This window comes from Phenylobacterium sp., from assembly GCF_030693625.1.
Taxonomy (GTDB): domain Bacteria; phylum Pseudomonadota; class Alphaproteobacteria; order Caulobacterales; family Caulobacteraceae; genus Phenylobacterium; species Phenylobacterium ferrooxidans.
In genome coordinates this window covers 1-54,281 of record NZ_JAUYAF010000019.1, presented here as the reverse complement: position 1 = coordinate 54,281, position 54,281 = coordinate 1, and the positions used below count along the sequence as shown (strand labels likewise).

The 54,281-nt window shown below is 65.6% G+C and carries 60 protein-coding genes and 2 tRNA genes (1 of these 62 running past the window's edge); 45 read left to right on the top strand and 17 right to left on the bottom strand.

The window, feature by feature from the left end:
* The 4 genes from Q8N10_RS03395 to Q8N10_RS03380 all read left to right on the top strand — a co-directional run.
* A protein-coding gene (locus tag Q8N10_RS03395; protein ID WP_304778007.1) for a thermonuclease family protein crosses the window boundary here: on the top strand, window positions 1-186 show its 3' portion. Its footprint begins 168 nt before the window's first position; 186 of the gene's 354 nt are visible here — the last part of the coding sequence; its start codon lies off the left edge, out of view; the stop codon is at window positions 184-186.
* A complete protein-coding gene (locus Q8N10_RS03390; protein ID WP_304778005.1) occupies window positions 183-743 on the top strand; it encodes a transcription termination/antitermination protein NusG in 561 nt (186 codons plus the stop codon). The genes Q8N10_RS03395 and Q8N10_RS03390 overlap by 4 nt, the downstream gene beginning before the upstream one ends.
* 611 nt (window positions 744-1,354) lie before the next feature.
* Window positions 1,355-1,780 (top strand): hypothetical protein, encoded by a 426-nt coding sequence (locus Q8N10_RS03385; RefSeq protein WP_304778003.1) that lies wholly within the window; start codon window positions 1,355-1,357, stop codon window positions 1,778-1,780.
* Between the two features lie 43 nt (window positions 1,781-1,823).
* Window positions 1,824-2,420, top strand: a complete 597-nt coding sequence (locus tag Q8N10_RS03380; RefSeq protein WP_304778001.1) for a putative metallopeptidase — start codon at window positions 1,824-1,826, stop codon at window positions 2,418-2,420.
* Here the strand turns inward: Q8N10_RS03380 and Q8N10_RS03375 are convergent.
* A complete protein-coding gene (locus tag Q8N10_RS03375) occupies window positions 2,407-2,964 on the bottom strand; it encodes a hypothetical protein (RefSeq protein ID WP_304777999.1) in 558 nt (185 codons plus the stop codon). The genes Q8N10_RS03380 and Q8N10_RS03375 overlap by 14 nt on opposite strands.
* Window positions 2,965-3,038: 74 nt before the next feature.
* Between Q8N10_RS03375 and Q8N10_RS03370 the strand changes: the two genes are divergently transcribed.
* The 14 genes from Q8N10_RS03370 to Q8N10_RS03305 all read left to right on the top strand — a co-directional run bounded on the left by Q8N10_RS03370 (window position 3,039) and on the right by Q8N10_RS03305 (window position 12,968).
* The gene (locus Q8N10_RS03370) at window positions 3,039-3,497 is read left to right on the top strand and encodes a DUF2280 domain-containing protein (protein WP_304777997.1); all 459 of its coding nucleotides are present in this window, start codon (window positions 3,039-3,041) and stop codon (window positions 3,495-3,497) included.
* Window positions 3,478-4,950: a PBSX family phage terminase large subunit gene (locus Q8N10_RS03365; protein WP_304777995.1), complete on the top strand. Its 1,473-nt coding sequence runs from the start codon at window positions 3,478-3,480 to the stop codon at window positions 4,948-4,950. The genes Q8N10_RS03370 and Q8N10_RS03365 overlap by 20 nt, the downstream gene beginning before the upstream one ends.
* Complete coding sequence (locus tag Q8N10_RS03360; protein ID WP_304777993.1) at window positions 4,947-6,323, top strand: anti-CBASS protein Acb1 family protein; 1,377 nt, start codon at window positions 4,947-4,949, stop codon at window positions 6,321-6,323. The genes Q8N10_RS03365 and Q8N10_RS03360 overlap by 4 nt, the downstream gene beginning before the upstream one ends.
* Entirely contained in the window at window positions 6,208-7,530 is a 1,323-nt protein-coding gene (locus Q8N10_RS03355) for a hypothetical protein (protein WP_304778204.1), read from the top strand. Before Q8N10_RS03360 ends, Q8N10_RS03355 begins: the two co-directional genes overlap by 116 nt.
* A gap of 3 nt (window positions 7,531-7,533) precedes the next feature.
* A complete protein-coding gene (locus Q8N10_RS03350) occupies window positions 7,534-7,992 on the top strand; it encodes a hypothetical protein (RefSeq protein WP_304777991.1) in 459 nt (152 codons plus the stop codon).
* Window positions 7,993-8,003: 11 nt separating this feature from the next.
* Window positions 8,004-9,050, top strand: coding sequence for a major capsid protein (locus tag Q8N10_RS03345; RefSeq protein WP_304777989.1), 1,047 nt, complete (start codon window positions 8,004-8,006; stop codon window positions 9,048-9,050).
* A gap of 48 nt (window positions 9,051-9,098) precedes the next feature.
* Window positions 9,099-9,404, top strand: coding sequence for a Rho termination factor N-terminal domain-containing protein (locus Q8N10_RS03340; RefSeq protein ID WP_304777987.1), 306 nt, complete (start codon window positions 9,099-9,101; stop codon window positions 9,402-9,404).
* A 100-nt stretch (window positions 9,405-9,504) separates the two neighbouring features.
* On the top strand, window positions 9,505-9,825 hold the full coding sequence (locus Q8N10_RS03335) for a hypothetical protein (RefSeq protein ID WP_305663864.1): 321 nt from the start codon (window positions 9,505-9,507) through the stop codon (window positions 9,823-9,825).
* Window positions 9,818-10,207 carry a hypothetical protein gene (locus Q8N10_RS03330; protein WP_304777983.1) on the top strand — a complete coding sequence of 130 codons (390 nt, stop codon included), beginning with the start codon at window positions 9,818-9,820 and terminating at the stop codon, window positions 10,205-10,207. The genes Q8N10_RS03335 and Q8N10_RS03330 overlap by 8 nt, the downstream gene beginning before the upstream one ends.
* The gene (locus tag Q8N10_RS03325; RefSeq protein WP_304777981.1) at window positions 10,207-10,635 is read left to right on the top strand and encodes a hypothetical protein; all 429 of its coding nucleotides are present in this window, start codon (window positions 10,207-10,209) and stop codon (window positions 10,633-10,635) included. The genes Q8N10_RS03330 and Q8N10_RS03325 overlap by 1 nt, the downstream gene beginning before the upstream one ends.
* Window positions 10,632-11,054: a phage tail terminator-like protein gene (locus Q8N10_RS03320; RefSeq protein ID WP_304777978.1), complete on the top strand. Its 423-nt coding sequence runs from the start codon at window positions 10,632-10,634 to the stop codon at window positions 11,052-11,054. The genes Q8N10_RS03325 and Q8N10_RS03320 overlap by 4 nt, the downstream gene beginning before the upstream one ends.
* Window positions 11,051-11,905 (top strand): hypothetical protein, encoded by an 855-nt coding sequence (locus Q8N10_RS03315; protein ID WP_304777976.1) that lies wholly within the window; start codon window positions 11,051-11,053, stop codon window positions 11,903-11,905. The genes Q8N10_RS03320 and Q8N10_RS03315 overlap by 4 nt, the downstream gene beginning before the upstream one ends.
* Window positions 11,906-12,039: 134 nt before the next feature.
* Window positions 12,040-12,456, top strand: a complete 417-nt coding sequence (locus tag Q8N10_RS03310; RefSeq protein WP_304777974.1) for a hypothetical protein — start codon at window positions 12,040-12,042, stop codon at window positions 12,454-12,456.
* Window positions 12,457-12,536: 80 nt separating this feature from the next.
* Window positions 12,537-12,968 carry a hypothetical protein gene (locus Q8N10_RS03305; RefSeq protein WP_304777972.1) on the top strand — a complete coding sequence of 144 codons (432 nt, stop codon included), beginning with the start codon at window positions 12,537-12,539 and terminating at the stop codon, window positions 12,966-12,968.
* 444 nt (window positions 12,969-13,412) lie between these two features.
* Here Q8N10_RS03305 and Q8N10_RS03300 read toward each other — a convergent pair whose 3' ends face one another.
* Complete coding sequence (locus Q8N10_RS03300) at window positions 13,413-13,658, bottom strand: hypothetical protein (protein WP_304777970.1); 246 nt, start codon at window positions 13,656-13,658, stop codon at window positions 13,413-13,415.
* A 43-nt stretch (window positions 13,659-13,701) separates the two neighbouring features.
* Between Q8N10_RS03300 and Q8N10_RS03295 the strand changes: the two genes are divergently transcribed.
* Genes Q8N10_RS03295 through Q8N10_RS03275 form a run of 5 tightly spaced genes read left to right on the top strand, consistent with a single transcriptional unit; the run spans window position 13,702 to window position 22,247 of the window.
* The gene (locus tag Q8N10_RS03295; protein ID WP_304777968.1) at window positions 13,702-18,345 is read left to right on the top strand and encodes a hypothetical protein; all 4,644 of its coding nucleotides are present in this window, start codon (window positions 13,702-13,704) and stop codon (window positions 18,343-18,345) included.
* Window positions 18,345-19,286, top strand: coding sequence for a hypothetical protein (locus tag Q8N10_RS03290; protein WP_304777966.1), 942 nt, complete (start codon window positions 18,345-18,347; stop codon window positions 19,284-19,286). The genes Q8N10_RS03295 and Q8N10_RS03290 overlap by 1 nt, the downstream gene beginning before the upstream one ends.
* A 2-nt stretch (window positions 19,287-19,288) precedes the next feature.
* The gene (locus Q8N10_RS03285) at window positions 19,289-21,379 is read left to right on the top strand and encodes a hypothetical protein (RefSeq protein WP_304777963.1); all 2,091 of its coding nucleotides are present in this window, start codon (window positions 19,289-19,291) and stop codon (window positions 21,377-21,379) included.
* Between the two features lie 14 nt (window positions 21,380-21,393).
* Window positions 21,394-21,861: a hypothetical protein gene (locus tag Q8N10_RS03280; protein WP_304777961.1), complete on the top strand. Its 468-nt coding sequence runs from the start codon at window positions 21,394-21,396 to the stop codon at window positions 21,859-21,861.
* Window positions 21,861-22,247, top strand: coding sequence for a DUF1353 domain-containing protein (locus Q8N10_RS03275; RefSeq protein ID WP_304777959.1), 387 nt, complete (start codon window positions 21,861-21,863; stop codon window positions 22,245-22,247). Before Q8N10_RS03280 ends, Q8N10_RS03275 begins: the two co-directional genes overlap by 1 nt.
* 16 nt (window positions 22,248-22,263) lie before the next feature.
* On the opposite strand, the gene Q8N10_RS03270 is transcribed toward Q8N10_RS03275, so the two are convergent.
* Window positions 22,264-22,779, bottom strand: a complete 516-nt coding sequence (locus Q8N10_RS03270) for a hypothetical protein (protein WP_304777957.1) — start codon at window positions 22,777-22,779, stop codon at window positions 22,264-22,266.
* Window positions 22,780-22,982: 203 nt separating this feature from the next.
* Window positions 22,983-23,192, bottom strand: a complete 210-nt coding sequence (locus Q8N10_RS03265; RefSeq protein WP_304777955.1) for a hypothetical protein — start codon at window positions 23,190-23,192, stop codon at window positions 22,983-22,985.
* A gap of 327 nt (window positions 23,193-23,519) precedes the next feature.
* Between Q8N10_RS03265 and Q8N10_RS03260 the strand changes: the two genes are divergently transcribed.
* The 9 genes from Q8N10_RS03260 (at window position 23,520) to Q8N10_RS03220 (ending at window position 27,546) form a co-directional block, all read left to right on the top strand.
* Entirely contained in the window at window positions 23,520-23,801 is a 282-nt protein-coding gene (locus Q8N10_RS03260; RefSeq protein ID WP_304777953.1) for a hypothetical protein, read from the top strand.
* Window positions 23,798-24,175 carry a hypothetical protein gene (locus tag Q8N10_RS03255; protein ID WP_304777952.1) on the top strand — a complete coding sequence of 126 codons (378 nt, stop codon included), beginning with the start codon at window positions 23,798-23,800 and terminating at the stop codon, window positions 24,173-24,175. The genes Q8N10_RS03260 and Q8N10_RS03255 overlap by 4 nt, the downstream gene beginning before the upstream one ends.
* Window positions 24,176-24,211: 36 nt before the next feature.
* A complete protein-coding gene (locus tag Q8N10_RS03250; protein WP_304777950.1) occupies window positions 24,212-24,619 on the top strand; it encodes a M15 family metallopeptidase in 408 nt (135 codons plus the stop codon).
* An 88-nt stretch (window positions 24,620-24,707) separates the two neighbouring features.
* Complete coding sequence (locus tag Q8N10_RS03245) at window positions 24,708-25,115, top strand: hypothetical protein (RefSeq protein ID WP_304777948.1); 408 nt, start codon at window positions 24,708-24,710, stop codon at window positions 25,113-25,115.
* A complete protein-coding gene (locus tag Q8N10_RS03240; RefSeq protein ID WP_304777947.1) occupies window positions 25,112-25,396 on the top strand; it encodes a hypothetical protein in 285 nt (94 codons plus the stop codon). The genes Q8N10_RS03245 and Q8N10_RS03240 overlap by 4 nt, the downstream gene beginning before the upstream one ends.
* A 92-nt stretch (window positions 25,397-25,488) precedes the next feature.
* Window positions 25,489-26,244, top strand: coding sequence for a hypothetical protein (locus Q8N10_RS03235; protein WP_304777945.1), 756 nt, complete (start codon window positions 25,489-25,491; stop codon window positions 26,242-26,244).
* Window positions 26,241-26,747 (top strand): hypothetical protein, encoded by a 507-nt coding sequence (locus Q8N10_RS03230; RefSeq protein WP_304777944.1) that lies wholly within the window; start codon window positions 26,241-26,243, stop codon window positions 26,745-26,747. The genes Q8N10_RS03235 and Q8N10_RS03230 overlap by 4 nt, the downstream gene beginning before the upstream one ends.
* Window positions 26,744-27,145: a hypothetical protein gene (locus tag Q8N10_RS03225; RefSeq protein ID WP_304777942.1), complete on the top strand. Its 402-nt coding sequence runs from the start codon at window positions 26,744-26,746 to the stop codon at window positions 27,143-27,145. Before Q8N10_RS03230 ends, Q8N10_RS03225 begins: the two co-directional genes overlap by 4 nt.
* A 173-nt stretch (window positions 27,146-27,318) precedes the next feature.
* Window positions 27,319-27,546, top strand: coding sequence for a hypothetical protein (locus tag Q8N10_RS03220; protein ID WP_304777940.1), 228 nt, complete (start codon window positions 27,319-27,321; stop codon window positions 27,544-27,546).
* Here Q8N10_RS03220 and Q8N10_RS03215 read toward each other — a convergent pair.
* Both Q8N10_RS03215 and Q8N10_RS03210 read right to left on the bottom strand, forming a co-directional pair.
* The gene (locus Q8N10_RS03215) at window positions 27,518-28,318 is read right to left on the bottom strand and encodes an SOS response-associated peptidase family protein (protein WP_304777938.1); all 801 of its coding nucleotides are present in this window, start codon (window positions 28,316-28,318) and stop codon (window positions 27,518-27,520) included. The genes Q8N10_RS03220 and Q8N10_RS03215 overlap by 29 nt on opposite strands.
* A gap of 270 nt (window positions 28,319-28,588) precedes the next feature.
* On the bottom strand, window positions 28,589-30,409 hold the full coding sequence (locus tag Q8N10_RS03210) for a tetratricopeptide repeat protein (RefSeq protein WP_304777936.1): 1,821 nt from the start codon (window positions 30,407-30,409) through the stop codon (window positions 28,589-28,591).
* A gap of 502 nt (window positions 30,410-30,911) precedes the next feature.
* On the opposite strand from Q8N10_RS03210, the gene Q8N10_RS03205 reads away from it, so the two are divergent.
* From Q8N10_RS03205 to Q8N10_RS03195, 3 genes are all read left to right on the top strand, one after another.
* A tRNA-Val gene (locus tag Q8N10_RS03205) sits at window positions 30,912-30,986 on the top strand.
* Between the two features lie 299 nt (window positions 30,987-31,285).
* Window positions 31,286-31,531 carry a hypothetical protein gene (locus Q8N10_RS03200; RefSeq protein WP_304777934.1) on the top strand — a complete coding sequence of 82 codons (246 nt, stop codon included), beginning with the start codon at window positions 31,286-31,288 and terminating at the stop codon, window positions 31,529-31,531.
* A gap of 283 nt (window positions 31,532-31,814) precedes the next feature.
* The gene (locus Q8N10_RS03195; protein ID WP_304777932.1) at window positions 31,815-32,291 is read left to right on the top strand and encodes a LuxR C-terminal-related transcriptional regulator; all 477 of its coding nucleotides are present in this window, start codon (window positions 31,815-31,817) and stop codon (window positions 32,289-32,291) included.
* 440 nt (window positions 32,292-32,731) lie between these two features.
* Here the strand turns inward: Q8N10_RS03195 and Q8N10_RS03190 are convergent, their stop codons facing one another.
* The 4 genes from Q8N10_RS03190 to Q8N10_RS03175 all read right to left on the bottom strand — a co-directional run bounded on the left by Q8N10_RS03190 (window position 32,732) and on the right by Q8N10_RS03175 (window position 34,120).
* The gene (locus Q8N10_RS03190; RefSeq protein WP_304777930.1) at window positions 32,732-33,082 is read right to left on the bottom strand and encodes a hypothetical protein; all 351 of its coding nucleotides are present in this window, start codon (window positions 33,080-33,082) and stop codon (window positions 32,732-32,734) included.
* Between the two features lie 3 nt (window positions 33,083-33,085).
* Window positions 33,086-33,307: a hypothetical protein gene (locus Q8N10_RS03185; RefSeq protein WP_304777928.1), complete on the bottom strand. Its 222-nt coding sequence runs from the start codon at window positions 33,305-33,307 to the stop codon at window positions 33,086-33,088.
* A gap of 4 nt (window positions 33,308-33,311) precedes the next feature.
* The gene (locus Q8N10_RS03180; protein ID WP_304777926.1) at window positions 33,312-33,491 is read right to left on the bottom strand and encodes a hypothetical protein; all 180 of its coding nucleotides are present in this window, start codon (window positions 33,489-33,491) and stop codon (window positions 33,312-33,314) included.
* Window positions 33,492-33,874: 383 nt separating this feature from the next.
* Entirely contained in the window at window positions 33,875-34,120 is a 246-nt protein-coding gene (locus Q8N10_RS03175) for a hypothetical protein (protein ID WP_304777924.1), read from the bottom strand.
* 136 nt (window positions 34,121-34,256) lie between these two features.
* On the opposite strand from Q8N10_RS03175, the gene Q8N10_RS03170 reads away from it, so the two are divergent.
* Window positions 34,257-34,333, top strand: a tRNA-Arg gene (locus Q8N10_RS03170).
* Window positions 34,334-34,336: 3 nt separating this feature from the next.
* Here Q8N10_RS03170 and metC read toward each other — a convergent pair.
* Window positions 34,337-35,500, bottom strand: coding sequence for a cystathionine beta-lyase (gene metC, locus Q8N10_RS03165; protein ID WP_304777922.1), 1,164 nt, complete (start codon window positions 35,498-35,500; stop codon window positions 34,337-34,339).
* Between the two features lie 160 nt (window positions 35,501-35,660).
* On the opposite strand from metC, the gene Q8N10_RS03160 reads away from it, so the two are divergent.
* Both Q8N10_RS03160 and Q8N10_RS03155 read left to right on the top strand, forming a co-directional pair.
* Complete coding sequence (locus Q8N10_RS03160; RefSeq protein WP_304777920.1) at window positions 35,661-36,668, top strand: amino acid ABC transporter substrate-binding protein; 1,008 nt, start codon at window positions 35,661-35,663, stop codon at window positions 36,666-36,668.
* Window positions 36,669-36,771: 103 nt separating this feature from the next.
* The gene (locus Q8N10_RS03155) at window positions 36,772-38,046 is read left to right on the top strand and encodes a cytochrome P450 (protein ID WP_304777918.1); all 1,275 of its coding nucleotides are present in this window, start codon (window positions 36,772-36,774) and stop codon (window positions 38,044-38,046) included.
* On the opposite strand, the gene Q8N10_RS03150 is transcribed toward Q8N10_RS03155, so the two are convergent.
* The 4 genes from Q8N10_RS03150 to Q8N10_RS03135 are packed head-to-tail and all read right to left on the bottom strand — an operon-like array spanning window position 38,043 to window position 41,659.
* Entirely contained in the window at window positions 38,043-38,534 is a 492-nt protein-coding gene (locus tag Q8N10_RS03150; protein WP_304777916.1) for a GNAT family N-acetyltransferase, read from the bottom strand. The two genes, Q8N10_RS03155 and Q8N10_RS03150, sit on opposite strands and share 4 nt — an antisense overlap.
* A complete protein-coding gene (gene sseA / locus Q8N10_RS03145) occupies window positions 38,531-39,367 on the bottom strand; it encodes a 3-mercaptopyruvate sulfurtransferase (protein ID WP_304777914.1) in 837 nt (278 codons plus the stop codon). The genes Q8N10_RS03150 and sseA overlap by 4 nt, the downstream gene beginning before the upstream one ends.
* A complete protein-coding gene (locus Q8N10_RS03140; RefSeq protein ID WP_304777912.1) occupies window positions 39,364-40,362 on the bottom strand; it encodes a cysteine synthase A in 999 nt (332 codons plus the stop codon). The genes sseA and Q8N10_RS03140 overlap by 4 nt, the downstream gene beginning before the upstream one ends.
* A 43-nt stretch (window positions 40,363-40,405) precedes the next feature.
* Complete coding sequence (locus Q8N10_RS03135; RefSeq protein ID WP_304777910.1) at window positions 40,406-41,659, bottom strand: cyclopropane-fatty-acyl-phospholipid synthase family protein; 1,254 nt, start codon at window positions 41,657-41,659, stop codon at window positions 40,406-40,408.
* A 181-nt stretch (window positions 41,660-41,840) separates the two neighbouring features.
* On the opposite strand from Q8N10_RS03135, the gene kdsA reads away from it, so the two are divergent.
* The 4 genes from kdsA to Q8N10_RS03115 are packed head-to-tail and all read left to right on the top strand — an operon-like array spanning window position 41,841 to window position 46,352.
* Window positions 41,841-42,692 carry a 3-deoxy-8-phosphooctulonate synthase gene (gene kdsA, locus Q8N10_RS03130; protein WP_304777908.1) on the top strand — a complete coding sequence of 284 codons (852 nt, stop codon included), beginning with the start codon at window positions 41,841-41,843 and terminating at the stop codon, window positions 42,690-42,692.
* Window positions 42,693-42,708: 16 nt separating this feature from the next.
* Window positions 42,709-44,169 (top strand): D-glycero-beta-D-manno-heptose 1-phosphate adenylyltransferase, encoded by a 1,461-nt coding sequence (rfaE2, locus tag Q8N10_RS03125; protein WP_304777906.1) that lies wholly within the window; start codon window positions 42,709-42,711, stop codon window positions 44,167-44,169.
* Complete coding sequence (gene rfaD / locus Q8N10_RS03120) at window positions 44,166-45,164, top strand: ADP-glyceromanno-heptose 6-epimerase (protein WP_304777904.1); 999 nt, start codon at window positions 44,166-44,168, stop codon at window positions 45,162-45,164. Before rfaE2 ends, rfaD begins: the two co-directional genes overlap by 4 nt.
* 3 nt (window positions 45,165-45,167) lie before the next feature.
* Window positions 45,168-46,352, top strand: a complete 1,185-nt coding sequence (locus Q8N10_RS03115) for a DUF3089 domain-containing protein (RefSeq protein WP_304777902.1) — start codon at window positions 45,168-45,170, stop codon at window positions 46,350-46,352.
* Here the strand turns inward: Q8N10_RS03115 and recG are convergent, their stop codons facing one another.
* Window positions 46,353-48,428 (bottom strand): ATP-dependent DNA helicase RecG, encoded by a 2,076-nt coding sequence (recG, locus tag Q8N10_RS03110; protein WP_304777900.1) that lies wholly within the window; start codon window positions 48,426-48,428, stop codon window positions 46,353-46,355. It abuts the gene before it with no gap.
* 77 nt (window positions 48,429-48,505) lie between these two features.
* Here recG and Q8N10_RS03105 point away from each other — a divergent pair, with 77 nt between their 5' ends.
* The 3 genes from Q8N10_RS03105 (at window position 48,506) to mfd (ending at window position 53,011) form a co-directional block, all read left to right on the top strand.
* Window positions 48,506-49,117 (top strand): hypothetical protein, encoded by a 612-nt coding sequence (locus Q8N10_RS03105; RefSeq protein ID WP_304777898.1) that lies wholly within the window; start codon window positions 48,506-48,508, stop codon window positions 49,115-49,117.
* Between the two features lie 107 nt (window positions 49,118-49,224).
* Window positions 49,225-49,515: a succinate dehydrogenase assembly factor 2 gene (locus tag Q8N10_RS03100; protein ID WP_304777895.1), complete on the top strand. Its 291-nt coding sequence runs from the start codon at window positions 49,225-49,227 to the stop codon at window positions 49,513-49,515.
* Window positions 49,505-53,011 (top strand): transcription-repair coupling factor, encoded by a 3,507-nt coding sequence (gene mfd, locus Q8N10_RS03095; RefSeq protein WP_304777893.1) that lies wholly within the window; start codon window positions 49,505-49,507, stop codon window positions 53,009-53,011. Before Q8N10_RS03100 ends, mfd begins: the two co-directional genes overlap by 11 nt.
* Window positions 53,012-53,257: 246 nt before the next feature.
* Here mfd and Q8N10_RS03090 read toward each other — a convergent pair whose 3' ends face one another.
* A complete protein-coding gene (locus tag Q8N10_RS03090; RefSeq protein ID WP_304777891.1) occupies window positions 53,258-54,196 on the bottom strand; it encodes an IS481 family transposase in 939 nt (312 codons plus the stop codon).
* Between the last annotated feature and the right edge of the window lie 85 nt (window positions 54,197-54,281).

The window sequence follows — 54,281 nt, the reverse complement described above, 5'->3', positions numbered from 1 at the left end:
GACCTCACCGCCGGTCAGACCCTCGTCTGCACCCGGAAGAGCAAGAGCTACGACCGCATCGTGGCCCAGTGCTTGATCGGCAACACCGACGTGGCCGAGCGAATGGTTCGCCAGGGCCAAGCCGTCGACTGGCCGAAGTTCAGCCGCGGCTACTACTCCAAGTTCAGCAAAGGATCTCGCCGATGAGCACCTGGTTCGTCTGCCGCGTCGTCAGCCGCCAGGAGAAGCGCGTCCTGGCCGCCTTCGAGGAGAAGGGGATCACCGCCTACTGCCCGATGGAGCGAAAGTGGTCTCTGCATGCTCGACCCAAGGTCGCGATCAGCCGCGCCCTTTTCCCTGGCTACGTCTTCGCCGTCATGCCCAATGATCACGCGCTCGACGCGGCCCGTTCGGATCGCCGGGTGCGGGACATCATGTGCGACAAGTTCGGGACGCCCATCATCGCAAGTACCCGCTCCCTCCGCGGCATCTTCATCGCCGACATGTTCCACGAGTTCGACCACACCTACGTCGCGCCGAAGGTGAAGGGGAAGAAATACTCCCACAAGTGGGCGGCTGGACAGCAAGTGAAGGTCATCCGCGGCCCGCTGGAAGGCTTTATCGGTCGAGTCATCAGGGCCAAGGGAAAGGCTCGGTTCGAGCTTCTCCTCAACGTCTTCGGCCGCGAGCAGGAGGTCAACGTGTCACACAGCGAGCTGGAGACTTACCAAGCACAAAATATTGCGCCCTCACTCGCCGCGTGACATACATGCGGTGGTGCTTCGCTTCGCGAGGCGCGCGGGATGACCTACGAGGCTGACGCTTTCGCAGCGCGCCGTAGGCCCCAGGAGTTCGGGCACTGGCGCGAGACGCCAAGCCGAGATCGCCAAGTCGAAGTCGTGCCCTCATTGAAATATATATTGTGGTCTTGATGTCCCTTGCCGAAATGAAGCGGGGCAGTAAGCTCGCATCGGAGATGTGATCGATTGGCCGACCTCAAAGCTTATATTGGACTTGGTCGAGAGGTCGTTGCTCACGGCGAGCTGGTGCTTGCAGGCGGAGACACCGTAGCGACACTTGGTATCGACGACTTGATCTTCCATTTTGTTATGGAGCATTCGGCAGCCTTTCCGACCGCTTCACGTGAAGTCACGGGCCCCGTTACCAATTTCTTTCGCTTCATGGGCGACCCCCAACCTGGCGGCTCAGTCTGGTATTGGGACGACGTAGCGACAATCAATTCACGCAAGGTGTCCGTTGCGGTTTGCGTACACGCATACGTTGGGAATCCATCCTCCCCACCAGCCTTCCGCGTCTCCTACACGTTCACATGTTCTGATCGACCCTTCGCTGGTCTTCTCGAGCCGGCGACCCAATGACGCTGCCGGTCCAAAACTCAATCACTCCGGTCTCTGGTGACGGGCTGCCCGCATTCCAGTTCCTAGAAACGAGACCTGATGCCATCACTTGGCATATGATTTTCGACCACGAACTCGAAGCGATGACCAACATTGCGAGGCCAATCGTCCTGGGGCTTTCAACCACGTTCCTCGGCACGGCGTTAGGACTGATCCCGACCATTACGCTGATAGGAAAGCTGGTACAGGCAGGGCGCCCAATCGATTGGGCGGATCTCGTCACCCTCATCGTGTTCGGCCTTTGTGTTATGGGCGCCGCGGTCTTCGGCTTTTTTGCTGCCCAGGGCCAGTTTGATGCGCTCGCACGAAAAGCCGAGATCCGTTCTCGCCAAGCAGTGGCAGTTAACCCTCATCTTCGCTCAGGCGGAGAACCGATCCAGTAGCGTCTCGGGTTGTGCGCCAATGCGGCCTCACCCTCCTTCAGCAATGTTCGAAGGCTTCGCGTCACCGGCCTTCGTCCCTGCCCATGATGTGCTGCAGTGGGCGATCGACACCTTCATCGACGAAGACGCCACGCTCCTGAATGAGGAGCACGCCCACCTTCGCCACGCCTCGCTCGCCTTCATGTGGACAACGGTCCCGAACACCAGGGCCGGACACCGCATTGTCGGCCAGTGCGAGATCATGCCTCCAATGGCCATGGGGAAGTGGCAAAAGGCCAGGGCTGAGCAGCAGATCGAAGAGTGGTTCGGCTCCGTGCCGGACTTCCTGATCACCCTCGACGCCTCCTATGCCGCCCAGTGCGACGTAACCGAGTTCTGCAGCCTGGTCGAGCACGAGCTGCTCCACGCTGGCCAGGAGATGGGCCCGATGGGTCCGAAGTTCCGAAAGAGCGGCAAGCCAACCTTCGCGATCAGAGGACACGATGTGGAGGAGTTCGTGTCCATCGTTCGCCGGTACGGGGTCGGTGCAGCAGCCGGCGCAACCCAGGCCCTCGTTGAGGTTGCCTGTCGCCGTCCTGAGGTTGGCGCCGTCCAGATATCGCAGGCCTGCGGGACCTGTCGATTGCTCAGGGCCGCCTAGCCACTGCCTTCAGCAGTAGCGTTCCAACGTGCGGGACAAACTTGAGACCGGCACGGAAAATCTGGTCGCGCTGAAGGTGGTCAAACAGCCCGGCATTGAGCTTGCCCCGCCACCCCGGCTTCCAATCTTCTGGCCAGCCCGCCGGACCATGCGAGGCTACGTACCGGCAAATGACCTCGATCAGGCGCCTGCGGTCACGTTCGGATTCAGGGAACGGGATGTGCAGCTGATGCAGATCGTCGGTGAAAGAGTCGAGCACGATGCACGGCAGGTCGCTCTGAGTTAGGCCATACATTCTCGCCAGATCGAGCGACAGGCGGACATCGTAATTGCTCACCGCGACTTCAGCCCGATCGCCCCGAACTGGCCAAGTGGTTGGTGCTGCCAGATGCCAACGTGGACCGCTTTGGAAGTGGAGCGTATCCCACACCGACGTAAGCCAGCTGAGAGCTGAGACGTCGTAGCCAGTCGCCAGGAACACCCCGACGAACGCGTTCTCCCGTTCCAGTTCCTGCAAATTCCCAACGCCGACGACACCGAACATCGCCTACCCCCGTGTGAGCGAAACCACCACTACGTCTGGATGTGCTGAGCACGGCAACCCCTGAGGACAGCTTGATGGCCGGCAAGGGAGAAGCCAAGCTCACCGACGAGGCTCGCGCCTTTGTGGTCCAGCACCTGGCGATGTGGGATGCGCCGTCCGTGGTGGCGAAGGCTCTCAAGACAGAGTTCGGCTTCGTCATCACGCCGCAAGCCGTCGAGGCCTATGACCCGACGAAGCGGGCAGGACGCAACCTAACGGCCAAGTGGAAGACGCTTTTCGAAGCAACCCGGAAGGCCTTCCTCGACGACAGCGCGCAGATCGGGATTGCCAACCGTTCGGTCCGCCTTCGCAGGCTGGAACGCATGGCCGCCCAGGCGGAGAACATGGGCAACCTGTCACTCGCGGCGCAGCTCCACGAACAGGCGGCCAAAGAGATGGGCAACGCCTACACGAACACCCGTGTCGTGAGCGGCGGCCTGGCGATCAGCACGCCGAAGACCCTCGACGATTTCTATGGCGGCTCGAACACCTAGCGAGGCGATCCCAGGCGGATCAACGCTTCAGCCTGCGCGTATCGGGCACAACGGCGGCCCAACCCTCAATCCGGTCCTTCGGGACTTCTGGACGACACCGGCCCGCAACAGGGTCCTGAAGGGTGGTCGCTCGTCCTCGAAGAGCTGGGACGCCGCGGGTTTCGCGATCTTTCTGGCCTCAAACTACAAGGTGCGGTTCCTCTGCACCCGCCAGTTCCAGAACAAGATCGAGGAGAGCGTCTACACGCTCCTGAAGATCCAGATCGAACGGTTCGGCCTGCAGGCTGAGTTCGACATCCTGAACAACAAGATCGTCCACAAGACGACCGGCTCGGAGTTCATCTTCTACGGCCTCTGGCGGCACATCGACGAGATCAAGTCTCTCGAAGGCATCGACGTCTGTTGGATCGAAGAGGCCCACAACCTCACGCTCAGCCAGTGGGAAATCCTCGAGCCGACCCTTCGCAAGGAGGGCTCGCAGTTCTGGATCATCTTCAACCCGCGACTGGCGACGGACTTCGTCTACAAGCGGTTCGTCACCAACCGCCCGCCCGACACGATCGTCCGGACGATCAACTACACAGAGAACCCCTTCCTCTCGAACACCATCCTCAAGGTGATCGAGGCCAAGCGCGAAGAGGACGAGGACGAGTTTCGCCACATCTATCTCGGCGAACCGCGCACCGACGACGATGCTGCGATCATCAAGCGGTCCTGGGTCCTGGCGGCGATTGGCGCTCGGGAGGCCTTGGGGGTTCCCCGCGGCGGCCGGCGTCGGATCGGGTTCGACGTCGCCGATGGCGGCGCGGACAAGAACGCCACTGTCGAGGTGGAAGGCTTCGAGGTCGTCGCAGTCGACGAATGGAAGGCTGGCGAGGACGAACTGCTCAAGTCCGCCACCCGGGTTCACGCCCAGGCTCGCGTCACAGGCGCTGAGATCGATTACGACAGCATCGGGGTAGGGGCCTTCGCCGGCGCCCACTTCGAGCAGCTGAACGAGTTGACCGAGACAAGCGTCGAGCACTTCAAGTTCAACGCCGGGGCAGGGGTGCTGAACCCCGACAACCGGATCGACGACAACCCCAAGAGCCCGACCAACCTCGAGTTCTACGCCAACCTGAAGGCCCAGACCTGGTGGGATGTTGCGGACCGCCTTCGCCACACCTTCAACGCTGTCATCCGCGGCTTGCCCTACGACATCGACCGGCTGATCAGCATCGATCCCGAATGTGACCACCTCGACGGCCTGATCGACGAGCTCTGCACCCCGCGCAAGGACTTCGACAACGCCGGCCGCTCGAAGGTTGAGAGCAAGAAGGACCTGGCCAAGCCGAACCGTGTCGGCGGGCCTCAGGTCTCACCTAATAAGGCCGACGCCTTCGTCATGGCCTATGCCCCTCGCGAAGCCACCCCGACCGTCGCAGTGTTCCTCAAGAGGAGGCATCGGACTTGAACCGCCTCGCTCTCCTCGCCAACACCGCGGTGCGTCGCCTGGACACCATGTTTCCGGGCTTCTTCGCCTCGGCCAAGCACAACCACTACGCCGACTTCGGCTTCCCTGTGGACGTGGATTTTCGACAGTTCCACGCGATGTACGAGCGCAACGGCCTCGGCCGTGCTGGCGTGGACAAGACGGTCGCCAAGACCTGGCAGGACTTCCCGTTCCTTCAGGAGAAGGGCCGCGACGGCGGCGAGACACGCAAGGAGACCCGCCGCGAGGCGCAGATCCGGCAGCGGTTCGACGATCTACGCCTCTGGCAGCAGCTCGCCGAGTGCGACCGGCGCGGGATGGTCGGCTCCTATGCGGGCCTGATCTTCCGCCTCGCCGACAGCAAGCCCTTCAGCGATCCCGTCAAGCGCGTGCCCGGCGGCCTCAACGGTTTGGTCGAGGTCATCCCTTGCTGGGAAGGCCAGCTCACCGTGAGCGAATGGAACACCGACGAGACCTCGCTCGGCTACGGCCAGCCCAAGATGTTCCAGTTCCAGGAGTCGGCGGTCGACCCCAAGAGCAAGACCCAGCCGCGCGCCTTCACGGTCCACCCTGACCGGGTCCTCATCTGGTCCAAGGACGGCACGCTCAATGGCACGTCGGCCCTGAAGGCCGGCTACAACGACCTGATGACGATGGAGAAGATCGTCGGCGCCGGCGGTGAGGGGTTCTGGAAGAACGCCAAGTCGGCGCCGATCCTCGAAGTCGACAAGGAGGCCAACGTCGACAACATGGCCAAGGCCATGGGTATCCCGGTCTCCGAGATCGCCGACAAGATCGACGAGCAGGTAGGCGACTGGAACATGGGCTTCGACAAGTCCCTGATGATCCAGGGCATCGTCGCCAAGACCCTGCAGGTCACCCTGCCGTCGCCGGAGCATTTCTTCTCGATCGCCTGCCAGTCGTTCGCGGCCTCGATCTCCATGCCGATGAAGATCCTGGTCGGCATGCAGACCGGCGAACGCGCCAGCACCGAAGATGCCCAGGAGTGGGCGCAGACGAACATGTCGCGTCGGGCCTCTCAAACCATCCCGAACATCATGAGTCTGGTCCGCCGGCTCGAACGGTTCGGGATGATCCCTGAGCGAGACTGGCATCTGGCCTGGACCGATCTCACCGAGGCGTCGGCTGACGACAAGATTGGCCGAGCCGACAAGATGGCTGGCGTGAACCAGAAGCTGGCCCCCCAAGGCGAGCGCGCCTTCACTGGGGCCGAAATCCGTGCCGCCGCCGGCGAATACGAGCCGCTCTCGGAGGCCGATGCGAAGGTGGAGCCGCCAAAGGCCTCCCAACAGACCGAAGACCCCGCGGCCAAGCCCAAGCCCGGCCAGGAGTAGCCTCATGCAACCTCGTACTGTGCAGCCTGCGCCTGGCGCGGGGCCGCTCGCTCGCGCCTTCCTCACCAACCGGACTAGCGGGGACCAGGTTCGCGTCAACATTCGCGCCCTCGCCAACGTGGCAGCCGTCCGCAAGGAGAAGCGCAACGGTCGGGACGTTTTGATCGTGCCGAGCGCCACGCTCCCCGACGACATCGTCATGAACGGGATCCTCTACCCGGCCGATGAGATCGAGAAGTCCTACAGGGGCCTCGACCGCACCCCGGCTCCCCTTGGCCACCCGTCCATCAACGGCAAGTTCGTCTCAGCCCGTGACCCCGAGGGGATCAACCTCGGCTGGATCGGCGCCTGGAATGAAAACATCCGCCGCGAGAACAGCCGGGTCTTCCTCGACAAGGTGATCGACGTCGAGCGCGCCAACCAGTCCGATGGCGGCAAGGCGGTCCTCGCGGCCATCGAGAAGGGGGAGGCGGTCCACACCTCAACCGGCCTTCTCTGCAACCTCGAAGCCGCCAACGGTGACGTCGAGCACAGGTTTACCGCCCGCAACATCGAGTTCGATCACGACGCCATCCTCCTGGACGAGGACGGCGCGGCCACTCCGGCAGACGGCGTCGGCATGATGGTCAACGCGTCGGGGAAAGACATCGAGGTCATCAACTCCAGCCTGAGTGATGCCTTCGACCAAGAGATCGACTGGGCCGGAACCCGGCTCATCGAAGCTGTCAGGCGGAAGGCGGATTCTTCCAAGTGGCAGGAATTGAAGACCCGCATCCTGAAATCCCTCGGCTTGGACGCCTCCGAGCGGGACCCCTCTAACAATCGAAAGGAAGACGACATGGCTGTCTCTGACGAGCAGTTCAGTGCGCTTTCCGCAGAGGTGAAGACCCTCTCGGATAGCCTGAAGCCCGAGGCCCTCGCGCTGGCCATCGGCAACGCGGTCGCCGCGGCTGTGAAGCCGCTCACCGACGCGAACGAAACCCTCCTGGCCAACCAGAAGGCCAAGGATGACGTCGAACTGGCCGGCCTGGTCGAGAAGATCGTCAAGGCGAACCTCCTCGATGAACCCGAAGCCAAGGAACTGACCCTCAACGCCGCGCGCGCGCTGGCCAAGAAGGCTGAGCCTGGCACGGCGGCGCCGATCAATCCTGCCTTCCGCCAGACGAAGGCCAACTCCGGCTTCGCGCCGCCCAAGGCGGAGGCCTAAATCATGGCTCGCTTCAACAAGATCTACATGGGCCCTTTCACCGAGGCGACGCCTCAGGTGCGGGAACTCCTCGCCGCAGCCGCCCTCAAGCCCGGCCGCATCGCCGTCATCACGTCGGGCAAGTTCGCGCTCGCCGCGGCCACGACTGTCGGGAAGATCTGGCTGATCCAGGACAACTACCTCGCCCAGAAGGGCGTGGACGATGACTGGGCGGCCGACAGCACCGCGATCGGCATGGAGATGATGGCCGATCAACTCTACGCGGCCCGCATCGCCAACGGCGTGAACATCACGGCCATCGGCACTCCGCTGACGCCTGGCGCCACCGGCACCCTCGCCATCGCCTCCACGTCCGACCTCGTCGTGGCGTACTCGGAGGAGGTCTACAACAACAACACCGGGTCTGAGCAGCTCCTCCGCGTTCGCGCGGCCGGCAGCCAATCCTACCTGTCCGCCGCCTAAGGAGGGCGAACATGCGCTATTTCGACGATCAGCTCATCGCCAACTCCCGGCCGCACGCGGCCTGGTGGGGCGACCTCTGCGCGGACCGGGAGTACTTCCACCAGTCCGAAAGCCACCTCGCGTCCTTCCACGGCAACTCGGGCGCTATCCTGCCCCGCGACGCCTGGATGGACTTGGACGGCATCACTCGCCGCGTCATGCGAGACGATGAAGGGTCCGCCTTCATGGCCGACCTGATGCCGCTCGCGAAGGCCGTCAACATCGGCAAGCTTGTCCATCTGACCCGCGTGTCCGGTGACGCCGGCCTGGTGGTCCGGTCCATGAGCGGCCAAGTCCCGGTCGCCCTGGATAAGGTGGCCTACGACTATCGCGGCGCGCCGGTTCCGATCTTCGCCTCCGGCTACGGCCGGGAGTGGCGGGAGTGGAACACCCTGCAGTCCGAGAACTTCGATGCTCTCGCTGACGATCAGGAGGCGATCACCGCCAAGCTGCGTTCGAACATGGCCGACTACGCGCTGGACGGTGACGCCGGCATCGTCTTCCAAGGCTACGCGGCTGCGGGTATCCGCACCTCGACGCTTTCGAAGGCGATCAACCTCGGCCCGACCGGCGGCGCCAACATCGACCTGGACTCCACGTCGACCACGTCGGACGCAATCGACGCGTTCTTCACCCAGACCTTCGGGGCGGTGCTCGACGCCAACCTGATCGCAGGCAAGGTGAACATCTACGTCTCGCCGCAGATCGCCCGCAACCTGGACCGGTCCTATTCGGGCTCGGCCGGGTTCAAGGGCGGCTCCCTGCGGGAATACCTGCTGACCAACCGCCGCATCGGCAAGATCGAGGCGACGTTCAAGCTGACCGGTAACCAGTTCTTCGGCTTCGTGCCGAAGGCCGACTACATCCGGCCGCTGATCGGCATGGCTGTGAACACCACGGCCAAGACCCGTCAAAACCCGACCGACAACTACCAATTCCTGGTCATGGGCGCGATGGGCATCGAGATCCGCGCGGACGCCAACGGCAAGTCCGGCGTCTTCTACAGCACCGACGTCTAAGGGGCTGGCCTCGCCTTCGGGCGGGGCCGCTATCCGGGAGCAAAAGACATGAAAATCCAAATCACTGGCGGCGGCATCTACGGCCAAAATGGCGACGAGATCGCTATCGGGACCGAGTTCGACGTCAAGGAAGAACCCACGGGCTGGGCCGGCCGCTACACGGTCCTGACCGAGGGCGGCAAGGGTAAGGTGGCCGTCGTCAATCCCGAGCCTGTGGATCCCGCCAAGGCCGAGCTCGAAGCCATGACCGTCGACGAGCTTAAGAAGCTGGCCGACGACCTGAAGGTCGATCTAAAGGGCGCCAGCGCCAAGGGCGACATAGTCGCGGCCCTCATGAAGGCCGGCAAGGCCTAAGCCGGTGTACGGCTCCCTGACAGCATGGCGAGCCTACGCGACGGCGCGGGGCAACAACGCCCCGACCGCCGCTAACGACACCGTGGCGGGGGCTGCGCTCATGCGCGCCTCCGACCACATCCTCTATCGCTACGTGGCCAACCTGCTGCCGGGCTATGACGACACCCTCTCCGTCGTTGAGCCGGCCACCTACGAGGCTGCGAGCCTCGAACTCGCCACGCCCGGGTTCTTCGCCAGGACTTACACCCCTGCTGAGCAAAAGGTGCTCACCGGGGCGGGAAGCATCAAGTGGACGGTCATAGGCGACGCCTCGGCGTCCTATGCGGCCTCGCCTGCGTCCACTCTGATCGAGGCAATGTTCGCCCCCTACATCGGCGACCGTGACGCGCCTCAGTTCATGCTGAGGTCTGTCGGTGTCTGAGGATTGGGCGGCGGCGGCGCGGGACATCGACGCGGGCATGCGCGAGGCCGGCCAGCTGGTCGCCTTGCTGCAGCCGGCCACCAACGGCACGTTCGATACCGCTTCGGACACCACATCGGGGGCCAGTCCGCCTCAGACCCATCATGCCTACGGCGTGCAAGGAGAGGCTTACTCCGCCTTCAGCATCTCAAGCGGCGTCGTGGCCGCGGGAGATGTCCGCTTCATGCTGTCGACCCTGACCGAAGCGGGCGCCGCGTTGCCGACGCCCGAGGCGGACGCCTGGACGGTCACGCTCAACGGCAAAACCCACACGGTGAAGGCCGTCGACACGACGCAGCCCGCCGATGTTCCGCTCCTGTACGAACTGCGCCTGCGCCGCTGATGTCCCTCGCTGACAGCGTTCGGGCATTTAAGGCTAAGGCGATGGGGAAGGCGGACGACATCGTCCGCGAGACCTTTCTGCAGTTCAGCGGCCAACTCGTCTCCGATTGGACGCCCTACGGTCAGCCCGAACTCTGGAAGTCGCCGCCGCCGGCCGACTACCGCCCGGGCAACCTGCAATCGTCCTGGTTCCTCAGCGTGGGATCGCCCTCCAGCGAGACGACGCAGGAAACCAACCACAGGGCGGTGCATCAACCGGATCGGATGCCCGAACACCCCGCCGGCACGATGCTCTATCTCTCTAACAACGCGCCCCATGCGGGAGCCATTGAGGCGGGACACAGCAGCCAGGCGCCGGTCGGCATCATGTGGTCTGCCCAAGAGTTCAGCCCCATGGCCGCCGCTGTTGCGCGGAGGATCGCCGGATGAGCAGCGAACAGGCCATGCGGGGCATCCTGCAGACGCGGCTGCTCACACTCGGCTGGGCGGAGTGGACTGCTTTCGAGGGCAAGGGCTTCGCTGATGGTCGCGAGCCGAACGGGACAATCCCGTATCAGGAGGTCGAGACGCGGTTTGCCTCGGCCGTGCCTATCGGGTTGGCGCGCACGGATATGCTGGGCGGCACATTTCAAGTCCGACTGATGTGGCCGGTTGCGCAGGTGCGGGCCAGTGGCATCGGCGCTCCCAACGCCAGAGCTGAGGCCATCAAGGCCCTTTTCCCCCGCACATGGAAACAGAAGACCGGCGGCCAGACCGTGAAGATCACCCGGGCGCCCGCCATCACCCGTGGGCCGCCCCAGGGCGATCGGGACGTGACCATTGTCCGCGTCCGCTTTGCCGACAGATGATCGCCCTCATCCTCGGCGGCGCCCCCTCGGTCTTCGAGGAAGTCAGAGCCGCCGCCGCACTGATCGGCCGCCGCCACATGGTCGTCGCCGCCAACCTTGCCGGCATCCACTGGCCCGGAAAGCTCGACGCTTGGGCGACTGAGCACCCGGAATGCCTTGGTCGCTGGCGCTCCGAGCGCAAAGGCCCCGCTGCGGCCCGCTACTTCGTCCCTGCCGGCCTTGGGCTCTGTCCATGGGCGGAACAGGTCCGCGACCGCTGGAACGGCTCCTCGGGCCTCTATGCGGCCCAATGCGCTCTGACAGAGGTGGGCGCCACCGCGATCATCCTGTGCGGCATCCCGATGGACAGCGAGGCCGGCCACTTCATCAACCCTGGCTCATGGGCTGGGACGGGTGACTACCGCTGGGGCTTCGAAGCGGCCCTGCGTGAGTTCGGCGGCAGGATCCGCAGCATGGGCGGCTGGACCGCGGGGCTGTTTGGCAAGCCCTCGCCGGAGTGGGTCGGGGCCGTCGAGAACATCAAACCCCTGGGGTCCACCGCCCCGCAACACGCGAGGATCGCGGAAATGCACACCATCACCAACACCGGCAAGTCGTCCGCCAAGTTCTGGGCGAAGGACGAGCGCGGCCAACTGCAGCTGCAGCGGCTGGCGCCCGGTGAATCCGTGGACGCCGAGATCGACCCCAACCAGCCCAAGTTCATCGGCGGCGATCTCAAGCTGAGCGGCGGTGACGACGCCGCGAAGCCTGCGACCCGCACCGCTCGGCCCAAGGCCGCCGCGAAGCCCAAGGCCCGCGCCGCGCGCGCCGCTCCTACGCCCGCACCCGTCGCGCCTGCCGACGAAGGCTAGGCCGCCCCCCACCTCGCCGATCATCGGCGCGTAGCACGTAGCGCCCCGCGCTCCGTGAACCTCCACCCCGAAACCAGGAGACCACCATGCCCGGGGCAACTGAAGCTTTTACCGCCGCTGGAGCCACGCTCCACATGTCCGCGGCGCTCCCAGCTACTCTGACCAAGACCGCCTATGCGGCCCTCTCCTGGACCGAGATCGGTGAAGTGACCGACGGCGGCGGCGGGATTGGCCGGACCTACAACCTGGTCACGCACAACCCGCTCAAGACCCGGGCGCAGGTCCAGCTCAAGGGCAGCTTCAACGACGGCACGCAAACGCCCCAGATGGCCTATGCGCCGGGGGACGCCGGGCAAGCCCTGCTGCAAACCGCGTTGGACGACGACGACCACTATTCGTTCAAGTGGACCCTGCAGGACGGCACCATCATCAACTTCCAGGCTCAGGTGACCGCGCTGCCGACGAACATCGGCGGCGTCGACACCATCGTCGGCTCGGCGCCGACCCTGGCCGTCAAGTCCGGAACCTTGGTCCGGGCGATCCCCGCCTAAGCGGGGCGACACAGAGACTTTTCCCAACCAACTTAAGGCTCCGGTCGCGCCGTGAGCTGCTTTTTCGGAAAGACCGAGCAATGACCTTTGATGTTGCGACCTTCGATGTCTCGGACACCACGGACGTCACCCTGAACCATCCCAAGACCGGCGAACCTTTCCTCGTGGACGTCGAAGTCGACGACGGGGAGGGCGGCAAGAAGACGGTCAAGAAGCCCATGTCCGTAACCGTCTATGGGCCGGGCTCGCAGGAGTTCGAGGCCGCGCAGGCGCAGAGCGAAAAATCGTTCGGACTGTCGTTCCACCGCGGCAAATCGCGGGAGACCCAGGCGCAGAAGAAGGCGCGCATCGCCAGCTTCCTGTCGGCCTGCACCATCTCCTTCAACAACTTCACCTATGGCGGCGGCGATCCCAAGGACCGCGAGACTTTCCGGGCCTGCTACTCCGACCCCAAGCGCAACTGGCTCACCGAGCAGGTGAACCTTGAGATGGGTGACTGGTCAAATTTCTGACGAGCTGCGCCGACCAGCTTGTTCTCCACGTCCGGCAACAGGCCTGGCTCGCCGCCAGGCCTGAGAAGTCGAAGAAGACCCGCGGCGAAATCTTCTTGGCGGACGAGGAGGCCGGCCGAGAACGACCTGAGCTTGATCTTCCGCCGACGGACTTCGGGCGGCACCTCGTCGACTTTCTCTACAAGATCGGCCCGAGCACGGGGGGTGAGGTGGTCACGTACCAGGAACTCCTGGCCTATCGCCACTCGACCGGCGTCGCGCTGAACGCCTGGGAGGCCACCACTCTTCGCAGAATGTCCGACGCCTATCTTGGAGAGCTACACGCGGCGGTGGACCCGAACCGGCCACCCCCAGCCGGCGTCGCGCGCAAGGCAGCCGCCGCCGCCATCATGAACATGATCAACTTCATGATGGCGCCGTACGAGGAAGCGCCTTCGGAGAATCCTAGTCCTGCCCCTGCGGGGGGCCGGCCAACTCCGAAGCGATCACCTCAAGAACCTGCCGAGCGCGCAAGGCGAGCGGCGGGTCGATCCCGGGGGCAGTCTCCACCTGAGTGATGGCGGCGTCGAACATGACGTTCTCCAACTCTCGGGTGAGGATGCCCTGCGATCGCAAGATGCCGATCAGGGCCGCGAAAAGCGCCGTCTGCGCGATGGCGACGCCGTGAGCCGCCTCAACTTCGTCCTTCAAGTCCATCCGAAAACCCTAACACGAGAAGCCAGGGAGGCGCACCGTGACCGTCGACGTCGCCACTCTGGTTTTCGAGTTCAAATCCGACAGCGCCATGACCGCCGAACAGCGGATGGATGGACTGATCGCGAAAAGTGAAAAGCTTGAGGCCGTCGCCAAGCGGGTCAGGCTCGCCACTGACCGTGTGAGCGAAGGCCAGCGAGGGGCGGCCGGGGCGGCTGAACGAACGACGCAGGCCAACATGTCCCTTGCTCAGTCGGAGGGGGCGGTGGAGCGCGCCACGCAGAGCGCCGGGCGCGCGTCGGCCCAGGTGCGCGCCCAGCGTCAGCTTGAAGCGGCGGCCATGCGAGAGCTTGCCCAGGCGTCCAAGGCATATGAGCGCGACCTGGCCAAGACCGCGGCCGCGGTGGATGCGCTCCGCCTGTCCGTGGACCCCCTCGGGGCCGCGGTCTCGCGGACCAACGCAGAGATGGCTGAGGCCAACCGTCTCCACAACATGGGGGCTATCGACGCCAAGGAGCACGCCGCGGCGATCTCCGTCCTGACGTCGCGTCTTGGCGCGCTGGATGGCGCTCAAGCCAAGACGGTCGGCTCGTCGCGCGCCGCCATGCGCGCCGGCGTGGACCTGTCACGGCAGTTCGCCGACGTCGGTGTCCAAGCGGCTATGATGACAAATCCCCTCATGATCCTCGTGATGCAGGGGCCACAGATTGCCGACACCCTGGGCATGATGAAGGTCCAGGGTGTGGGCGTGGGCGCCGCCTTCGCGCAGATGGGGGCTTTCCTCGGCCCGGTTCTCGCCATCCTGGCGCCCATCGCCCTCGCGGTCGGGGCCGTGGCCGCCGGCTTCGGGTTGCTGCACCGCGAACTCTCGAAGGGCTATCCCGACGACATCACCAAGGGACTGGGGCTCACCGAAGACCAGCTCGATCGGGTCAAGGACAAGACGGTCACCTTCGGCGACACGATGATGGCCACCTTCACGGTCCTGGGCCGACACATCATGGATACGTGGGTCGGCGGCGTCCTGAAGTGGATGGGCGAGCAGTGGAACCTCACGCTCAACGCCATGACGTCGGGCGCCTTCGAGGCGACCACGAGCATGATGGCGTTCTTCACCGCCAGCTACAAAACCATCGTCTCGAACTGGAGCAACCTTCCCAGCGCTCTGGGCGTGATCATGGCCAACACCGTGAACGCCATGAACCGTTCCCTGGAATGGTTCATCAACGGCAACATCAAGCTGGTGAACAAGTTTCAGGCTGCGTGGTCGCAGATCACTGGCGGCAAAGCTCAGATCCAACTGCCTGAGATGAAGCTGCCTAGGTACGACCCTGCGAAGTTCGGCGGGGCGGACGTGGCGGCCGGCTTCCAGCGTGATTTTGCGACGGATCGGGCCGCCTTCCAGTCTGGGGGGCGCGCCATCATCGGAGAGATCGGGGCGGAGGCCCTAAGGCGGGCGCAGGCCCAGGTGCTCAAGGATGCAGGCAACGCACCCAAGGGCGCCTCGCCCCCCCGCGACGTCACCGACGAGCGCAACTCGGAGATCGCCCGCCTCATCGCCCAAGCGCAGCAAGAGGAACTACAGGCGCGGCTGGCGCTCGTGACCGATGTCACCGAGCGGGCCAAGCTGGAAAAGCAAATCCTCCAAGCCGGCCACCTTGAAAAGATCGCCGAACTCGATGGCCGCATCGCGAAGATCCGCGACGACAAGGCCAACACCGAGGCGGCTGAGCAAATCGCGCTGCTGGAAGGCCTGAAGCTCACCTACGCCCGCATCGAGGACCTGAAGGCGCACGGAATCGACCGCCAGCGGGACGCTGAGCTTGCGCGCCAAGCCCATGACATCCGCATGGGGGAGGTGGGTCTCCAAGCCGAGCTTCTTGGCCACCAGGCGGACCTCAGCCGCTCTACCTACGCCCGCGCGCAGGTCGATCTCGACATTCTCCGGCTCCACCAGGAGCAAGAGCGAATGGGCCTTGAAGAAAAGGTCCAGCGCGGCGTCCTCGGCGGCTACACCGTCCAAGAGGTGGAGCTTGCGAAACAGCGGCTTGATGTGCTGGACGAAATCCACACCCTCCAGACCGAACAGGCGAGCCAGCAGAGCCTGCTGATTGACGCGATCTCGGAAGCCGCCGACGCCGTTGGAAACTTCAAGTCGGCCTTTGGGCGAGGTGATTTCCGGGGCGCTCTGAACAGCCTTCTCCAGACCATCCAGACCGTTCGCGCGGCCTTCGACGCTTCCAAGGGCGGCAGCTTCGGCGGCGGCATGATGACGGCCGGTTCGGCTGCTGCTCAGATGGTTGGCGGCAAGACCGGCAATGCCATCGGTGGCGGTCTCAGCATCGCTGGCATGGGTATGGCGGCGGGCAGCTGGCTCGCGGGCTCGGGCGGGGTTGCCGCGGCCGGCAGCCTTGGCACCCTGCTGGGTGGCGGCGCGCTGGGTGCGGGCGTGGCGAACGGTCTGATGGCCCTCGCTGGCGTGCTCGGACCTATCGCTCTCGCCGCCGGCGCCCTCTACGCCGCCGCGAAAATCTTCAACGTCGGCGGCAAGCCCAGCAACGCGGGGGCGGGATACAACCTCGCGACCGGCGAGTTCACCGGCAAGTCTCGAACAGAAGAGACCGAAGGCGCGGTGAAGTCGGCGGCCGACGCCATCATGAAGGCCCAGCAGATGCTGAAGGCCTCTGGGATCGAGCTTGGCGCCACGGTCAGCGGCTTGGTGATTGGCACCCGCGACCTGAGCCAAATCTACCTGTCGAACGGTCAGACCCTCACCAGCGCGGTTGGGGACAGCGCAGCAGCGGTGGACGCCGCCCTCCAGGGCATTCTCGAAAGCGCGACCTATCAGTCAGACGCTCAGCGAAAACTGGTCGAAAGCACCCTCGCCGCGGGCAAGGGGCTGGACGAGCTCGCCAATGTGCTGGGCGCGTTCGAGCAGGCCCAGAAGATCAGCGGCACCCTTGCCGACGAGATCCTGCGGCTGACCGACCCCAAGGCCTACGACCTGAAGGGCGTCCAGGACAGCATCTCGGCCCAGCGCATCGCCTACGGTGAACTCGCCACCGCCGGCTATCTGACCGCCGAACAGTTCGCGACGATCACTGATCAGCTGACCACCCTTGAACGGCTCCAGATCGACGAAGTGCTGGCGCGGTTCGTGGGCCAGGCGGAGCAGCTGGTGGACACGGAAGCAGCGCGAGCCGCTGCGGCCGCAGAGGCGGCTGAAAAGGCCATGGCGATCCAGGCCACGCAGGTCGGCCTCATGCGCCAACTCCAAGCCATGGACGATGCGGTCCTGGGCACGAACGTGGTCCTGCTGGCGACCCGTCGCGATGAACTCGCGGGGCTCGACGAGGTGTCCCAGGGTCTGAAGGCGATCATCTGGGCCCGCGAGGATGAAGCCAAGGTCATTGCCGCCAACGCTGCCGCGCTGGAAGCCGCCAACGCTAAGGCCGCCGAGATGTTGCGCCAGCGCACGGACCTTGAAGACCAGCTCCTCACCGCGATGGGCCGGACATCCGAAGTCATGGCCCGCCAGCGCGGCGCCACCTTGTCCGGTCTGGACCCCAGCCTGCGTGGCCTGCAATCGGCACTGGACGCGGTGACTGACGCCAACGCCCGGGTGGCTGCGGCCGAGAACGTCAGGGCTGAAGCCGAGGCCACGCTCACCGAAGTCTACAAGCGCGAACGCGGTGCCCTGGTCGCAATGCGCGATGAGGCCCGTGGGGTCAGCGACAGCCTGCGCCAGTGGAGCCGCGCCGTCGCTTACTCAGAGGCCGGCGGGGCTGACCTCTCGCAGCGCCAGACGCTGATGATGGCCGAGCTGGAGCGCCTGGTCCGCCAGGTGCAGGGCGGCGACCTGAAGGCGGCCAGCGAGATCACCGGCATGGGCGATGCGGCCCTTGCCGTCGCGAAGGACACCTCGCGCACCCAGGTCGACTATGCCCGCGAAGTCGCCAGGGTCCGCAAGCTGACTGAGGCCGCCGCCGTGGTCGCCGATGCCCAGGTGGGTGTGGCCGAGGCCCAACTCGCGGCCCTCGACGCCTCCGTCTCGGGACTGCTCACCGTCAACGCCAGCGTGCTTTCCGTGCGCGACGCAGTGATGAGCATGAGCGCGGCCCTGGCGGAACTTGCTCGCGCCAACGCCAGCAAGTCGCAGGCCGACGCCGCCGCTCAAGCCGCGCTCCAGGCCAGCAAGGTCGCGGGCGTGACCATCGGCGCCAACGACAACGCCGACGTCGCCGCGGCCAAGGCCCTCTACCTGTCAAGCAACGGTGGCATCGATAGCGCCACCTTCGACCGCTACGTCGGCGCCAACCCCTTCGCCACCATGCGCCGGCTCGGCTACGACGGCGATCCTGAGGCCCTGCGCGCCAAGTACAAGTTCGCCACCGGTGGCAGTTTCGACATCTCCGGCCCCGCCTATGGCGACACCGTGCCCGTGGGCTTCCTGGGCAACGGCGGCGAGCATGTGAACATCAGCCGCAAAGACAGCATGGCCGAGATGGTCGCGGAACTTCGGGCGCTCCGTGCCGAGGTTGCCAGTCTCCGCGGCGACACGGCCAAGACCGCCGAGAACACCGGCAAGACCGCGAAGTCCTCCGAATCCACAGCCAACACCCTGACCCGAGTGACCCGTGATGGCGACAATATGGTGACCGTTCCGCTGGCTGAGGTCGCCTGATGACTGACCCCATGCGCGTGACCCGCCCGATTGAGATTAGCGCGGCGTCTGGATTGCTCACGTCGACGACTGTGGCCGAACCCTCGCCTGATGAAACCGCCTACGACGGCGGCGCAACCTATGCCAAGGGCGACCGGGCCATCTCGACCACCCTTCACTGGACGTGGGAGAGCGCATCGGCCGGCAATTCCGGCAACGCACTCCCGACAGCCAAAGCGGCCAGTAATGACTATTGGCTGTCCGTGGGGCCGTCGAACCGCTGGCGGATGTTCGATCAGCTCCGCGACACTGTGACCACGGGCGCTTCGCCACTGACTATCGTCGTGACGCCGGGCCAGCGGGTCAATGCTCTGGGCCTGGTCAAAATGATCGCTGACCAGGTGGAGATCACGGCCACCAGCGTTTCTGGCGGCGGGACGGTCAAGAGCGAGATCATCGGGCTCCAAACGCGCGACGTGTTCGGCTGGCTCGATTTCTACACCATCCCATTCGAGCAAGTCCCCAGCGTCGTCCGCTACGACATCCCAATGTTCTCAGATGCGGTGATCACGATCACCCTCACGCGCGGCGGGGGCGACGTCAGCATCGGAGGGCTCATCCTAGGGCGCTACGTCGATATTGGTGAGGTCGAGGTCAACCCCGAGCGCGACAGTCAGAACTTCTCCACCATCGGTTTCAATACCTGGGGCGATAGCGTCCTGACCCCTCGCCGCACGATCCCGAAGACCAGCCAGGAAGTATGGACCGACAAGAGCCGCAGCCGGAAGCTGCTTCGCACCCTCGAAGAACTGAACGCCGTGCCGGCTCTGTGGACGGGCATCAGTGACGAGACCGACGGCAACTTCGAGCCGCTGCTGATCGTCGGCCCCTACACCCGCTGGACCATGCGCCTGAACGAGGCGGGCCAGCTGGTCCAACAAATCGACATCAGAGAGGTCTAACTGTGCCGACAGCACCCACGCCGCACACGCCTCTTCCAGGGGCGCCCAGCTTCAACGACATCCCCAACTTCGACGACGAGGCTGAAGCCTTCGTCGGCGCCCAGGAGACGTTCGGCGATCAGATGGACGCCCTGGCGACCAATGCCTACAACAACGCCGTCGAGGCGGAAGGCTTTGCTGAAGACACCGCCGACGACGCCGAAGCGACGGCCGCCGACCGGGTGCAGACCGGCCTCGACCGCGCTGCTGTAGCCGCCGACAAGGCGACGGTAGCCGCCGATAAGGTGACGGTGCAGAACCTCGCGGCGGGCCTGTCGTTCTCGTCTACCTCGACGGACACGGTCGCCATCGGCACCGGCCCCAAGTCGTGGACCGTGCAGGCTGGTGAGAGCTACCAGAACGGCATGCCTATCGTCGCCACGGTGACGGGCGACCCGACCCGCTACATGGCCGGCAATGTCACTTCCTACAGCGGGACCACCCTAACTATTGCGGTCCCGGTGGGAGGCGATAGCGGCGTCGGCTCGGCGTCAAGCTGGGACATCTCGATTGGCGGGTTGGTGGGGCCCGAAGGCCCGGCCTTCCAGGGCGGCTCGCTCACCAGCGCGATGAACGAAGCCAAGGCGACGGTCGCCAGCCACGCCACGACGGCCGACATCTGGGGCGCGGCGGGCAACCTGATCGACTTCACCGGGACCGCCACCGTCACGGCGTTCCCAGCAGCCCCCCAGGCCGGGGCGCAGCGACGCCTGCTCTGCGCGGGGGCTTGCACCTTCACTCACGGCGCGAACCTCATCCTGCCCGGCTCGACGACTTTCGCTTCGGCGGCAGGCGACATCGTGACCGTTACGGCGGTGACTACTACGCAGTTCAGGCTGACCATCGAAAAGGCCAGCGGTGCGCCGGTCGTGGGTGGCGGCGTCGTCGGCGATGTGATCATCACGGCGCAAACGCCAGCCGACACGACCTATAAGCAGGCCGGATTGGCCTATCTGAAAGCCACCTACCCCACGGCAAGCACTTTGCTCGGGAGCCAGCCTAACCAGCTCCAGGAAGGCGCCGGCGGCTCTAGCGGCCAATACCCGAGCATCACCAGATCAGGCCACAGCCTGAGGGACGCTGGCGTTTGGGCGTTCAAGGCCACCGCTCCAAGTTATTTGCTTATGGTCATTCGCGACACGGCCCCGACAACGATCGTCTACCACTACCTCGACGGGTCATATCAGGTTGAGGCATTCGATTTTAAGAACTCAACCGAGGGCGTGGCCCTTATGTACAACGGCTCAGCGGTATACAGCCAACGGTTTAACCCCACGGCGGGCTCGAACAGCACGCTCGACTTTATAGGGAACTTTGTACCCATTGGCGTTCAATGGGTCCCGAGCCTTAGTATCTGGGTCGCGTGGGGTTATAGCGGGTCCACCAACTACATTTATACCTCGACCAACGGCACCAGTTGGACTGTAAGGATGAATGGAGCGGCGGGCACTTCTAGTATGCTTGGTTGGATGGTTGTCGATGGAAACAACCTCACCATAATTGGGCCGGGGTGTAAGTGGGCCTCGACTAACGCGGGCGTTAGCTGGGCCTATACGGGCTCCCACGCCTATTACATCTCAGACGAAGACCGCTTTGACCAAGATGAAGCGTCGGGGAAGTGCGCCTACAATCAAGGCGACACGATTTATTATGGCACGCCCGCCAATATGATTGCGGGCACTGGCATGACCTACTACCTCGCTGCGGAGTGGCAGCCCGGTGGATACACGTGGTCTGGTGGGTCGGCGGTCGGCTGTCGCGTCAAGGGCTCAACTATTTATCTGCTTTGGTATAACTCCACCACTTACGAGTGTCGGATTATCCAGTTCCCTATGACGCAACCCAATAAGGCAAGGGTGCTTAGTCTCGTTGGGGACGCTTCGTATTGCAATCAGATCGGTCACGCGGTTAAGGTCGGAGAGGGGTTCCATGCGGGCTACCGGACCAACACCGGCTGGTTTGTCGACCTGTTTTCTTACACAAGGTCTACTCAGTTCTACGTGCCCGCGCCCTCGCTTGACCCTGGCCTGACCGCATACATGAAGCTCACCTAAGAGGACCTCAGACGATGGCGCTTTATTACGCTATTGACCCGGCTGGCTTCTATCTGGGGTCCGATCTTGAACTTGACGACGGCGAGGGGATGCCGCCCGGCTATGCCTTCGTGAGCCAGCCCCCGCCAACGCCCGGCGAAAGCCAGTTCGTCCGCCAAGGCGGCGACGGCTGGGTGCTGACTACCGAGGGTCCGCCCACTCCTGTAGACCCCGCCCTAGCCGTTCCCGTCGCCGTGGACATGCGGCAGGCCGAACTAAAGCTGCATAGCGAGCCCCACGGCGACGGCACGCGCCTGGACGCCGTGAGCGCCTACGTCGCCACTCAGGACCCGTTCGTCCAGATCGAGTGGCGGCGCGCGTCGGAGCTTCGCCGCGACCACCCCATGGTGGGGATCATGGGCTTCTTTTTCGGTCTCTCCGCCGACGACTTGGACCAATGGTTCCGGGAAGCCAAGGCCATCGGGCCGACACTGGCGCTGTAGTGTCATCCTTCACCCGGGCCCGCTTTGACCCCATCCCCGGCAAGCGCAGGGAAGGGCGGCAGGTCTATCGCTGCCTGGATGATCTGTGGTTCTGGATCGGCAAGCCCGACAGCGGCTGTGGGGTTGAGATCAAGGCCGGCTTCGAGACCGACTTCGCGTCAATGCCCGCGTGGCTGGTGCGCCTCGTGCCCAGGTGGGTGCGGGACCAGCTTGCGAAATCGTCGGCGCTCCACGACCGGATGCGGGAAGACCTGCAGTTCGCCCTCACCAACTGTGACGGCCTGTTCTGGGTCGCCATGAAGGCGGACGGCGTGAACGCCATCCTCTGCGGCCTGGCCTTCCGGGCCGTGCGGCTGAACACCAGCCGGACCAAGCACAACCCCTGACCAGGGTAAGTCCCCCTCAGGTCACCGGGCAGGCCAGGCCCAGCCGCACTCCCTTCAGGTAGCCCCGCCGCGCCGTGGCCGCCAGGATCGCCAGCCGCAGCTCACGGTCCAGCTTGCCGGCCTGGGTCATCCAGCGCAGCACCCAGCGGTAGGGGATGGCGCCGCGCACCGCGCCCACGATCGCCCGGTTGGCCGCCCGACCCATGGCCGCCGACCGAGTCTCGGCCACGGCCAGCACATCGACATCGGGCCCCAGCAGGTCGTCGAGCTGGCGGAGCTCGCTGGCCATGGCCGCGCAGTCCGGGGGACTTGGCAGGGCATAGGGCGCGAGCGCCGCCGCCTTCAGTTCCGGCGGGGTCACCGCCCCGGATATCCCCAGCCCGGTCTCTCCACCCCGCACCATGGCGCCGGACCTCTGGCCGGGCGCCGACCCCTCCTGGGCTGGGCCGGTGCCGGTGGAGGCGCAGCCCCCCGCCGCCAGGCCAAGGACAAGGACGATGGCGAGCACGGTGCGGGGAAGGCGGCGGGTCATGGCGGTCACGGTCTCATCCCAAGCTTGGCGCGAGCTTGGCCTTACAGGTCGCGCCGCGATCTGATTCAGATCAAGGCCCGTGAAGGCCGCGGGGCTTCAGAGGCCGATCAAAGACCATTCGAGGCGCGCATGACGGAAGGCGCTAATTGAGAAGCTCCGAAACCAAGTGTCCCGCGCTCCAGAACCGATTGTGGGGGGCAGGCCTAGGCCTCGTCTCCAAGACCGACGAGCCTAACGAGGCGCTCGCCACCCGGATCGCGCGCATCGCTCAGTTGCCATTCCGCTTTCTTGAAGATCGCTTCGTCTTCAATGGCCGCTGCTACTTCAACGAAATCGACCTCCCAGCCAGGCATGATCACGCGTGCGTCCTGCGGCAGGGCGCGGAGCGCGCCGATTAGCTCGTTGACGGTCACTGCTCTCTCCTGATCGGCGCGAGTGTGAGCGCCAGATACGCCCGTCCCTGGTTGTTGAGTGAGACCAGGGACGGGCGCTGCCTGCGTCCGAGGTTGGGCGTCGGACGCAGACGGGCACCGGGGTTTAGGCGGCGCACCACCACACTACCCGGGCCTCCGTCTCTCGCAACCAGGAATAGAATCTGGCGTGCGCCCGCCCCTCGTGATTGGGGGGCTAGGAACGGGCGCTTGCCTGCGCAGGGATCCGGGGGGACTGCGCAGGCCCTCACCCAACGCGCCACCATCCAATTCGATCATCAGTAAACGCCGGACGGAGAACGCCCGACCATGACACTCGAAAGCGGCGTAAGCATTGGACAGCTCTTGCTTGCAATCCTCGTCTTGCTCGCGTCTGGCGGGACAGCATGGGGCGCCTTGTTGCAGCGCGTGAAGACGCTGGAGAAGGAAGTCGAGGCCCTGTCCGGGTTCGCCGTGAAGCTCGCGACGATGGAAGCCGACATCGGCCACATTAAGACTGGGATCACCCAGATCACCGGCTCTTGGCTGTTCCGAGAGCCGCCGCTCTATGACGAGATCAAGCGCCAGCCAGCTCCGAGGAAACGGCCATGATCGCTCGCATCTGGAAGGCCATGCTTGCCGCCGCCCCGGTGAAGATATGGGCGCAGATCGGGGGCGCGGCGGTTCTGACCCTTCTACTTGCGGTCGGGACCTGGGCCATCTGGCGCGGCCCGTGGGCATCCCAGCGCCCCGGTCAGCAACTCGACGCGATGTTCTACCTGCTTGTCGGGGTTGAGGTGCTGGTGCTGGTGGCTCTAGCCGCGATCACCGGCCTGAACGTCAGCTTCAAGGGCGGCAGAGACGGGGTGTCTGGGTCCATTGATCAGGACGAACACGCCACCCGCATCGAGACCGTGACCAAGACCACTGTCACCCCGCCGGATGGCGCAGCGGTGACCACGACTTCGGCGACCCCCGGCGCCTAACCGCCTCCCGACGCCTCCCCACAATTGGAGACTGCCATGACCTACTCGCTGGGCGCGAAGTCGCGCGCCAAACTGCAGGGCGTTGACCCTCGACTTGTCGCCGTCGTCGAGCGCGCGATCCAGATCACCGCCGTGGACTTCATGGTGGTGGAGGGCGTCCGCCCCCCGGAGCGCCAGAAACAGCTCTACGCCCAAGGCCGCACCGTCCCTGGCAAGGTCGTCACCTGGACCCTGAAGTCCAAACACATCGAGGGCAAGGCGGTGGATCTGCTGCCGGCCCCCTATGACTGGAAGGATCCGGCCAAGTTCGCACTGGTGAACAAGGCGATGATGCAGGCGGCCGGCGAGCTGGGCGCGGGCGTCCGATGGGGGCGTGACTGGGATGGTGACGGAATCATCGGCGAGAAGGGGGAGACGGATGGACCCCACTGGGAGCTGACGTGAGCCCCGCCCTCCTGATCACCGTGACCGCGCTCGCCGGCATCTGGGCTGTCGTCACCTTCATCTTCCGCATATTCCGATAGGAGCCTGCATGCTCGCGATCCTAACCTCACGATTGGCCGGGCCGATCTCGTCAGCCTTCGCTCTGCTGTTCCTGGTCCTGGCGCTCACCCAGTGCGTGGGCAAGGTCCACCAGACGCGCCGCGCCGATGCCGCCGAGATGGCGCTGTCTGTGGCGAAAACGGACTTGGACCAGTGCCAACGCAACGAGGCGGGCCTGGAGGCCTCCATGCGCGGTCAGAACGCCGCCGTGAAGCGTCTGGAGACCGAAGCCTCCATCCGTACCGCCGCTGCAGAAGAGGCCGTCACCCAGGCCCTGAGGGGCAGGGCGGGGGCAGAGGCGCGCGCCGCCAAGCTTCTGAGGAACCCACCGGCCGGTATCGACGCCTGCGCGCGCATGGAATCCGCCGACACCGCCGTTCTAAGGAGCCTGCAATGAAAGCCCTGATCGCCCTCGCCGCCCTGTCGCTGGCCGCCTGCGCCACCAAGGCGTCCGAGCCTGTGGTGAAGATCGTCACCGTGAACGTGCCGGTTCCGGTCTCATGCATCAGCGAAAAGCTCCCGGCGCCCAAGCCTTATCCCGACGAAGACGCGGCCTTGAAGGCTGCTGGCGGGGCGGCTGATCGCTATCAGCTCATTGCCGCCGGCCGCCTGCTGCGGAAACAGAGGCTTGCCGAGGTAGAGCCCGCGATCATCGCCTGCCGAAAGCCGGATGGCTAGTTCAGCGTTCGGGATCTGGTTTGGAACGCGCACGCCTCCAGAGTTGCCTGGCAGTAGGACCTACGGTATGCGACGTAGGGGAGAAATTTTAAGTGGCTCAACCGATTTTTCGATCTGATATCGATGTCAACTTGGTGCGCCGGTTTCCCAAAGAGGACTTGCGCCGGCAGCAGTTCTTTTTCGAAGACCACTTCGCTCAGTTCATCAACGCGAAGTCGGTCGCCAAGGTCCCAGGTCCTATGCCGGATCCGACCCTATTCACTATGGGTGATGGAAAGCGGACGTTGATTGCTGCGGAGAACGCCGTCCAGCTGGCTTTGAGCTTCAAAGGGGGGCTGCCGAAAGCTGGCCTGCGATCTGCGCTTACGAATGCAATACAGCTCATGGAGCGGCTTGAGGACCGTTACACCGACCACTCAAATTTTTACGAGGGTGTGGTTCTCGTCTGTGAGTTTCCGGTCGCAGACATCCCAAGCGGAATTGATGATCTCTATAGCTCAATATTCAAGCGCCCGAAGCCGCAGGGATTTGAGGCTTTTAGCGTAATGGTCGCTAACAACTCCGCCGAGACAAATTCACTCGTGGAGTGTCAGATCGTCAACAGACTTGAGATCCAACTTCCAGCTTCTGCAGGGGGTTTTATTCACTTCGACCCGGATTTTGTCGACGCCCCTTCTGTACAAGTTGCCACCGTCAAATTCGATCTAAACTCGAAGCCGTTGCGTGGTCATCAGAATGGCTCGCGTTTCGAGCAGCTGGTAGGAGAGCTTGTCGAATTGATTGATCAGTCGGGTGATTTGCTCGGCGACAATCTCGCTAACGCCATTCTACATCAGGTTCGACCGTGACCGAGCCGTTTGAGGATTCGGAACGGCCCCGCGCGCCCGGCTTGCCGACTGCGCCTGGACCATTGACAGGCTTCACCTACGAACCACAGTTCTCCTTGCGTCAGTTTGTGTCTCCGGAGGGAGATCATCCTGCCAGCGGTTTGGTGCGCGCTCCAATGGGGACAGTGTACATCCGCGAGCGCCGCGACATATTCGCCTACGGAACTCTTCCGTTTCCGATCTCAGAATATGTCGCTCCAGCACCGTGCGCTGGCCATGAAATTGCAGAATTTGCGCATTATGAACCGACCGAAATGGTGGCGGCCTCGGAGGAGCCCATGATTGGTCTGCGCCCAACCGTTCGAATTGTTGGTGCGATTGTCATTTTCCTGGCACTCGCTGGAGCGCTTGGGAATTTCGCGGCAGGCTCGGTTGTAGTTCATCCGCTCTTCGTCGTGCTACTCTTCATGAGCGGGATGACCTTCGTCTTTATGAGCTTTGCGCCATTTGGGTCTGCGCGTTGAGCGGCTTTGCAGCTATCGGCCAATCAATCGTGGCCGGCGTGAATTGGCCCACAGTCTTCTACCTAGTTGTCGCCGTTCTCGCCCTCGTCGCCCTCGACAAGTTTGCCAACGTATCCCTGGGGGGCGTGTTGGTGACCCTTATGGCGGAGCTCAAGGACCTGGCCGGAAAGCGGTTTACGGCCGGAGCCGCTAACATTGTCGGGGTATTGTCGATGACTGTGCTGACGGGCGCCTACATTCTCTCGCCGAATGTGAAGGAAATGGTCGCGATCGTCGCTGGGGCAAGCATCGTAGATGCCGGGTCTGATGGGGTGGCGCCTTTGATTGGGCTCGGCATCGTGGCGGCGACGATTTTAGGGTCGGTTTTGGTTGTTCAAGCGGGGGCGCGTAAGCCTTAGGCGGAAGCTGCGAACAGCAGCCGGAATAGGCTTCGTTCCTTAGACTATCTGCAAACCTAGACACCTCGACGGCCTAACCTCGGCCCTGTCCCTGGAGGCCTTCGCAGCCCGCCGTCCCCCAACAGGGTCGGCGGGCTTTTTGCGTTCTGGCTGCGCCGCGATAGGCTCTGCCCATGGACGAACTAGAGACCCGCCTAGCCGGCCTGGAGCTCCTGGTCATGGAGCGCCTGGCCCTCGACCCGCCCGCGATCCTGCGCCAGCTCATGGTCGCCCTGGATGTGGAGTCGTTCGGCGAGGAGCGAGATCAGCGCAACCAGGCCATCGCGATCCTGGAAGACGCTGTCCGCCGGTTCGACGCGATCAGCGAGGGGTTCAGGATCGTGAAGCCGCGGGACGGGTAGGGCCCAGCTCCTTGCCTCGCCCGACAATTTCCAGCGTGCAGTTGGGGAGCGGTCGCTGCAGGGCTTTCGCCTCGTCCCACGGGGCCGAGATCCAGGTCCGAACCTCCTCGGCCGTCGTCAGGATCACTGGCATCGCCTTGTCGTGAAAGGCTCCAACCTCGGCGTTCGCGTCGGTCGTGAGGAAGGCGAAGAGATCGCAGGTCTCCCAGCCGGTCTGGATCTTCCGGACGCAGCCGTAGTCCGCCGTGTGCACGCCAGCGAAGTAGGTGAGGGGCCGATCCTGCCCGCGGGCAAACCAGATCGTTTCCAGCGAGCCGCCAACTTGATCGGGCTCGCTGAAGGCGGTGAACGGCACGACGCACCGGCTCTCGACGGTCAGCCATGGCGCCCAGTGCTTGTTCATCTCCCCCTTGGCGTTGGAGGTGTTCCTTACGTTGGTGGTGCCCTTGTCCGGCTCCATCTTCAGCAGATCGGCGAACGCGGCGTCGTCGATTGTCCTGCCCTTGGCCCGCAGCTTATCGGCCCGCTTGCCGGCCGCCTGCATCAGCGCGAACTTTGAGCTCGGCATTCCCCAGCGAGCGAAGCCTATCTCTTGCCCACCCCCGACGGTGTTGCGCAGGATAGGCGCCCGATAGTCGGGGTAGAGCTGCGGCTTCCACGTAAGGTCAATGTTAGATCCGGCGGCCGGCATGGGCAGCGGCTCGCCCAGCAGCTGCTCATGCGCGTCGGCCCAGCCGTAGAGATCCGTGTGGAGTTCGTAGAGGTTGCACATGCCTCCGAGCTAAGCCCGAGACGCTGAAGTCGGCAAGCTCAGGTCCTTGAGGCCGCGATCTTCTTCATGAGGCTAGCCGCGGTGGCTTTGGCATCATTGCCGGGCTTGGCCCGCGGCCCGTATCAGATGTTGATCCGCGCGAGGCGCGATTACCGCACCGGGCTCTTGGTCGTCGTTGGGAACGTCCGGATTTGGGCTGAGACCTCGACGCTGGCCAACGGCAACATCACGGCGTGGAGCCACCGGGGAAAATCGACCCAACCCGGAAGTCTAGTTGGTCCGCTTTCGGGTCACGTTTTGCAACTCGGCCCGTTCCGCCGACGTGAGGTCGAGGGCGGCTGCCTGGGAAAACTTCGCCTTGGCTTCGGCGGTCTTCCCCAGCTTGGCCAGCGCCTCGCCCCACTTCAGGTGCAGGCGGCCCCAGCGGGGGGCGAGCGGCTGCGCCTTGCGAAAGGCCTCCTCGGCGGCCTTGTCGTCGCCTAAGGCGAGCAGGGCCTCACCCGACCAGGCCGCCGGATCAGCGAAGCGCGGCGCGAGCTTCTCCGCGCGACGGAACACCTGAAGCGCACCTTGGGCGTCGCCCCGCCCCAACCGCTCGCGGCCCCAGTACAGCAGGGTGTTGATCTGCCCCGGATAGAGCAGTTCCGCCGTGCGGAACGCCTGCTCGGCTCCGACGGCATCCCCCTGGCGTGACAAGATCATCGCCCGGGTCAGGGCGCAGAAGAAGCAGTCCACCGGCGTCGTCGCAATTACCTTTTTCGCGGCCTCCGGCTGGCCCAGTTGAACCAGCGAGAACGCTTCCAGCGCCAGTATCCGCGGACTTGCATCGCCTTGTGCGCGCGCTGCACGTGCGATGGCGAGCGTCACGGGCCAGTTTTCCGAACTCAGCTCTATCAGCGGATACGGCGTCACGGCGAGCCGCCGCGCGGCCGTAGTTTCGTGCAGGGCGGCCAGATAGGACGCGTAGGTGGCACGATAGACGCCGGTCGAACCGGCGTTGGCGCGCCCCACGTAGGGCCGCAGCAGCCGCGAAGCCGTGTGATAGTCGAATTCTGATGCGGCCAGCGTGGCGCGAATGCCCGCCCGGTACCAGTCCGCGACAGCCCCGGGCTCGTGGCCAAGCCGCTTGAGCGCCAGCCGGGTGAGGACGATGCTCTCTCGGTTATGCCCCAGCGCATCTGCAACGCTGGCGGCGTCCCGCAGGGCGATCGCCCCTAGCAGCCGGTTCGGACCCTCGGCCGCCTGGCGGAACCACTCGATGCCTTCAGCGGGTCGGAACTCTGAGTAGGCGGTGATCGCGCCCAGGGCATTTGCGGCCGCCGCCCGTGTCAGCGGATCATCACTGGTCTGCAGCACCTGGGCGAGTAGCGGCTTGGCCTCAGCCCAGCGCCCCCCTCGGTAGAGGTATTCCGCATACTGCACCGGCCGTGCCTGGCGGAACAACGCCTCGCCCGTCTGTCTAGCGAGCTCCGGCAGCTGCTCGGCTGAGCCTTCCGCCGTCACCGTACGGCCCACGCCGGTCCGCGCCGTGATGCGAACTCCCGTGGCCGTCTGCACCACCTCGCCGGTCAGGTGGGTCTCGTGGCCCAGCCAGCGCCGTAACAGGCGCTGCACGTCGTCCAGCGAGACGCCGGTCTGGGCCACCTCGATCTTGGTGTCCTGGGTCCAGGCGTCAGCAATGCGCACCGATTGCAGCGAGTTGGCGGCCCGGTCCAGCTCGCCCAGCCGGTCCAGTACGCCGCGCGCCACCACCTCGCCGGTCGCGCCGCGCGAGACCAGCGCCGGGGGTACGGAGAAGGCCTCCACGACGAGCCCATCCGACCGGCTAGCCTGCCAGGCCATGACGCTCAGCGCCGTTGCGGCTGCCAGCCCAGCGAGCCCGGTCAGCACCCTCAGGGCGAACCCGGCCCGCTCAGAAGCTATCTGCCAGCCGATCAGCCGCTCCTGCTTTTCCAGCACCCGATAGGCAATGCCTTCAGGTGAGCGGCCCTCCGCCTCCGCCTCCATTGCGATCTCGATAGGATCGGGCGTAGTGGGCGGGCGTGCCTTTCGCGAGCGTTTCGCCCGCGGCGTCGTCATTCCGTCCGCCATGAGCGCAGCCCCCAAACCGCAGCCGTAACGGTGTTCGACTAGGGGGGAAACGTCAACGGCTGAGCTTGGACTGCATTGGGCGCTCGCGTCTGCAATCCACCCACCTCACCCGTTGGGAATGTCCGCTCATGGCGATGCGGCGATCGCAATCCACGGTCCTGCCGATCCAAGGCCGTCTAGGAGCCAAACGTCAGATTAATGCACTTGCTCTGGGCAGCACCCGCGCTGGTTTGGTAGTGAGGTGCCCTGGTTCAATTGAACCGATGTGAACCGTATTTGGTGGTGAGTAAAGGGTTAGTTGATACCGAACGATATATAAGGGGTGTCTTTAGGGTGTCTCTTAGATACTAGGGAATTTCGTTCACACCGAGCGGGGTTGCGGGCCTTAAAGATCTATCGGTACTGCGGAATTCTAATGCGCGACGGTTCAATTGAACCGCACGTAGTTGTCCAAAGGAGCAACTCGTTACACGAGTGGGGCTCTCTGGTTAGGTTGTGGTATGGACGCGTAGCTAAGCGGGAGAGCATCCCCTTCACACGGGGAGGGTCGCAGGTTCAATCCCTGCCGCGTCCACCACGTCTGAGTGTCACGTGCGTCATCCGCCCTCAGACGTAACTCGATTTATCAGGGCCAGACGCAACCTGGGCGGGGATTGATCCCGTTTCGCGTTGACGTCGAGTTTGAGGATTGCTCAAGCGCCTGTTGTGCGCTGAGTATTGGTCTTCGTCTGGGCCGACCCAGGTATCATTCGGATTCCGCACATGAACCCAAGCGCAAAATGCAGCTCGGCTTTCCTCTTCCTTTTCCTACCGCTCCTCCTAACCGGCTGCTATGGCCCGCAGTTGGCGGAGCCTATCTCCTCCCTCTACCCGTCTATGCCAGCCTACCCGGCCTCCACCCCCGCCCCCATCACCTACCCAGCCCCCAGACCCGCCCTCAACTGCGAGGCCAGGGCTGAGGCTGAGCGCCGGCGCCTCGAAGCCCTCATCCCGACCAGGTCGACGGCCACCTGTAACGCCACCGGCTACGGCCAGGCGACCTGCACCTCCGAGACCCGCCCCAACGTCCACGCGCAGAACGCCTACAACCTCGAACTCAACCGCTGCCAGCTGGGCCAATAACGCACCCAGGGACGACCACGACCGGCTCATCCTCCTACACCCTGGAGGATGAGCCACTACCGCATGTCCTCGCCCGAGATGGGCTCCGACAATGTTGTCGTCTGACCCGAGCTCGAGCCACCTTTAGGGTCAGACGAACGCGAATTTGCTCATCTTAAGGTGTGTTTCTGATCCCTATGGTTTCTGATTCTTGCACTTTGGGTATCTGTCGCCTATTTGAGACAGCTATCGGGGGGGATGGCCGTGGTGGTTGGCTCCCTGCCGCAAGAAGGACGGACGAAATATGGCGGAATCCAAAGGTAACGCGGCCCTTGAGCAGCGGATCGCGCGGCTGGAACAGACGGTCGATAGCCAGCAGCAGATGATTGCGGCCCTGATGCAGAGGCGCAGCGAAGGAGGTGCGCCTGCTGCCGCGAGTGTTGCGGCCGGACTGCTAACGAGATTGACGACGAAGCAGCACGCCGCGCTGCAGATGCTGATGGCGGGCAGGGGTAATTCCGACATCGCCAGTAGGTTCGGGGTCACCGAGAACGGGGCCAAGGTTTATGTGAGGGCGATTGCGAAGAAGGCTGGCGTGAATACGCGGAGTCAGATTGTGATGGCCGTCTACGACGAGATGCAGGCGATTGAGGCGGCGACCTACCAGATCATTAGTAGGGGGCTGCCGAAGGCGTGGGCCGCCGAGTGGTTGGAAAAGGACGTGAAGGAAGATCCGTATGCGAAGCTCTACCTTAAGGACGACGGCGAGGTTGACGAGTAGGACGTTTGGAAAATAGGGCGGGCGTTGCAACTGGACTTTGCTACGTCCATCAGCAGGTGGGCACGGTCTATTGGGCAAATCTAAAATTTGAGTCCCGGCGGCCCGGCGGCGTGGCTGTCGATCGAAGGTCCGGTTCTGGGCCGCAGGTCAGCGGTGAGAATCCCATCCGTTGCTGAACTTCTGAGAGTCCGCTTGTCGGTCGCCTTCGCAGCCGGCGATGGGGCAAGTGGTCCAAGGTCATCATATCCACACTCGGACGCGCCCCCCGACGCCGCAGGAACTGCAGACCAGCCGGTGCCGGACATCCATCGGTGTGGCGTCGGGCCCGAGGCGCTCCTTCGCTTGAGCCGAGGTCCACGCCGCCTCATGGCCGCACTCCTCGCACGCCATCTTCAGGGTCTCCGAGCCGCCCATCATCCGGTGCAGGGTCTGAAACATCATCATCGTTTCGGACCCTTGCTGGCCTTGGCGGTCTGGTTTTCCAGCCAAGCGGGGACAGACTCGGGCCGGTCGAAGCTTCGCAGATGCTCGTGCCAGGACATGTCAGGCGACTTAGCCTTGAAGCGGACTACCCCGCAGCAGTGGAGGCGCTTGCAGCGAGCTGACCTGTCCCAGAGGGAATAGGTCGGCCCCTTCACCCTGGCGATCACCCTCAGGTCCACCTGCATGATCAGGCTGCAACTCATACACTTGGACAGCACGTCCCAGCGCTGCTCGATCATCTGGACGACAGTTTCGCACTTCGCCCGGCGCATATGCAGGGGGACACGGTCCGGATTGCGCGTGCCCACAGGTCACCGCCCTGCCGGCGGCTCAACTTGGCGAAGCACCTTCCAGTGGGACCGACCCCCGCGAGCCTCGATTTCAAACCAGGCGCTGTCGCCCTCAAAGTCTGGCACCTCGCCGGGCTCGAAGAACTTGTGCTGGCGGCTACGACTGCCTGACTTGATCATGAAGTAGAGCGTCTTGCCGCCGACGTCGGTCCGGCGCTCGATCTCTCGGACTTGCGTTGCCACCTGGCTACAGCCCCGTTGGGATGTCGTCGCCTACCAGCCGTAGCCGCGGCTTGGTGCGCAGGGCGGCCGTCGCCGCTCTCAGATTGAAACCCGGGCGCACCAGGGTGACGACGCCGCCCTCACCTAGGACGCCGATGATGGGGACAAGTTCAGGCGGGCGGGCAGTGTTATCGTTGGCGTGCATGTTGACCTCCGGCGAAATTCCTAGAGCCGGGGCAGCGAAGGAGTCTAGCGGAATGTTCTGCTAATGTTCTCGCAAGCTGGGGGGTGGTGTCTCAGTTTGAAATTGATGCTCGCTCTGTCCTAATGTGGTCTCGGATCACGGGGGCGGCGAATGCCAGTCGGGCGAATTGAGCAAATTAAGGCGGGGCGCGTCACAAAGCGCGCCGAGCGAAATTCTGAAGGGGTCTACGTGTGCTTTCCGCACGCCCAAAACACCGGGCCTATTAAGTTCACTTCGCTTGACGACGCGGCTGACTATCTGCGGACTTCGCCGGGCTCGGGCATTCGGATGGAGCCGGGGCGCGGTAAGATTTCCGTGGACGTTTATATCGATGGACTGCCACGCTAGGCAGCAACCCGCTTCTTGTAAGGTCCACGCTTGCCGGGGGCGGTACGGTCAGCCTCGATCTTCTCCGCAATATCTTCCAGCGACCACAGCTTGTCGGCAACGCCAGCAGCCATCGCAGGCGTCAGCTTGTTGAGCGACTTATGCTGGCGCACGAAATTGTAGTGGAAGAAGAACAGCGCCAGGGCGTGGACGTGGTCTAGGAGGAATGCTTGCAAACGCGGGCCGATTTCGAACTGAGACACCACCAAGCTGGGGAGGTTTTAGAACGCCCGCCGAACGGGAGTCAGACGGTGGGGAAATCGCGAGTCAGACGGTCTCAGAATGTTTCCTTGCTGGTGCACCCGCAACCCCTTATCCAGCAACGCCTTGTGAAAATTAGCGCCCTTAGCTCAACTGGATAGAGCACCTGCCTTCTAAGCAGGCGGTTGCAGGTTCGAGTCCTGCAGGGCGCGCCAGGGCTAGCCGCCCGCGGCGCGGAAGGCCTCCAGCCCCCTCTTCAGGTCGGCCATCAGGTCGTCGGCGTTCTCCAACCCGACGTGCAGGCGCATCAAGGGGCCGCCGTAGTCATGGCGGAACTTCCGCGTGCCGAGCTGGGGATCGCAGGAGATGGCCAGGCTCTCGAAGCCGCCCCAGGAGAAGCCCAGGCCAAACAGGTCGAGGGCGTCCAGGAAGGCGTTCACCGCCACCTCGGGGGCAGGCCCGAAGACGAAGCTGAACAAGCCGCAGGCGCCGCTGTAGTCTCGCCTCCATAGCTCGTGGTCCGGACAGCCGGGCAGGGCGGGGTGCAGGACGCCGGCCACCTCCGGCTGATCACGCAGCCAGGCGGCGATGGTCAGGCCGCTTTCCCCCTGTTTCGCCAACCGGGTGGGCAGGGTGCGCAGGCCTCGCAGCATCTGGTAGGCGTCCTCGGGCGCCACGGCCCAGCCGAGGTGGACGATGCCGTTCTCCAGCTGGCCTACCAAGGTCGGATCGGTCGCCGCCGCCGAGCCCATGAAGACGTCGGAATGGCCGCCGACATACTTCGTCAGGGCCTGGACGCTGATGTCCACGCCGTGAGCCAGGGGCTTGATCAGGTAGCCGGCGCCCCAGGTGTTGTCGGCAAGGGTCAGGATGCCCCGTGCGCGGGCCAGGCTGGCGATGGCGGCCAGGTCCTGCATCTCGAAGGAGAGAGATCCGGGGCTCTCCATGACGATCAGCCGCACGGCGTCGCTGGCGCCGCCGACCAGATCCTGGGGGCTCTGGCGCGGATCGAAATAGCGGACCGCCACGCCGAAACGCCGCAGCACATGATCGCAGAAGCGCCGGGTGGGCTTATAGATGTTGTCCACCACCAGAATTTCATCGCCGGCCCTCAGCACCGCCAGCATGGCGCCGGTCAGCGCCGCCAGGCCGGAGGGGTAGAGGCAGACGCAGGCAGCCCCCTCCATCTCGGCGAGCGCGTCGCGCAGGGCGTCGTGGGCCGCGAGGCCCTGGCGGCCATAGGTGATGAAGCTGTCGTCGTCGTAGAGGGCCTCGGCGTTGGGCAGGAGGACGGTGGAGCCCTTCTGGATCGGCGGCCCCACGGTCTTGGCCAGCGACTTTGGCGCGGCGCCGGCGCGGATCAGGCGGGTTTCTTCGGCCATGCGGCTTGACGGCTCGGAACGAACAGGGGCGACAATGCCCGCACTCCTTAGAACCTTGGTGAGGTCTGTGATCAAGGCGCTACGCCGAACCGCCGCCGTTGGACTCCTGCTGTGCCTCGCCGCGTGCGGCGACGCTGGCGATGCGCCCAAACCGCAGCCTGTGACCACGACGGCCGCCGATCCGGCCACCCAGGTTCTACAGGCCAAGGCCAGCCCGACCCTCGCGGCCGTTCGAGCGCGTGGCTACCTCGCCTGCGGCGTCAACGCGGGCCTCGCGGGCTTCGCCTTCCCAGACGACAAGGGGACTTGGCGCGGCTTTGATGTGGACATCTGCCGCGCGGTCGCAGCCGCGGTGCTGGGGGACGCCAAGGCGGTCCGGTTCACCGCGATCCCCGCCCAGGACCGCTTCGCGGCCTTGTCGTCGGGCAAGATCGACATTCTGTCGCGCAACACCTCCTGGACCTTCGGCAGGGATGCAGGCGCGCTCGACTTTCCGGCGGTCACCTATTTCGACGGCCAGGGGTTCCTCGCCCCCAAGGCGCTGGGGCTCGCCAGCGCCGACGAGCTGAACGGCGCGCGGATCTGTGTCCAGGCCGGCACCGCCAGCGAACAGAATCTGGCCGACTACTTCAAGATCCGGGGCCTGAAATACAGCGCTGTCGTTTCGGAGTCCGAGGCGCAGGCCAGGGAGACTTATCAGGGCGAGGGCTGCGACGCCTACACCGCCGATGTCTCGGCCCTGGCCTCGGCGCGATCGCTGATGAACAACCCCAACGCCCACGTGGTCCTGCCCACGGTGATCTCCAAGGAGCCGCTGGGACCGGTGGTGCGTCAGGACGACCCCGCCTGGACCGATATCGTCCGCTGGAGCGTCTACGCCCTGATGCTGGGGGAGGAGTTGGAGCTGACAGCCGACAACGTCGCTGAGGCGCGGGACGACTCGCAGGACCCCCGCGTGCGCCGCCTGCTGGGCGCCCAGGGGAACCTTGGTCCCTTGCTTGGCCTGAAGGCTGACTGGGCCTTCCAGGCGATCCGACAGGTCGGCGCCTATGACGAGGTGTTCCGCCGCAATCTGGGCCAGGGCTCGCCGCTCAAGCTGGAGCGCGGCCTCAACGCCCTGTGGAACGCGCCGCAGCCCGGCCTCCACTATCCGCCGCCGGTTCGCTGACGCTGGGGCAGTTCCCCCTTGCAATACAGCGTTCGGTTCGGCGTCATCTGTTCAACGACATCTGAGCGGACCCTCGAGAGTCCGCCTGCCAGGGAGGACGACCATGAGCGACGGTTCCGTCGATATCCGCCAGGAGGCCCGCCAGCAGGCCGCGGCTCTGCCGCTGGATCAGCTCAATCCCGCCCAGCCGGAGCTGTTCACCAGCGACACCATGTGGGCCCAATTTGAGCGCCTGCGCCGCGAAAGCCCGGTCCACTACACGGAAAACAGCGAGTACGGGCCCTATTGGTCGGTCACCAAGTACAACGACATCATGGCCATCGACACCAATCATCAGGTGTTCTCCTCGGCCGACGGCATCGTCCTGCAGAGCCTGGAGTCCAAGGCCGAATCGGCCGGCCGGCCGACTCGGCCCAGCTTCATCGGCATGGATCCGCCCAAGCACGATGTGCAGCGCAAGGCGGTCAGCCCGGCCGTGGCGCCTCACAACCTGGCCCAGATGGCGCCGGTGATCCGCGAGCGGGCTGGCGCCATCCTGGATGGCCTGCCCATCGGCGAGACCTTCGACTGGGTGGACCTGGTCTCGAAGGAGCTGACGGCCATGACGCTGGCCACCCTCTTCGACTTCCCCTTCGAACGCCGCCGCGACCTGACCTACTGGTCGGACATGATGACCAATCCGCCCGGCCACGGGGTCTGCGAGAGCTGGGAGCAGAAGCGCAGCGAGCTCACCAAGTGCTTTGACGCCTTCGACGGCCTGTGGGCCGACCGGATCAAGGACACCGAGCCGAAGTTCGACATGATCTCCATGCTGGCCCACAACCCGGCCACGCGGGACATGGACGAGCATGAGTACCACGGCAACGTCACCCTGCTGATCATCGGCGGCAACGACACCACCCGGAACACCATCTCCGGTTCGATCTACGCCCTGAACCAGAACCCGGCCCAGTACCGCAAGCTGCGGGAGAACCCGTCCCTGATTCCGTCCATGGTGTCGGAGACCATCCGCTGGCAGACGCCCCTGGCCCACATGGCGCGCACGGCGACGCAGGACCACGAGATCGGCGGCAAGACCATCCGCAAGGGCGACCGGGTGGCCATGTGGTACGTCTCGGGCAACCGCGACGACGAGGTCATCGCCAATCCCGATAACTACATCATCGACCGGGAGCGGCCCCGCCAGCACCTCTCCTTCGGCTTCGGCGTCCACCGCTGCGTCGGCAACCGCCTGGCCGAGCTGCAGCTGCAGATCATCTGGGAGGAGATCCTGGCCCGCTTCCCCACCGTCGAGGTGGTGGGCGAACCCCAGCGGACCCACTCGGTGTTCGTGAAGGGCTACGAAACCCTGCCGGTGATCATCCCGACCCGGAACTAGAGGACAAGGCGCATCGCGCAGCGGTCGGTCAGGCCGCGGGCCGCCTCCTCGGCGAGGATGGCGGCCAGCGCCGTCGGCGGCGCGTCCAGGAGCTCAAAGCCCAGGCGCGCATAGAAGGGCGCGTTCCAGGGGATGGCGCGGAAGGTGGTCAGGGTCGCGGCGCGATAGCCTACGCGCCGGGCCTGTGTGAGGGCGACATCCATCAAGGCGCGGCCGATGCCCTTGCGCTGGTGGTCGCGGCCGACGGCCAGCTCCAGGATGTGGAAGGCGCCCGCCACGGGCTGCGTGGAGATGAAGCCCGCCACGACCTCGTCCTCCTCGGCCACCCAGACCCCGCCGGCCTTGATCAGCGGCGGATAGGCGTCGGCCTCGGCGACGATGTCGTCTGCGATCCAGGCCTGATCGGTGCCCCGAAAGGCCTCGCCCGCCGAACGTTCGATGCGCGGCAGGGCAGGGATGTCGTTCGGGGTCGCCAGGCGGACCTTCAAGAACCGGTCACCACGGCGGTGTCGCTGCGGCCGCCCCATTCGGTCCAGGAGCCGTCATAGACGGCCACGTCCGCGCGGCCGAGACGGGCCAGGGCCAGGGCGACCACCGAGGCGGTCACGCCCGAGCCGCAGGTGGTGACGATGGGGGCGCCGAGGTCCACCTTGGCGGCGGCGAACAGCGGTCTCAGCTGGTCGGCCGGCTTCATCGTGCCGTCCGCATTCAGAAGGCTGTCGAAGGGCGTATTGCGGGCGCCCGGCATGTGGCCCGATCTCAGCCCGGCGCGAGGCTCCGGCGCCTCGCCGCGGAAACGGGCCGCGCCGCGGGCGTCCACCAGCTGGGCGGCCTTCGATTCAAGCAGGTTCTTCACCGCCGACACGTCGCGCACCAGCCGGGCGTTCAGGCGGGGCGAGAGTGCCGTTGGGGGCAGGGTGGCGGGGCCAGCCTCGGTGGGGCGGCCCTCGGCCAGCCATGTCTTGAAGCCGCCATCCAGCACAAAGACCTTGTCGAAGCCCATCACCCGCAGAGTCCACCAGACCCGCGCGGACGAGCGGATCCCGAAGCTGTCATAGACCACGACTGTGGCGTCCCGTGACAGGCCGAGCTCCCCAGCCATCTCGGCGAAAGTCTCCGCCGTCGGCAGCATGTGGGGGAGGTCCACAGTCTTGTCGGCGATGGCGTCGATGTCGAAAAAGACGGCCCCCGGGATGTGGGCGGCCAGATACTCGGCATGACATTCGCGGCCCTCGCCCGGCATGAACCAGGTGGCGTCCACCACCTGGACTTCGCCCAGGCGGGACGCCAGCCAGTCCGCGGAAACCAGGGGGTCGGTCATAGCCAGCCGGGGACAGGCAGGCCCCGCTCCTTCAGGAACTCGGGATTGTAGATCTTGCTCTGATAGCGCGAGCCCTGGTCGCACAGGATGGTCACGATGGTGTGGCCTGGCCCCAGGTCCTTGGCCATGCGGATGGCGCCGGCGACGTTGATGCCGGTGGAGCCGCCCATCACCAGCCCTTCATGCTCGACCATGTCGTAGATGGCCAGCAGCATCTCCTCGTCGCCGATGCGGTAGGCATGGTCGATCTTCAGGCCCTCCAGATTGGCGGTGATCCGCCCCTGGCCGATGCCCTCGCTGATCGAGGTCCCCTCCGACTTGAGTTCGCCGTCGGTGAAGTAGCTGTAGAGCGCCGCGCCGTGCGGGTCGGCCAGGCCGATGGCCACCTTGGGATTCCTCGCCCGCAGCGCCTCGGCCACCCCGGCCAGCGTTCCGCCGGAGCCCACGGCGCAGATGAAGGCGTCCACCTTCCCGTCCGTTTGCTCCCAGATCTCAGGACCCGTGGTCTCGACGTGGGCCAGGCGGTTGGCGACATTGTCGAACTGGTTGGCCCAGATCGCGCCGGCCGGCTCCTTCGCATTAAGTTCTTCGGCCAACCGTCCGGAATAGCGGACATAGTTGTCGGGATTGGAGTAGGGGGCCGCGTCCACCTCCACCAGTTGCGCGCCCAGGAGGCGGATGGCGTCCTTCTTTTCCTGGCTCTGGGTGCGCGGGATGACGATGGTGGTCTTGTAGCCGCTGGCCCCGGCGACCATGGCCAGGCCGATGCCGGTGTTGCCGGCCGTCCCCTCCACGATCCGACCGCCCGGTTTCAACAGGCCGCTTCGTTCCGCGTCGCGGATGATGTGAAGCGCCGCCCGGTCCTTCACGGACTGGCCGGGGTTCATGAACTCGGCCTTGCCGAGGATTTCGCAGCCCGTGGCCTCGCTGGCGCGAGCCAGGCGAATGAGCGGCGTGTTTCCGATGGCGTCCAGGACGCTGTGTGCGACGGTCATGCCCGCTACTTAAGGGGCCATCGGGCGTCCGAACAGGGGGCGATCAGGCCTTTGAGAGGCCAAGCTGCACCACATCGGTGCGACCGGTGCGGAAACCAGCGTCGCAATAGCTGAGATAGAAGCGCCAGATCTTGCGGAACTTCTCATCGAAACCGGCGCCCTTGATGTCGTCCCAACGGGCGTCGAACCGTTCTGCCCATTGGGCCAGGGTGTCGGCATAGTCCTGGCCGAAGCGGGTAATTCCGGTCCAGGCGAGGCCCGCCCGGTCCGTCTCGGCCTTGAGCTTGCTCTCCGACGGCAGCATCCCGCCGGGGAAGATGTACTTCTGGATGAAGTCTGCGTGGCGGCGATAGTCCTCGAACAGCTCTTCCTGGATGGTGATGATCTGCAGACCAGCGCGGCCGCCTGGGGCCAGGACCTGATCGATCTTGTTGAAATAGGTGGGCCAGTAGCGTTCGCCCACGGCCTCGAACATCTCGATGGAGGCCACCCGATCAAAGGTCCCGCCCACGTCGCGGTAGTCGATCAGCTTGATCTCGGCGCGGTCGCTCAGGCCCTGGTCGAACATGCGCTTTGCGGCGAAGTCGTGCTGCGCCTTGGAGATGGTGATGCCGGTGACCTTGGCCCCGACCTCCCGGGCCGCGTATTCGGCGAAGCCGCCCCAGCCGCAGCCGATCTCCAGCACGGTCTGTCCGGCCTTCAGGTCCATCCGTTCGGCCAGCGCCCGGTACTTGTTGGCCTGGGCGGCCTCCAGGCTCTGGCCGGGATGGGCGAACCTGGCCGAGGAGTAGGTCATGCTGGGGTCCAGCCAGCGCGCGTAGAAGTCATTGCCCAGATCGTAGTGGGCGTGGATGTTCCGCTTGGACCCCCTACGGGAATTGCCGTTCAGGGCATGGCTCAGGACGTTGAAAACGCCCACCATGGGATTGCCCTGGGTCACCCGGCGCAGGTTCTCGAAGTTCAGCGAAAAGACGCTGAGCACCGCTGTCAGGTCCGGCGTATCCCATTCTCCGGCCGCATAGCCCTCCGCGAAGCCGATATCGCCGGCTGCCAGGGCGCGGCGGATGAAGCGGAAGTCGCGAACGATGATGCGGGCCTTGGGACCCGGCTCGCCCTCCAGGCGCAATTCATGGCCTTTCGGCGTGACGAAGGTGAGTTCCCCCGCCATCCAGTTGTGCGCCATCATCCGCAGGGCGTTGCGGAAGATGACGGGGACATCGGCCAAGGCGGGGAGTCGGCGGAAGGCGCGCGGCGAGGCCGCAAGGGCGGTCAGGGACGATTCGTGCGCCAGGGTCATGGCTGCAACTCCCGATCTCTCACTGGATACTAACACTGGTTTGGCGTCGGGAAAATTCGAGAACCCTTGCTGAACCTACGGCCGCGTTCCGGCACCGGATGCAGGCGACGAATTCCAGCTTGTGAAGAGGCGCCCCGCGCGCCACTTAGGCTCAAACCCCCGACCGATCCGGAGTCCGCCCATGGCCGTTCTGACCCTGAACAAGTGGAACATCTCGATTGGCGACGGCCAGCCGCTGTTCGTGATCGCTGGCCTGAATGTCCTGGAAGACCTGGAGCTGGCTCGCGTCACGGCTCGCCAGTTGAAGGCCATCTGCCGCGATCTGGGCCTGCCCTATGTGTTCAAGGCCAGCTTCGACAAGGCCAACCGCTCGTCGATCCATAGCTACCGTGGTCCCGGTCTCGAAAAGGGCCTCGAGATCCTGCAGGCGATCAAGGACGAGTTCGACGTTCCGATCTGCACCGACCTGCACGAGGTCAGCCAGGCAGAGCCGGTGGCCGAGGTCGCCGATATCGTCCAGATGCCGGCCTTCCTGGGCCGCCAGACCGACCTGGTGGTCGCCGCGGCGCGCGCGGCCCACAGCCGGGGTGGGTGGCTGCACCAGAAGAAATCCCAGAACATGGCCCCGTGGGACACCAAGCAGATGGTCGACAAGGTGCGCGAGGCCCTGGGCGGCGCGCAGATCAGCGTGCTCTGCGAGCGCGGCACCACCTTTGGCTACAACAACCTGGTGGTGGACATGCTGGGCATCGGGGAGATGCAGAAGCTCGGCGTGCCGGTCACCATCGACGCGACCCATGCCGTCCAGCTCCCGGGCGCGGATCCGCGCACCCAGGGCGCCTCGACCGGCGGCCGGCGTGAGGGGGTCCCGATCATCGCCAAGGCCGCGATCGCCGCCGGCGCTGACGGCGTCTTCCTGGAGTTCCACCCTAATCCCGACGCGGCGCTCTGCGATGGGCCCAGCACCCTGCCGCTGGACAGTGCCGAGGGCCTGCTTCGCAGCCTGAAGGCCATTCATACCGCCCGCGCCTAGTGCCATAAACAACCGCATGGACCTCTCGACCCTCCAGCAACTGCTGACCCGTCTGTCGGGCGCCCGCATCGTCTGCGTCGGCGACCTGATGGTGGACCGCTTCGTCTATGGCGAGGTGACCCGAGTCTCTCCCGAGGCGCCGATCCCGGTCCTGGCCCGTGATCGGGAGCTGGTGATGCTGGGCGGGGCCGGCAACGTGGCGCGCAACGTCGCGGCCCTGGGGGGTGATGTCGCCCTGGTCGGCCTGGTGGGCGGCGACAGCGAGGGCCACGAGGCCCTGCGCCTGATCGGCGACAAGACTGGCATCGAGGGCTTCCTGGTCACCGATCCGGGCCGCCCCACCACGCTCAAGACGCGCTTCGTCTCGGGCGGGCAGCAGCTGCTGCGGGTCGACCTGGAGGCCAGCATCCCGGCGGTGGGCGAGGTCGAGCAGCGCCTGGTGCGTACGGTGCGCGACGTCGCCGCCGGGGCCGGCGTCGTGCTGATCTCCGACTATGGCAAGGGCGTCGTCACCGACGCGGTGATCGCCGCCTGTCGGGAGGCAGGCGGCCTGGTGATCGTCGACTCCAAGGCCCGCAGCTTCCTGCGCTACGGCGAGGTCGACGTGATCAAGCCCAACGCCGGCGAACTCGCCTACGCCACCGGCCTGCCCACCAGCACCAATCCCGAGATCGAGGCCGCGCTGGCCCACGCCCTCAGCCTCTGCGAGGCCAAGGCCATCCTGGTGACGCGGGCGGCCAAGGGCATCTCGCTCGCCGTGCGCGGCCAACCCGTTCGCCACTTCCCCGGTGTGCCCCGCGATGTCTTCGACGCCTCGGGCGCCGGCGACACCACCATCGCGGCGCTTGGCCTGGCCCTGGCCGCCGGAACGCCGATGGACCAGGCCATCGAGTTCGCCATGCTCGCCTCTGGCGTCGCCGTGGGTAAGGCGGGCACCGCCACCGTCCTGCCCGAGGAACTGATCGAGGCCTCGCTGACCGCCCACATGGCGCCCGCCGAGGGCAAGATCGTCACGCCCCAGCGGATGGCCGACGAGATCGCCCGCTGGCGCGCCAAGGGGCTGCGGGTGGGCTTCACCAACGGATGCTTCGACATCCTGCACCGTGGCCACGTCACCTATCTCAACCAGGCCAGATCCTGGTGCGACCGGCTGGTGGTGGGGCTCAACTCCGACCGCTCGGTGAAGGCGCTGAAGGGGGAGGGGCGACCGGTCAACGACCTGGAGGGCCGGGCCATGGTGCTGGCGGGTCTTGGCGCCGTGGACCTGGTGGTGCCCTTCGATGAGGACACCCCCATCAAGCTGATCGAGGCCGCCAAGCCTGAAATCCTCATCAAGGGCTCCGACTATTCGGAGGACCAGGTGGTGGGCGGCGACCTGGTGAAGTCCTGGGGCGGGGAGGTCCGCCTGGCCCAGATTGTCGACGGCTATTCCACCACCGCCGCCATCGCCCGCATGACCGCCAAGGAACCGACATGACCCGTCGTATCGCCTTCGTCACCGGCGGGGCCGGCTTCATCGGCTCCAACATCGTCGCCAAGCTGGCGGAAGATCCCACCCTGGACGTGGTGGTCTGCGACTGGCTTCAGGAAGCCGAGCTCGGCAAGTGGCGCAACATCGCCAAGCACCCGATCGGCGACTTCGTGGCGCCGGAAGACATGTTCGAATGGCTGGAGAAGCGCTGGCGCGACATCGAGATCGTCATTCACATGGGCGCCATTTCGTCGACCACCGAGCCCGACGCCGACAAGATCATCCACAACAACTTCACGCTCAGCCGCGACCTGTTCCGCTGGTGCGCGGACCGCCAGCGGCGGTTCATCTACGCCTCCTCGGCGGCCACCTACGGCGATGCGACCGCCTTCGACGACAAGGATGATCTTCAGTCCCTGGCCGCCCTGCGGCCGCTGAACGCCTACGGCTGGTCCAAGGCGCTGTTTGATCTCTTCGCCGCGCGTCAGGCGGCCCGCGACTACGCTCCGCCGCAATGGGTGGGGCTGAAGTTCTTCAACGTCTACGGGCCCAACGAGGAGCATAAGCACTCGATGAAGTCGGTGGCCTCGCAGATCTGGCCCAAGGTCGCCGGCGGCCAGTCGGTGCAGCTCTTCAAGTCCTATCGCGAGGGCATCGCCGACGGCGGCCAGACCCGCGACTTCGTCTATGTCCGCGACGTCGCCGACGTGGTGGCCTGGCTCAGCGCATCCGAACAGGTGAACGGGGTCTACAACCTTGGCTCCGGAACCGCGCGGACCTTTGAGGACATGGCCAAGGCGGTGTTCGCCGCCGCCGGCAAGCCGGCCCAGATCGAATACACCCCCATGCCGCCCGCCATCCGCGACAAGTACCAGTACTTTACCGAGGCCAAGATGGACCGCCTGAAGGCCGCCGGCTTCAACCAGCCGATGACGGCGCTGGAGGACGGCATCACCGACTATGTCCGCAACTACCTGTCCCAGCCCGATCCCTACAGGTAGGCGATGGCGGAGCGTCCCAAGGGCTTCAAGCGGACGGTGAGCGCGGCGGTCGTCGTGGTTCTGGCCCTTGTGGTCATGGCCGCCTTCGTCTGGCGTGACGACATCGCCAGCAACGCCCTGGATCCCAAGGAGCCGTTCCAGACCTACCGGCCGCCAGCGGCGCCCGACTACACGCGCCGCGCCGCCTGGGCCCTGTTGCCCGCCCACCCCGAGGTCTGGACCACGGCCGATCCAGCCGCCGACGTCTTCTTCGTTGGGCCCACCAGCTATGACGGCGGCTCCCACTGGAACAGCCCCATCGACGACGTCCAGGCCGACAAGTTCTTCCGGCGTGTCGTGGCGCCGAACTATGCGGGGCCCTTCGTCCGCGTCGGCCGCCTGTTCGCCCCGCGCTACCGCCAGGCCAGCCTTTACACCCTGCTGACCCTGCGCGAGGACGCCCGCGACGCCCGCCGTTTCGCCTATGCCGACGTGGCCGCCGCTTTCCGCCAGTACCTCGCCGCCGACAACAAGGGCCGGCCCTTTATCATCGTGGGTGTGGAACAGGGCGGCACCCTGGCCTCGCGCCTGATCGCCGACGAAGTCATCCGCGACCCTTCGGTCCGGGCCCGGCTGGCGGCGGCCTACCTCATCGAGACCGTGGTTTCCGCCGACGCCCCGCCGCTGACGCCCTGCGCTGGACCAAGGCAGGCCGGCTGCCTCGCCGCCTGGGCCTCGGCCTTCGAGCATGACGTCGAGCGGGTCCAGGCCTTGAAGGACCGCTCCCTGATCTGGGACGCGAACGGCGAGCTGGAGCACATCTCGGGCCGCACGCCGCTGTGCTTCAATCCGCTGCTCGGCGCGGTCTCCAACGCCCCTGCGCCCGCCAAGCTGAACCTGGGGGCGGCCAACGCCACCGGTCTGGAGTGGGGGGCGCGGCCCGCTTTCCTGACCCGCCAGGTCTCCGCCAGGTGCGAGGACGGCATCCTGCGGGTGTCACGGCCCAAGCCCAAGATGCTGAAGAGCGCCGGCTCCTGGGCCGATAAGCGCAAGGTTCCGGGCTACAACCTCTTCTACGGCGACCTCGAGGCCGACGCGAAGCGGAGGGTCGCGGCCCTGACCTTGAGCCCGGGCTTCGTACGGCCGGCTCCGCCCATCACCGAGGTGCGGGCGGTGAAGGTGTCGCGGGTGCATCGGATCGACCGGTAGCTAACCCGCGTCCTTCAGCGGCGAACTGGCCCGCCAATCGAACAGCTCCTGCAGGACCCGCAGCGCCTTGCCGCGCTCGCTGGTCAGCTCCGGGTCACGGCCGATGATCAGCCGCGCGTCGTCGCCGGCCGCTGCGATCAGGTCCCGATGGGCGAAGGGATCGGCGAACACATAGTCGGGGAAGCCGCTCTGGCGCAGGCCGAGCGCGTCGCCGCCGCCCCGTAGCTCCAGGTCGGTCTCGGCGATCAGGAAGCCGTCGTCGGTGCGCCGCAGGATATCCAGGCGCCTCTGGGCGGTCTCCGACAGCGGCGGATCGTAGAGCAGCACGCACGAGCTTTCGCGCCGCCCACGCCCGACTCGGCCGCGCAGCTGGTGCAGTTGGGCCAGTCCGAAGCGCTCGGCCTGTTCGATGACCATGATGGTGGCGTTGGGGACGTTGACGCCCACCTCCACCACCGTCGTGGCCACCAGCACCTTGATCCGGTTGTCGGCGAAGTCGGCCATCACGGCGTCCTTCTCCGGCCCGGTCATCTTGCCATGCACCAGGCCGACGCCGTCGCCGATCGTGGCGCGCAGTTCGATGGCCCGCTGCTCGGCGGCCTTCAGGTCCACCAGCTCCGACTCCGAAACCAGCGGGCAGATCCAGAAGGCCTGGGCGCCGCCGGCGACCGCCTCGCGCAGGCGGGCCTCCACCTCGTCCACCCGCGTCATGGGCGCCGCGCGGGTCGCCACCGGCGTGCGGCCGGGCGGCTTCTCGTCGATACGGCTGACGTCGAGGTCGCCATAGACGGTGAGTTCCAGGGTGCGGGGGATCGGCGTCGCCGACATGGCCAGCAGGTGGACCGACCGCCCCTTGGCCTGCAGCAGCTGGCGCTGGGCCACGCCGAACCGGTGCTGCTCATCGACGACGGCGAGCTGCAGCCCCTGGAAATGCACCTCCGCCTGGAAGAGCGCGTGGGTGCCCACCGCCACCTGGGCCGCGCCGCTGGCGATGGCCCGCAGCTTTTCCGCGCGTGCCGCCCCCTTGTCGCGGCCCGTCAACAGCACACAGGTGATCCCATGGGCGGCGAGGGGGCCTGACAGGGTCTCATAGTGCTGGCGGGCCAGGATTTCGGTCGGCGCCATCAGAGCGCACTGGCCGCCGGCCGCCGCGACATCGGCGATGGCCAGCATCGCCACCACGGTCTTGCCTGAGCCGACGTCCCCCTGCAGCAGGCGGCTCATGCGTTCGCCCTGGGCGAAGTCGTGGCGCACGTCGGCCAGGGCGCGCTCCTGGGCGCCGGTCAGCTTGAAGGGCAGATCGGCGACGATGGCGGCCGCCTTGGGTCCCGGCGCGATCCTGTCGGCGGGTTCGGCGCGGCGGTCGGCCTTGCGCTGGGCCATGGCCAGTTGGTGGGCCAGCAATTCGTCATAGGCCAGGCGGCGCAGATGGGCCGCCGTCGGCAGGAGGTCGCCCTCGCTGGCCGGGGCGTGCAGGCGCTCCAGGGCCTCGCGCCATGTGGGGAAGCCACCCTTGGCCATCCAGGCGGGGTCCTGCCACTCGGGCAGGTCGGCGGCCTGGGTCAAGGCCTGCAGGGCCAGCTTGCGCACCGTGCGGGCGGGCAGGCCGGCGGTGGCCGGGTAGACGGTCTCCACCTCCGGGATCTCGTCGGCCTTGTCGGGCGCCACCAGATAGTCCGGATGGCTGATCTGCCACTCCGAGCCGAACCGCTCAACCTTGCCCGAGACGATCCGCTTGGCGCCCACCGGGTTCTTCTCGGCGACCGCGTGCCCGAAGCTGCCGAAATAGACCAGGGTCAGGAAGCCCGAGCCGTCGAAGGCGCGGATTTTCCACGGCTGTTGCGGGCTGCGCGGCTTCTGATGCTCGTCGATCTCGACGGTGAAGGTCTGAACCTCGCCCTCGATCGCGGTGTTCACCGTGGCGGGGCGGCGGCGCACCAGGGCGTGGGGCGCCAAGAACAGCACGTCGCGCACGATAGGGCCGGCCAGCTTCTCCAGCAGGGGCGCAACCCGCGAGCCCACACCCTTCAGCGTGGTCACCGGGGCGTAGAGGGGAAACAGAATCTCGGGCCGCATGGCGCGATCATAGCGTGAAGCTGGACGCCCGCCGCGACCCATGATGATCTCCCGCCGACCTTTGGGGGAAGATATCTATGCGCAATCTGTGGACCGCCGTTGCCCTGGCCGCCTTGCTGGCTGCGTGCAACCAGTCATCGAGCGCTAGCGGGGAGAAGGCGACTTCCGACTCGGGCTTCGTCCCGCCGGTCGAGCCCGCCGCAGCGACCCCGACCCCGACCCCGGCCGGCTTCAGCCACGTGAAGGGCGAGGACCTGTTCGGCTACTACATGCCCGTGACCGAGGTGAAGGTCGGCAACTTCCGGCTGGAGAACGTGACCTTCGCGCCTGAGGACGACTTCAACAAGTGGGAGGCCGGTGAGCAGGGCGGCCCCTGGGGACCGATCATGTTCGATTTTGTAGATGTCACCTCGCAGAAGGGTGAAAACGAACTCGGCCAGCCCAACTACACCAAGACGATCCGCGTCCTGCCGACCAGCTACAAGATAGGCGGCGGCAATCTGCAGTTCACAGGCACGGACGTCACCCTGGGCCAGATCCAGTTCGACGGGACCATCGACACCGCGGCGCTCAAGCGGGCGCGCGCCGGCGAGCAAGGTGCTGAAACCGAGACCGTGCTTCGGACCGGCCTTTCCATCGGCGGCAAGCCCTTCAAGAACCTGTCCTTCACCTGGTACGGCGGCGACTGACGACAGGGGCCTGAGCGTGACGGGCGCCTGAACCGGCATCCACTTCAGGCTGTCACGCTCTGAACGCTGGCGTCGGGAGACGGGCCGCCCTATATCGGCCCGTCCACATGTCGATAGATGATACCCGCCTGCGAAAACTGAAGTTCCGTGCGTGGCACAGGGGCTTCAGGGAAGCGGACCTCATTCTGGGGCCGTTCGCGGACACCCATGCCCACGAACTGTCGCCGCAGGACCTCGACCTCTTCGAGGTGCTGCTCGAGCAGCCGGACCACGACCTCTACGAGTGGATCATGGAGCGGGCCGACATTCCGGCGGAATTCGACGGCTCGCTGCTGAACCAGATCAAGGCCTTCCGGTTCAAGGTTCATGAGATCCGTGGCGACGAACATGGCGGCTGACGGTTCGCGCGCGCCCAGCGCGGCGGACCACCGCCGTATCGCCACCGACCCCGGCCGCCTCGACCTGATCGGCGCGCCCGAGGGTTTCGACGCCCTGATCATGGCCGATATTGTGCGCGCCCGGGGCGGCCTGTCGGTCTTCGTGGCTCGCGACGGCTCTCGGCTCTCGGCCTTCATTGACGCGTTCAGGTTCTTCGCCCAGGGCATCGAGGTGCTGCAGTTCCCGTCCTGGGACTGCCTGCCCTATGACCGCACTGGTCCGTCGCCCGGCGTCGCGGCCCAGCGGATGACCACGCTCGCGCGCCTCGCCCACGGCCTGGACGCCAAGAAGCCGACCCTGCTGGTCACCACCACGCCCGCCCTGATGCAGCGCGTCCCGCCCAAGGACGTGGTCCAGGGCGCGGCCTACTCAGCCCGCACCGGCAATGTGGTCGAGATCGCCGACCTGGAGCGCTACTTCGCGGTCAACGGCTATGCGCGGGCCTCGACGGTCTCCGAGCGCGGCGAGTTCGCCATTCGTGGCGGCGTCATCGACGTCTTTCCGCCCAACGCCGAGGAGCCGGTGCGCCTGGACCTGTTCGGCGACACCCTGGAATCCATCCGCGGCTTTGACCCGGACACCCAGCGCTCCACCCGCCAGCTCAAGGAGGTCAGCCTCCTGCCGGTCAGCGAGGCCCTGCTGGACAAGGACTCCATCTCGCGCTTCCGCCGCAGCTATGTGGAGGCCTTCGGGGCCCCCGGCGGGGACCCGCTCTATGAGACGGTGAGCGGCGGCGGCCGACGGGCCGGCATGGAGCACTGGCTGCCCCTGTTCTATCCGTCGATGGCCACCCTGTTCGACTATCTGCCGGGTTCGGCCCTGATCGGCGTCGATCACCTGGCCAGCCAGGCTCGCGACGAGCGGCTGGCCATGATCGCCGACGCCTACGACGCCCGCGCGCAGGCCGACCGCAAGGTCCACTACCACCCGCTGGAGCCCGACCGCCTCTATCTCTCCGCCGAGGAATGGCGCGCGCGCCTGGCCGAACGCGCCACCCGCCAGTTCTCCGCCTTCCAGGAGGCCGGGGGCGAACTGGTGGTGGACATGGGCGCCCGCCAGGGCCGCACCTTCATCGCCGAGCGCCAGCAGGACTCGGTGAACCTGTTCGAGGCCACTGCAGCCCACGCGCAAGCCTTAGCTGCGTCGGGGAAACGTGTGCTGTTCGCCTCCTGGTCGGAGGGCTCGTCAGAGCGTCTCGGCGTCATGCTGGCCGACCACGGCCTGAAAAACGTCAGCCAGGCGCCCTATTGGGACGCCGCCAAGGCCGCCAATCCGAAGTTCCCGCAACGGGTCGTCCTGCCGCTGGAGAGCGGTTTCGAGACTGACACCCTGGCGGTCATCTCCGAAACCGACATCCTGGGCGACCGCCTGGCCCGGCCGCGCCGCAAGCGCCGGGCGTCCAACTTCCTGGCCGAGGCCTCGTCGCTCAGCCCCGGCGACCTCGTGGTCCACATCGACCACGGCATCGGGCGCTATGAGGGCCTGAAGACCCTGTCGGTCCAGGGCGCCCCCCACGACTGCCTGGAGCTGCAATACGGCGCCGAGGCGAAGCTCTACCTGCCGGTCGAGAACATCGACCTGCTGACCCGCTATGGCTCGGAGGGCGACGGCGTCCAGCTGGACCGCCTGGGCGGCGCGGCCTGGCAGGCGCGCAAGGCCAAGGCCAAGGAACGCCTGCGCGACATGGCCATCGGCCTGATCCAGATCGCAGCGGCCCGCGCCACGCGCACCACCGATCCGGTCGATCCGCCGCATGGGGTGTTCGACGAATTCTGCGCCCGCTTCCCCTACGAGGAGACCGACGACCAGCTCTCGGCCATCGGCGACATCCTCGAGGATCTCAGCGCCGGCAAGCCCATGGATCGCCTGATCTGCGGGGACGTGGGCTTCGGCAAGACCGAGGTGGCCCTGCGCGCCGCCTTCGTGGTGGCCATGAGCGGCCAGCAGGTGGCCATCGTCGCCCCCACCACCCTGCTGGCCCGCCAGCACTACAAGACCTTCACCGAACGCTTCCAGGGCTGGCCCATCAAGGTCACCCGCCTGTCGCGCCTGGTGCCGCCCAAGGAAGCCGCCGAGACCCGCGAGGCGCTCAAGAACGGCGAGGTGGAGATCATCGTCGGCACCCACGCGGTGCTGTCCAAGCAGGTGGGCTTCAAGAACCTCGGCCTGGTGATCGTCGACGAGGAGCAGCACTTCGGGGTCAAGCACAAGGAGAAGCTCAAGGAGCTTCGCGCCGACGTGCACATGCTGACGCTGACCGCCACGCCGATCCCTCGAACCCTCCAAATGTCGCTCAGCGGCATCCGGGAGATGTCGATCATCGCCACCCCGCCGGTGGACCGTCTGGCGGTGCGCACCTACGTCACCCCCTTCGACCCCATCGTCATCCGCGAGGCCCTGCTGCGGGAGAAGTACCGTGGCGGCCAGGCCTATTACGTGGTCCCGCGCATCTCCGACCTGACCGAGCTGGAACGCTTCCTGCGCGAGCAGGTGCCCGAGGTCCGCTACGTCGTCGGCCATGGCCAGATGGCGCCGACCCAGCTGGAAGACGTGATGAGCGCCTTCTACGAGGGCCAGTACGACGTGCTGCTGTCGACCACGATCGTCGAGAGCGGCCTGGATATTCCCACCGCCAACACCCTGATCATCCACCGCGCCGACATGTTCGGCCTGGCCCAGCTCTACCAGCTGCGCGGCCGGGTCGGCCGGGCCAAGGCGCGCGCCTACGCCTACATGACGACGCCCGCCGAAAAGCAGATCACCATCTCGGCCGAGCGCCGCCTGAAGGTGCTGCAGTCCCTCGACAGCCTGGGCGCCGGCTTCCAGCTGGCCAGCCATGACCTGGACCAGCGCGGCGGCGGCAACCTGCTGGGCGAGGAACAGTCGGGCCACATCCGCGAGATCGGCGTCGAGCTGTACCAGCAGATGCTGGAGGACGCGGTCAATGACCTGAAGGAACTGGCCGGCAAGGGCGAGGGCGCCGCCGATCGGGGCTGGTCGCCTCAGATCAACACTGGCGCCGCCGTGCTGATCCCCGAGGACTATGTCCCCGACCTGCACGTGCGCCTGTCGCTCTATCGCCGCCTGTCCGACGCCGAGAAGTCCGGTGACCGCGAGGCCCTGGCCGCCGAGATGATCGACCGCTTCGGCCCCCTGCCGCCGGAAGCCGGCCAGCTGTTGAAGGTGGTGGCCATCAAGGGCCTCTGCCGCGAGGCCAATGTCGCCAAGATCGACGTGGGGCCCAAGGGCGCCGTGGTCACCTTCCGCAACGAGGACTTCCCCAACCCCATGGGGCTGATGGCCTTCGTCACCAAGAACCAGGTCGCCTGGAAGGTCCGCCCCGACAACAAGGTCGTGGTGCGCGGCGAGTGGGAAACCCCCGAACAGCGGCTCAACGCGGCTGAGCGGGTTCTGAGTGAGCTGGCCAAGCTGGCCGGGGCTGCGGCCGCGACGTAGGGAGGTCACTTGGCATGACGCGATCTCCCAATCTGTCGAACAGGTCAGTGATTCTTGTTGCGGTGCTTGGGTTGTCCGGCTGCCAAAGCGCCGGCTCTCCGTACAGACACACCTATCATGAGAGCGATCCTGGCAAGTGCGCGGAAGTCGCCCAAGGCGCTCTCCTCCATGCTGTCCTGAAGAAGATGCGGGAGGACGGGAGCTGCGACGTCGCGTGGATGGATAACTGACGGCTCGCGAGGTGGGTTAGCTGTCGTTTCCAAGAAGGTTGTTCACACGCTGCCATGGTGTGAGACCGGCGATGCCGGAGTGGGGTCTGTGGAGATTGTAGGTTCTGGTCCAGGGCTCGATGGCCTGGGCCCGCTCGGCTGAGGATCGATAGGGCCTTGCGTAGGCCCATTCCCGCAGGCTGGTCTGGATGAAGCGTTCGGCCTTGCCGTTGGTCCGAGGCGTGTAAGGTCGGGTCCGGACGTGGCGGGCTCCGGCCTCGGCCAGGGCCTTGGCGAAGAGCTTGGAGCGATAGGCTGAGCCGTTGTCGGTCATCACCCGCGCGACGGTGACGCCGTGGCGGGCAAGCCAGGCCAGGGCGCGCTCCAGGAAGGCTGTGGTGTCCTCCTCGCGCTCGCTCTCCAGGATCTCGGTGTAGGCCAGGCGCGAGGCGTCATCGACGCAGACATGCAGGAAGTCCCAGCCGGCCTTGCGCGAGCGGCCTTTGCGACGGTCGCCGGTGACCCGGTGGCCCTCGATGTCGAAGCGGCCCAGCTTCTTGATGTCCAGATGGATCATCTCCCCGGGCAGGGCTCGCTCATAGCGCAGGATCGGGATCGGCGGCTCGAGGCTCTTCAGACGTCCCAGCCCCAGCCTGCGCAACACCAGGCCGACCGTCGAGCGCGCCATGCCCAGACGTCCGGCGATCGCCGCGCCGGTCAGCCGGTCACGCCGCAGGGCTTCGATCTCGCAGACACGCGCGGCGTCCACTCTGCGTGGACATCGTCTCGGCGCCGAGCTGCGGTCCTGATGCCTTCGCTCGCCCCCGAGACGATGCCGGGCCAGCCACTTGTGGGCCGTCCGACGAGATATCCCCGCAGCGGCCGACGCGGCCTTCACCGTCCAACCACTCGCCACACGATCGGCCAGCAAGGCTCGACCCGACGGCGTCAGACGGGCATTCTTATGGACGTTCATCCGGGGTCTCCCGGTTAGAGGTTGGAGCTTCGCAACCCCACTCTCTCAACCCGATCCCGGGTGAACAACCTTCATAGCTTCGACA

Excerpts from the sequence above, each read along its gene's own strand:
- Q8N10_RS03390 (WP_304778005.1), top strand. The coding sequence starts at position 183 with ATGAGCACCTGGTTCGTCTGCCGCGTCGTCAGCCGCCAGGAGAAGCGC.
- Q8N10_RS03385 (WP_304778003.1), top strand. The coding sequence starts at position 1,355 with ATGACGCTGCCGGTCCAAAACTCAATCACTCCGGTCTCTGGTGACGGG.
- Q8N10_RS03380 (WP_304778001.1), top strand. The coding sequence starts at position 1,824 with ATGTTCGAAGGCTTCGCGTCACCGGCCTTCGTCCCTGCCCATGATGTG.
- Q8N10_RS03375 (WP_304777999.1), bottom strand. The coding sequence starts at position 2,964 with ATGTTCGGTGTCGTCGGCGTTGGGAATTTGCAGGAACTGGAACGGGAG.
- Q8N10_RS03370 (WP_304777997.1), top strand. The coding sequence starts at position 3,039 with ATGGCCGGCAAGGGAGAAGCCAAGCTCACCGACGAGGCTCGCGCCTTT.
- Q8N10_RS03365 (WP_304777995.1), top strand. The coding sequence starts at position 3,478 with ATGGCGGCTCGAACACCTAGCGAGGCGATCCCAGGCGGATCAACGCTT.
- Q8N10_RS03350 (WP_304777991.1), top strand. The coding sequence starts at position 7,534 with ATGGCTCGCTTCAACAAGATCTACATGGGCCCTTTCACCGAGGCGACG.
- Q8N10_RS03345 (WP_304777989.1), top strand. The coding sequence starts at position 8,004 with ATGCGCTATTTCGACGATCAGCTCATCGCCAACTCCCGGCCGCACGCG.
- Q8N10_RS03340 (WP_304777987.1), top strand. The coding sequence starts at position 9,099 with ATGAAAATCCAAATCACTGGCGGCGGCATCTACGGCCAAAATGGCGAC.
- Q8N10_RS03335 (WP_305663864.1), top strand. The coding sequence starts at position 9,505 with ATGCGCGCCTCCGACCACATCCTCTATCGCTACGTGGCCAACCTGCTG.
- Q8N10_RS03325 (WP_304777981.1), top strand. The coding sequence starts at position 10,207 with ATGTCCCTCGCTGACAGCGTTCGGGCATTTAAGGCTAAGGCGATGGGG.
- Q8N10_RS03320 (WP_304777978.1), top strand. The coding sequence starts at position 10,632 with ATGAGCAGCGAACAGGCCATGCGGGGCATCCTGCAGACGCGGCTGCTC.
- Q8N10_RS03315 (WP_304777976.1), top strand. The coding sequence starts at position 11,051 with ATGATCGCCCTCATCCTCGGCGGCGCCCCCTCGGTCTTCGAGGAAGTC.
- Q8N10_RS03310 (WP_304777974.1), top strand. The coding sequence starts at position 12,040 with ATGTCCGCGGCGCTCCCAGCTACTCTGACCAAGACCGCCTATGCGGCC.
- Q8N10_RS03305 (WP_304777972.1), top strand. The coding sequence starts at position 12,537 with ATGACCTTTGATGTTGCGACCTTCGATGTCTCGGACACCACGGACGTC.
- Q8N10_RS03290 (WP_304777966.1), top strand. The coding sequence starts at position 18,345 with ATGACTGACCCCATGCGCGTGACCCGCCCGATTGAGATTAGCGCGGCG.
- Q8N10_RS03280 (WP_304777961.1), top strand. The coding sequence starts at position 21,394 with ATGGCGCTTTATTACGCTATTGACCCGGCTGGCTTCTATCTGGGGTCC.
- Q8N10_RS03270 (WP_304777957.1), bottom strand. The coding sequence starts at position 22,779 with ATGACCCGCCGCCTTCCCCGCACCGTGCTCGCCATCGTCCTTGTCCTT.
- Q8N10_RS03260 (WP_304777953.1), top strand. The coding sequence starts at position 23,520 with ATGACACTCGAAAGCGGCGTAAGCATTGGACAGCTCTTGCTTGCAATC.
- Q8N10_RS03255 (WP_304777952.1), top strand. The coding sequence starts at position 23,798 with ATGATCGCTCGCATCTGGAAGGCCATGCTTGCCGCCGCCCCGGTGAAG.
- Q8N10_RS03250 (WP_304777950.1), top strand. The coding sequence starts at position 24,212 with ATGACCTACTCGCTGGGCGCGAAGTCGCGCGCCAAACTGCAGGGCGTT.
- Q8N10_RS03245 (WP_304777948.1), top strand. The coding sequence starts at position 24,708 with ATGCTCGCGATCCTAACCTCACGATTGGCCGGGCCGATCTCGTCAGCC.
- Q8N10_RS03240 (WP_304777947.1), top strand. The coding sequence starts at position 25,112 with ATGAAAGCCCTGATCGCCCTCGCCGCCCTGTCGCTGGCCGCCTGCGCC.
- Q8N10_RS03220 (WP_304777940.1), top strand. The coding sequence starts at position 27,319 with ATGGACGAACTAGAGACCCGCCTAGCCGGCCTGGAGCTCCTGGTCATG.
- Q8N10_RS03215 (WP_304777938.1), bottom strand. The coding sequence starts at position 28,318 with ATGTGCAACCTCTACGAACTCCACACGGATCTCTACGGCTGGGCCGAC.
- Q8N10_RS03210 (WP_304777936.1), bottom strand. The coding sequence starts at position 30,409 with ATGGCGGACGGAATGACGACGCCGCGGGCGAAACGCTCGCGAAAGGCA.
- Q8N10_RS03200 (WP_304777934.1), top strand. The coding sequence starts at position 31,286 with ATGCCAGCCTACCCGGCCTCCACCCCCGCCCCCATCACCTACCCAGCC.
- Q8N10_RS03195 (WP_304777932.1), top strand. The coding sequence starts at position 31,815 with ATGGCGGAATCCAAAGGTAACGCGGCCCTTGAGCAGCGGATCGCGCGG.
- Q8N10_RS03180 (WP_304777926.1), bottom strand. The coding sequence starts at position 33,491 with ATGCACGCCAACGATAACACTGCCCGCCCGCCTGAACTTGTCCCCATC.
- metC (WP_304777922.1), bottom strand. The coding sequence starts at position 35,500 with ATGGCCGAAGAAACCCGCCTGATCCGCGCCGGCGCCGCGCCAAAGTCG.
- Q8N10_RS03155 (WP_304777918.1), top strand. The coding sequence starts at position 36,772 with ATGAGCGACGGTTCCGTCGATATCCGCCAGGAGGCCCGCCAGCAGGCC.
- sseA (WP_304777914.1), bottom strand. The coding sequence starts at position 39,367 with ATGACCGACCCCCTGGTTTCCGCGGACTGGCTGGCGTCCCGCCTGGGC.
- Q8N10_RS03140 (WP_304777912.1), bottom strand. The coding sequence starts at position 40,362 with ATGACCGTCGCACACAGCGTCCTGGACGCCATCGGAAACACGCCGCTC.
- Q8N10_RS03135 (WP_304777910.1), bottom strand. The coding sequence starts at position 41,659 with ATGACCCTGGCGCACGAATCGTCCCTGACCGCCCTTGCGGCCTCGCCG.
- kdsA (WP_304777908.1), top strand. The coding sequence starts at position 41,841 with ATGGCCGTTCTGACCCTGAACAAGTGGAACATCTCGATTGGCGACGGC.
- rfaE2 (WP_304777906.1), top strand. The coding sequence starts at position 42,709 with ATGGACCTCTCGACCCTCCAGCAACTGCTGACCCGTCTGTCGGGCGCC.
- rfaD (WP_304777904.1), top strand. The coding sequence starts at position 44,166 with ATGACCCGTCGTATCGCCTTCGTCACCGGCGGGGCCGGCTTCATCGGC.
- Q8N10_RS03115 (WP_304777902.1), top strand. The coding sequence starts at position 45,168 with ATGGCGGAGCGTCCCAAGGGCTTCAAGCGGACGGTGAGCGCGGCGGTC.
- recG (WP_304777900.1), bottom strand. The coding sequence starts at position 48,428 with ATGCGGCCCGAGATTCTGTTTCCCCTCTACGCCCCGGTGACCACGCTG.
- Q8N10_RS03105 (WP_304777898.1), top strand. The coding sequence starts at position 48,506 with ATGCGCAATCTGTGGACCGCCGTTGCCCTGGCCGCCTTGCTGGCTGCG.
- Q8N10_RS03100 (WP_304777895.1), top strand. The coding sequence starts at position 49,225 with ATGTCGATAGATGATACCCGCCTGCGAAAACTGAAGTTCCGTGCGTGG.
- mfd (WP_304777893.1), top strand. The coding sequence starts at position 49,505 with ATGGCGGCTGACGGTTCGCGCGCGCCCAGCGCGGCGGACCACCGCCGT.
- Q8N10_RS03090 (WP_304777891.1), bottom strand. The coding sequence starts at position 54,196 with ATGAACGTCCATAAGAATGCCCGTCTGACGCCGTCGGGTCGAGCCTTG.